Genomic DNA, 49,129 nt, shown 5'->3' on the forward strand with positions numbered 1-49,129 from the left:
GGGAGGAATGGGCGGCGGCATGGCAGGAGGTTCGTTTGGAGCGATGCCGGCCCGCGAGAGCCGAAACGGGGGCGACGATTTGTTCGCAAACGGTTCCGGTTACGGCGGTTCATTGAATCAAGTTTTGAACGAAACCAAGGATGCTCCCGCCGGCAGCACGTTGGAATTGCAGTTTGAGTCCGTTGATTTGAACAGCGGGAAGACCGCTCTGTTGGACACGCTGATTGATCCAGTGTCGGTCAACGATGTCTCGGTCTATCGCCAGTCCTATCATCCGACAGCAACACTGTTGTGTCTCGAAATCGAAAACAACACGTCGGCGCTGTTGCCTTCGGGGCCCGGCAGTGTTCTGGCGGGCGATCAAATGCGTTCGATCCTCGGCGAGGTCGTGCTCCCAGATTTGGCTCCCTCGGTCAAGCGATTGGTGGGGTATGCGATGGATGGAGGTGTCCGTGTCACGGCCCATCCTGTCGAAACGACATCCGAGCAACAATCGATCGAGATCGATGAGAAGTTGCATCGAATCACGATCAAGACGCAGCATCAACGATCGACCAAGTACGACGTTCTGAATCGATCCGGTGATGACCGGACCGTGATCTTGGAAGTCCCCCTGCCACCACAGCCTTTCGAGTTGCAGGCGATGGAAGACAAAGACATTGAGGTCGAGAAAACAGATGAGTGGCATCGGTTGCGAGTCAAGATTCCCGATGGTGGCTCTCGCGAAATTGTCACCGTGTCGAAGCAAACGGCAGATGATTCCAACGCGTGGGGCGAAATCGCGATGGGGACATTGGAACGCTGGATCGCGGAAGCCAAATGGGAAGAGGCTCAACTGGAAACGATTCGAAGCATCTTGGCGGATCGACGCAAACTCGACGAAACGGATCGCACGCTGGAAGGCTTGTTGGATCTGCGCAAGCACCTGGTGACAGAACTCGAACGCATTTCGAATCAGTTGACTCGTCAGCGTGGCAGCAGCTCATTCCCGCGGGAAGTGATCCAGCGTTACCAAACGGAATTGCTGAAACAAGAAAACCGCTTGGCCCAGTGCGAGCAGCGGATGCAAGAGTTTGCGAAGCAGCGGCGTGAGCTGGTCGATCAACTTGGCAAGGATCGCGAACTGCCGTCCTCATTGTCAGGACTGAAGGCGTTTGTCATCGACACCGATTTGATTCCCGAGGGAATGTCGACGGTCTTGCCAACGGAGACCGCCACGCCCGCGGCGCAGCCAAAGAACGATCCGTTTGGCAGCGATCCATTTGGGAACTGAATTCCGCTTCAGTTGTTGCTGAAATGCATTTTGAGATTTCGCTCGCGACCCAGCGGGTTGCTGCGATAGCGACGGTAACAGGATTCGCAAAGGTCAAACGATTGCGAAACCGTTTCGCCGGTTGAGATCGGAGCGTCGTGCAGTTCGATCGTGGGTTCGGCGAAGCATTCTGGCTCGCTCTCATTGCGGGGCGACGCGGCGTCGTGGTCGATCATTTCGATCAAATCGTCTTCTGCTTCATCCGCTTCGATCGCTTGGTGCAAAGCGTCCAGGTGATCCACGGCTTCGTCGTCGTTCCACTCCTCTTCCAACTTTTGCACCTCGATCGCAATCGTGTATCGAGAGCTTTGTGATGGGTCAATTACTTGTCGACATCGATCACATGTGTAGTGAATCATCTCGAAGTGACTCGCCGGAATGAATGAAAGGCAATTGCCAAAAGAAAAGGTTCGGCCGACTCGCATCGCAACCGCGATTGTTTGTCCGCCCGTTCTTCATGTTACTTCTCCGCGCGCCTCGCCCGCAAGCATTTTCTTTTTCGGAGGTCACGAAGGAATGCGGCGGGGTGCAAATCTCTGGGACCCTGCCCAGCGACGATCGATCCAGTATCATCGTCGCTCATGGGCACCGCGGTGTCATTCAATCCAGTTCATTCATTCAAAACTCCTCTCCATTTTTCTGCACGGAACCCATCATGAGCTTGCTCCGTTTCGACGCTTCCGGATCAATCAACGACGACTACGGGATCACTCAAGCACAAATCGATTCGTTGAAGGGCCAGATGGAAACCCTTCGCACTGAGATGGTCGAAACCGATCAGAAACAATACGATTCGGGCGACATTCCCGCTGACAAACAGCCTCTGGACGCTCGGTTCTTTTGGTTGCCTGAAGAGATGCTGGAAGCGTACGCGAAAGAGCGGGAAGCGTCGGAGTTGGGCCGGATTTTCAAGGTCGCCAATGGACTGCATGACCAAATTGACGCAGCCGTGGTTTTGGGAATCGGCGGGTCCTACATGGGCGCCCGAGCGATGATGGAAGCTTGCTGCGACCCGTATCACAACGAAATGAGCCGTGCCGCTCGCGGCAGCAAACCTCGGATGTATTTCGAGGGCAACAATGTCGACAACGATGCCTCCGATTCGCTTTTGCAACGCGTTCGTGCGGGCGGGTACGCGGACAGCGACGCCGAAAAACGCCACGCGATCATCGTGATCAGCAAGAGCGGTGGAACGATGGAAACCGCCGTCGCATTCCGCCAATTCCTCGCCAACTTGGAATCCGAACTCGGGCCGGAAGCCGAGGATTGGTTGTCGCGTTTGGTCGTTCCCGTGACTGGCGAAAGCGGCAAGTTGCACGACTTGGCGACCGAAATTGGTTGCGATGAAATCTTCACCGTGCCCGATGGTGTTGGTGGGCGATTCAGTGTCCTGTCACCGGTTGGCTTGGTCCCTGCCGCGTTCCTCGGTTTGGACTGCATGAAGTTGCTCGAAGGTGCCGTGGCAATGAACGAACACTTCAAAACAGCGGACTACGCCGACAACGTGGTGATGCAGTACGTCGCCGTGAACCACTTGCTGTCACAGCACCGCGACAAATCGATTCGCGTAATGAGCGTGTGGAGCAAGGCTCTTGAGTCGGTTGGACTGTGGTACGACCAATTGCTGGCTGAATCGAACGGCAAAGATGGCAAGGGTGTGACGCCACTGACAACGCTCAACACTCGCGATCTGCACAGTCGTCACCAGCAGCATCAACAGGGCCGCAATGACAAGGTGTTCAACAACGTGATCGTGGAATCACAACGGACGGATTCGTTGGCGGTTGGTCACTCGAAACGCAACCAAGACACGCTCAACGACATCGCCGAGAAAACTCTGCCAGACATCATGGCGGCCGCGATCAAGGGAACCAACGACGCTCTGCATGCGGATGGACGTCCCACGACCGACATCATCTTGCCGCAGATCGACACGCATGTGTTGGGGCAATTGTTCCAAATGCTGATGATCGCCACCGTGATCGAAGGCCGCTTGTTGGGCATCAACCCTTACGGGCAACCTGGGGTGGAGCAGTACAAGACGAATATGAACAAGAACCTCGGACGCTGAGGTTCTTAGGTTGATCTGCCTTCTATAGCTCGGTGGTCCTCCACCGAGACCTGCACTGCTCGTCGCGCGTTCACGGTGGAACCACCGTGCTACAGGTGTTGCGTGATTTGGTCCGCTACGTGGTGGACTCGAGACCTTTGATACCGGTCGCGGTGCTGGATCCAAAGGCGTCAATTTCGAGTCCCATGCGTTGGGCGAGGTCGACGTACAGATTGCATAGCGGTGTGTTGTTCGCCGCGTCGTGAGCGACGTACTCGCCATGTCGGTAGCCACCGCCGGCCAGCAAGATCGGAAGGTTTCGCCAATCATGAGCACTGGCGTTGCCAAGATTCGATCCGAACATCACCGCGGTGTGATCCAAAAGCGATTGGTTGTTTTCCTCGATCGATTTCAATTGATCGAGGAATTCGGCGAACGCTCCCCATTCGGCCGCTTCGATTCGTTTCAGTTCGGCGATCTTCTCAGGGTCTTTGCCATGATGCGATAGACCATGCCAGTCACTTTGAACCCCGGGGATCTGAGGAACCGAGTTCAGCCCAGCCAACTGGAAGGTGACGGTTCGTGTCGAATCGGTTTGCAACGCCAGTGCGATGATCCGGTACATCAACTTTTGACGTTCAATCGCGAGAGCTTTGTCGTTGATATCCGAAACGGGTTCTTCGTCGACGACTGGTTTGGGGCGACGGACCCAGCCTTCGGATTGCTGCAGTCGTGATTCCAAATCTCGGATCGAGTGCAGGTACTCGTCCAGCTTTTGTTGATCGCGAATTCCGAGTTCACGTTTGAGCGATCGTGCTCGCGATCCAACCGTGTCGAGAACGCTGCGGCCGCGACGGAGTCGGTCGAGGTCCGCTTCGACTTCGTGCGGTTTGCCATCGACGAACATTGCGGTGAACAGCTTGGCAGGCGAATGCTGGGCTGGGATTTCGACCCCGCTGGATGTCCAGGAAAGTGACTGCCCGCCGGTCGTGAGTGCCAGGAACGGGAAACGAGTTTTCAGTCCAATCTCTTGTGCGATGAGTTGGTCGAGCGAGATTGTGTTTCGAAAACCTGCCAACCCTGGGCGTCGAGCGGCGGTCAACCAAGTCAACTCGGAGGCATGACCGTTGTTGCCGTTTTGTTCCGGATGAGACAAACCTGAAAACAAACTGAAGTCATCGCGATGGCGTTGGACCTTTTCCAGGTACGGTGTAATCGCGTAGTCGCGGCCGGTCGATTCGGGAAACAAGTGATCGCCGTGAAAACCAAGCGAAGCACAAATGGCAACGAAGCGTTTCGGTGTCCGCTCCGATTCGGCGGCGTGATCATCGCCCAACACGCGGCTTCCGAGTGAAGGACCCATCGCTTCCAAGAACGGCAATGCCAAGGCGGCACCACCGGCGGATCGCAACAGTCGTCGTCGAGATATCGGCCGAGTGGGGATCAACATGGCATTCTCAAGTGAAGGGTAAGAGCGTCGTTGAATTGTATGAGCGAGTTGCTACTTGGTGCGGAAAATGTCGCTGGCGATGACCAACGCCAACATCGTTCGAAGCTGATGTCCTCGCTGAGCGGACTGTCGTGTCAGGGATTCAATTTCTTCGCGATCCGAGAATCCCATTTCGCGACCCGTCGCAAACGTCAGCCACTTGGTGATCAGTGACTTGGCCAGTTGGTCAGGGGCTTTGAGAAGGCATTCGCGAAACGCTTCGAAACCATCGAAGGACTGACCCGATGGCAAGGCTCCGCTGGAATCGACCGGCAAACCCAAGCGATATTGCACACGGCGATTATTGACGCGCAAGTCGATCCGTTCGCCTTCGCCAAGACTGCGATAACGATCACGCCAACCGCCGATGGGATTGAAGCTTTCCAATGCGAACCCAGGCGGATCGATCAACGCGTGACATGCACGGCAGGAGTCTTCGTTACGGTGTTGGTCGAGAACCTGACGCAACGTCGCTGCTCCGCGAATATCGGGTTCGACGCCGGAGATGCCTGGCGGTGGCGGTGCAGGATGCACGCCGAGCAAACGTTCGGTGACCCACACACCCCGGACGACCGGCGATGTGTTCGTGCCGTTGGCGGTGACCTTCAGCACGCTGGCCTGTCCCAGCAAACCGCCGCGAACGGAGTCTTTTGGAAGTGGCACACGGCGAATGTCAGCGTGGTCGACTCCTTCGATGCCGTAGTGATCCGCCAATCGCAAATTCAGCATTGCGAAATCGGATTTCACTAAGTTCGTGACCGGCAAATTTTCGCGAAGCAACGTCGCGAAAAACTGACGCGTTTCTTCGACCATGCTGTCCCGCAGATACCGGTCGTATTCGGGAAATAGCTTTTGATCGGGGCTGGTTTGATCGATGTCACGCAGGTTCAACCAAGCATCCGTGAAGTCGACCACGAATCGATCCAGTCGTGGATCAGCAACCAACCGTTTGGCATGACTCAGCAACGATTCGGTTGATCGAGTCAGTTCGTTCTGGTCGGCTGCTTTCAGCAGTGCCACGTCAGGCGTGGTGCGATGCAGGAAGTATGACAACCGAGTTGCGATGGCGTGATCATCGAGTTTGCCGGCCGGTTCGCGAAAGTACAGAAAGTCGGGCGAGCAAAGGATGGCGGCGACCGCGGTTCGCAACGCTTCTTCGGTGGAAGCACCGCGGTCTTGTTCGGAACGAAATAGCTCGATGTAGGGTGTCAATTCGGCTTCGTTGACCGGGCGTCTCATCGCGGCGGTTGCCACTCGCTGCAAGGAGCTTCGCAGCGACTCGTCCGGGTTGTTGCTGGTCAATTCAAACTCAGGTTTGTACCAAGACTTCTCACGCTTGGACGGCGGGTTGGGTATGACCTCATCACGTTGCCAATCGTCAAAGATCAAACGATGGCCGCGAGAAGGGAAATCGTCGTTCAAAGGTCCTTCGACACGTACCTTTGCGATCGCCAGTCCGGGACCGGTGTACCCGTCCACGCCATCGTTGCGGATGTTGTAATCGCGAACCACCAAACCATACGGAATGATGTTGAGCATGTAGCGATATTTCAGATGCGCGGTCAGCTCGATGGTGGTCATTTCACCGTCGGGGCCGAGCGGCGGCATGTCGAAGTAACCCAGCGTCGGCTGTTCGCTTCCGCGGGCAAAGCTTTTTGCGCCGACATAGAACGGGATCTTCTGGTCGGTCTGGTGAGCGTATCCGGTGATCGAGATCCGATACCGTCCCGATTCGGGAATGCTGCTCGTGCGAAGCATCCCGTCGGGGTAACCGAAGGCTTGGTAGAACACAACGGACCCATCATCGAGCTGTTTCCAAACCTTGCCCAAGTGCGTTTTGGCTTCGCGTGTTTCCGCGTAGTGAGTTTCGATCAGATGTGTTTTGGGCGGATCGGCGGTTTTCGCGATGGCAGATTCAAGCACCAAGTCGGCTGCATCGAGGTAGCGTTCCAGGTGGACCATTGAGATGCCAAGCGATTCGCCCACGTTGTCGAATTCGTGGCTGCGTCCATCGGCGGGCAATAGCGTTTCCAGTTCGACGGCGGTGCCGAACAAATCGTTGAGCGTGTTTTCGTATTCACGCCGGTTCAGCCGACGAAGGACCGTGCCTTTTTCCGATGCGTGATGCTGCGTCAGCGGAGCAGCCAACGCGGTCGTGAAATCGGTTCGGTGGGATTCGTCGAGCGAAGACGAATCCGGTGGCGGCATCTCGCCCGATTGGACTCGATCGTGGATGCTAACCCAAACGGCCAAGTCAGCAGCTCCACCGATGGTTACTGGCAGTGTGTCCAGGTCGAGTCCACCTTCGGAGGCTCCATCAGCGTGGCAGTCGCTGCAGTGATTTTGCAGGAAGGTTTGGATCTTGGATTCGGAAACCGATGTCGGTTCGCTCGCATTCGTGGCAAACGAGTTTGCCACCAGAGCCAACGCAGTGGCGAAGAGAAAGAACTTCGTCCGTGATGAATGGCGACTTGGACGAATCGGAAACGGACCGGAAATACGCGATTGGCTCATGCCCGAGATTTTAGTCCATCGACTTAGGCGGCGTGCGAGACATCGGGCACGGGAACCGGGCGGACTCGGTGTCAAACGCGCCCGCCCCGGAGTGCGAGGTCGTGCAGTTTCTAATTTGTTGTATTGCCACGCATTTATCATCACCCTCCCAAAGGGCGGGTGAAGTAAACCTGCTCGACCTCGTACGTCGAGAGGGCTTTTTGACGTTTCTGCGACGAAAACTTGTAACTTAGTTTGAAAGAATCCGCTTGGGAGGTTAGCTTCTCCCCTAAGTGGAGGTCTCTGAGGCAGGGCCCTCCGGTGGCGGGTTGAGTTCTAGGTGGAGAGTTCGCGAGCAGGTTCTTTGTCGCTTTATGGATGCCCGGATCAAGGCACTTGGTATGTTTTTGAATCGCTTTTCAATTCGCGTCGTCGCGGTCATGACGGTGATCGCCGGTTTGGGATGGTCGTCGGTCGGATGGTCACAAGGCCCGGTAACTTGGCACAGTCACGCTGGTTCGAGCGTGAGAGCCGAGCTGATTCGCGTGGACGATTCAAAGGTCGTTCTGCAGGTCGAAGGCAATCGGTCTCCGGTCGAAGTTTCGCTTGATAGTTTGACGCTCGAATCGCGTTTGCAGGCGATGCAGCTCTGGTTCAATGAGCGTGACGCGAAGCAATTCCAGATGATTCGCCAGCACTTGCCTGGAATGTACGAGCGGCCTGAGGCCGTCAGTCGTTTGTTGCTGGAGATCCACAAAGCAGTTCCCGAAAGTCCGTACGCGGGGATTTGGGCGGGCGTCGGTTTGTCCGAAGGCGAGAACAATTTGGAACTTGCCAAGCGTTTGTTGATGCAAGCGATCAAACGCATCGAGGCTCAGCAAGAAGTGATGGCGGGACGTCACTCGATGACGCTGGCATCCGCTCGCAATAATTTGGGCGTGGTGGCTTTGAAGCAACAAGAAGCCAATCCCGCCGCATCGTCATTCATCGCTGGCGTGCAGTCGTCCCGCGTCGTGTCAGCGGTGCTCGAGCACAACATGCAATTGCTGGCTCAAACCGATTCGATGCGGACTGGTTTGATTGAGCTGGCACCGCGACTGCGGAGTGAGTTGCTGACGACGCTCGCGTCCGCAGACGTCAGCACATCGAAACCCAATTTGAACGAGAGCCTCTATTACACGTTGGATTTTGACTTGCCGATCGAAGCCGGCGCGGGAAACCGAAAGGTCGAAGGCCTGGACAGCCCCAGTGTGTTCATGGAATTGGTCTCGATTGGAACGGGCTTCGTCGTTGCTCCAGGAATCGTACTGACTTCGACCGATGTGATTACAAACACTGATGGTTATGGGCCCAAGATGATTACCGTGGGTTCGTATCAACACGGCATTTTCAAAGCATTGACGTGCAAGAACTGCTTGATGACCTCCCCGCGAATTTCAGCTCGAAGCGGGATTGTGATTCGTACCAATGAAACCATCGGAACAGTCACTCGGTTTCGCATCATTCCGCACCGTGCTGGTTCTTCCGATGCTGAACTGGCCGCGTTGCACGTGCCCGGGTTGGACTTGGCACCGTTGTGCATTGCGAACGACACGCCCACGCCAGCAACCGAACTGAAATTGTATGGCTACGACCCTGGACAGAATTTGGTGAAGCAGGGCGTGCGTGAGTTCACCGGGGAAATTTTGACCGAACCGGATCACCTAGGCGTTCAGAAAGTTTCCAACGAAACAACGGGCGGCAATCGTGGCGGTCCTGTGATGAGTGACGACAAGGTTGTCCAAGGAATCGTTTTCGCCATGTCGGAGAACGAATTGGAAACGAACGGCCGAGCCTTCGGTGCTCGAATGATTCGGTCGTGGTTCAACCGCAACGTGCGAACGACTTCCCTGACCAGCGTTGATGATCTCCCACCTGAAAAACGCTTTGACCCCAAGGCATCGGTGGTGCCTGTGTTTGTTTGGGGACTGAAATCCGGAAGCGGTCTGTTCAGCGATGTGGCCGATGGCACCGGTCCGAGCGAGTCGCTGATGATTGAGAACACTTGGTGTGTTTCGTGCATCGGCTCGTCGTACCAAGATTGTCCGAACTGTGTGAACGGTTCTCAATCTTATCGAAAACAGGAAGTCGTCTCTTCGTCACGGATTGCCGGTGACGTGTACGCGCCCGTTGTGAAAAAGAAACGTTGTCCGACGTGCAGCGGTCGTGGCAAACTAAAATGCCCTCACTGCAAAAATGGACGGCTGGATCTGAGACGCCGTTGATCGCGCGGGCCAACGCTTGAAATCGTTGGCGGACAAAACGCTCGTGAACAAGTCTGCGAGTCGCAGGTACGACTAAGCGGAGCTAGGCATTGAGGCGAACGTCGACCCAATCCATGCCGGCTCGTTTGGCGGCTTCGAAACCCAGTGGGCTGTCTTCAAAGACGAGGCATCGTTTGGGATCGACGCCCATTCGCTCGGCTGCACACAAGAACACATCGGGCTCCGGTTTGTGCAGTTCCGTGTCTTCACTGCCCACCAGGACTGGGAACCAATCGGCAACACCGATCGTTCGCAGTTGGTCCGCGACGATGTCTCGCATCCCGCCGCTAGCAACGGACATCGCGATTCGGTTGAGGTGTCGCTCGGCGATGTCGGTGACGTGTGCCAGGCGTTCGACGTTGGGAATACGAGCGATGAAGTTCGCTTCCTTTTCTTCTGTCGCCAGATCAACGTCGACCGTCACACCCTGTTCTGAACTCAACACGGCGATGATCTTTTCGCTGGGCATGCCCCCCATGGCGTAAAAACGCGACTCAGGGAAATCAATTCCGTGACGTGTCATCGTTTCGTGCCATGCCATGTAGTGAAGCGGCATGGAATTGGTGAGCGTTCCGTCACAGTCGAAGATCAAGCCTTCGTAGCGTTCCGTCAAATCATGAGCGATCGCGATGTCGAGGTGCAGTTGACCGGATTCATCGGAGCCGAGGAGCGAAGCGGTGTTGTTGTCAGATTGGGACATTAAGTCGACATGGGTTTGGTTTCGGCCATCGAATCGGCCTTTAACATAGCATTGGCCCGAGCCATTTCGATTGAACGATCCAGCGCCGGGAACATTTTGCCCGCATCTTCGTGGAAGACACGGCCGATCAGCAAGTCCGTCACGTTGCCGCGATGCTCTGGATGTTCCTTCATGAACCGCCCAATGCTGAAGTCTCTATTGTAGAAAGCATGAACGAGTTGCCGGACCCTGGAAGCTCCTTCCTTAAAATCGTCGGTCCATTGACCCAGTTGCTCTGCCGACAAGTCGTTTTTCTTCAATCCTTCGACGATCGCGTCACCGGCTCGAACACCCATTTCGAGTGCGAAGTAAACGCCAGAGGAATAGACAGGGTCAATGAACCCGAGTGCATCGCCGATCAAAACCCATCCCGGACCGGAGTGCCGCCGGGTCATGTAGCTAAATTCTTTGGCGGTCGTGATTTTGCCCACTCGAGTCGCATTGGCTAGACGAGGCTGAAGCCCGGGGCAATTGGCGAGCTCTTCTTCGAAGGTCTCCTCGGGAGTTCCGCGGCCTTTCAGAAGGTAGTCGTTGTCGCCGACGCACCCGACGCTGGTGATTCCGCGAGATTGAGGAATGAACCAGAACCAGGAATCACGCGACTTGGTGTTCAGAATGATTGTCGCGCCGTCGTTGTCGCCTTCGCCGCGAACGGCATCGCGGTAATAAGTCCAAATCGCGGCTTTTTTTAGGTCGGGATTGATTTCTTTCAGCCCCATCTTTCCAGCCAAAAACGCTTGCTGGCCCGTCGCGTCGACGACGACTTTGCAGCCGATCGTTTTTTCGGTGCCATCGGCGGTTCGCACGACCACGGCACGAGCGACCGGTTGGTCATCTGTATCGCCGGGTTCCGTTTGAACATCGATCAAACGAGTTTGGTCAAAACAATCCGCTCCCAGCTCGGAGGCTCGATCGTAGAGCATTTTGTCAAATTCGCTGCGTTCGACTTGCCAAGTTGTGCTGCACTCGCGTTCATCGTGTTCGCGAAAAAAGAATGGGGCCGATTCTTTGCCGGTGTGCGTGACAAACTGCACGCTTTTCTTGGTCTGCCATCCCGATCGTTTGACTTGATCGATCAATCCGAGTCGCTCGAGCGGCCAGTAGCACTCCGGCATCAGCGATTCGCCGACGTGAAACCGGGGCACCGGATCTCGTTCGATCAACAGCGTGCTGACGCCGGAATCCGCCACAATCGAAGCCGCGGCACCGCCGGCCGGGCCTCCACCAATCACCACGCAATCGTAGAAATCCTTCATCTTTGGCGTACTCATGTGCGAAAGGGGGCAATTCGATCGGAAAATGGTTCGTGAGATGTCGCCTGGTGTAACCGAAAGGTTGCTGAGCAGACAACGTGGTTGTTTTTCGTCAATGTCAGGTGGCGTTGGGCACCCGCAATAGGCCATTATAGCGGGGTAGCAACTCGATCTTGAATTGTCGCCGCAGACCGATCCCAGCCGAGAGACGCGATAGCCATGACCCCCTCCGACGGACCGTTCGTAGAGTCAGGGGAGGGCCGACCCTTGGCCGATCAGCGCCGTTGGTGCATCATTGCAGCAATGACTGATTGCCCCTCCGCACCGCATGACTGGTCATGGAGCGTCCAAGATTACGGTCAAGAGAGAACGAGATTGTTCTGCGACGGCATCATTGCAACAGGTTGAATCGGTGGACCTCCAACAGTATTTCAAAAACGAAACGCCTCCTCACGACCACTTTGTCTCGGTCTTGCGCCACTGGGTGCAGGTTCGGCCGGATGCTCCCGCGTTCACGTTCACCGACGGGGAAGGTTCCGACCAGACGCTTTCGTACGCAGAATTGTGGGAAGAAGTCCGCGGTCTCGCGGGATATTTGCAAGGCCGTTGCGGCATCCGTGCTGGTGACCGAGTGCTGCTGCTCTACCCGCCCGGGCTCGATTTCGTCATCGGTCTTTTCGCGACCCACGCCGCCGGTGCAATCGCGGTCCCCGCCTACCCGCCTCGTCGGAACCGCAAGGCATCTCGCATTCGTTCGATCGTGGTCGACGCGGATGCCCGATGGGCTCTGTCGACCAGTTCCGTCGTTGATCAACTGTCCGGCAATGAATTGCACGAGGATTTGGTCGGCGTTCAGTTGCTGGGAACCGACTTGGCCAGCAAACGCGATGCGACGCACTGGCGATGTCCGAAACTTCGCAGTGAAGCTCTTGGTGTGCTGCAGTACACATCCGGTTCGACAGGATCACCCAAGGGTGTGATGCTGACGCAAGCCAACTTGATCGCCAACAGCGAGTTGATCCTGCACGGGTTTGAACCCGAGTCGACCATCATTGGTGCGTCTTGGTTGCCGACTTACCACGACATGGGTTTGGTCGGCGGTGTGTTGATGCCGATGTTTGTCGGACGGCACAACATTCTGATGAGCCCGATGGCGTTTCTTCAGCGACCGAGTCGTTGGTTGCAGACGATCGCCCGTCATCAAGTCACGATCAGCGGTGGCCCTAACTTCGCTTACCAATTGTGCGTCGACAAAATTCGCGACGAAGAACTCGAAGGCGTCGATCTTTCGTCTTGGGAGATCGCTTTCAACGGTGCCGAGCCGGTTCGTTCGTCGACCCTGGACGCGTTTAGCAAGCGATTCGAAAAGTACGGATTCCGGCACAGTTCGCATTTGCCTTGCTACGGGATGGCCGAGACGACATTGATCGTCACCGGTGGTCCGATCAGTCCACGTCCCGTGCTGCAACAATTCGACGGGCCGGCACTGGATGAGAAAGCCGTTCGTCCGGCCGTCGATGTGCCCGCCGATTTGGCAAAGCAATCTGACGAGGAGGACTCGACGACGTCCTCGCCCCGAGCGACCCGTGAATTGGTCGGATGCGGCCGAGTCCTTCCCGGCGAACGCGTGCTGATCGTCGATCCCGACACTCGCCAAACGTTGCCCTCCGACGCCATCGGCGAAATCTGGGTGCAGAGCCCATCGGTTGGTCGTGGTTATTGGCAACGCCGAGAACAATCGACCAAGACCTTCGCGGCGATGACTTCCGAAGGAGAAGGGCCGTTTTTGCGAACCGGTGACCTTGGTTTCTTGTACGGCGGACAGCTGTACGTGTCAGGACGCCTGAAGGACATGATCATCGTCCGCGGCGTCAATCGTTACCCGCAGGACATCGAAGCCACGGTGGAGCACGCCAGCGATGTCGTGCAGGCTGGTTCCGTCGCCGCGTTTGCGATGAATGCGGACAGTGACGAAACCGAAACCGGTCGCGAGAAATTGATCATCGTTGCGGAAACCGTTCGCAAACGAGACTTGGATTGGGACGAGCATTTGCAGTCCATCCGTCGCGCGGTGACCGAGGAACACGATCTTCCTCCCGATGCGATCTACTTGGTTCGCAACAGTTCCGTTCCAAAAACCAGTAGCGGGAAGATCCAGCGACACGCGTGTTTGCACGCCGTCCGAGACAAAGAACTGAAGGTCATCGCTCAGTGGATTCGCGGCGAAGAATCCTCTTTGCAAAACGCCGGTATGGCTGGCGAAACCATGATGAAGGCTGCCGCGGCATCGGACGCGAGCGGTCTGGATTCGGTTGCCGATCCAGTGGTCGCCGAGGCAATCGTGTCGCATGTGCGAGCCATCGCGGGCGAACGAGCGGGTTCCATCAATCCAGAAACCAACATCGTTTTGGATCTCGGGCTGGATAGTCTGGAACGTTTGGAAATTGCCAGGAATCTCGAACGCACCTTTGGCGGTCGGTTCCCCGAGCAAGTGCTGGACGAAATCGAAACAATCGGCCAAATCGCAACCGCGGTGGAACGCTATCTGCCAGCAGGAGCTCTCGGTCGTGCCGAACAGTTTTTGGCCGGACGAGGTGACACGCAGCGTGATGGAGACGACGACCTCGTCAATACAAACGCGAATGGTCATGCCAGTGGCGACGGCGAAGGTCCGCTCGCTCGGGTCATGCAAACCCCTCAAGTCGAACCGGAAGATGACGTGACTCAGTTCGCTGAGTATCGACGTTTGAAATCGACGATGCGTCAGATGCAATTGACTGGCGTGCCCAATCCCTACTTCACCGTTCACGACTGCGTCGTCGGTGACAAAACGATTGTCGATGGCAAGTCGTTGATCAGCTTTGCCAGCTACAACTACTTGGGGTTGAGCGGTCATCCGGAAGTATCCAAAGCGGCCGCCGACGCGATCACGAAATACGGAACCAGTGTTTCGGCCAGTCGTTTGGTCAGTGGCGAAAAGCCGATCCACGGTGAACTCGAACGCAAAATCGCGAAGTGGGTCGGAGTCGACAATTCCATCACGATGGTAGGCGGTCACTCGACCAATGAAACGACGATTGGTCACCTCGTCGGACCAGGCGACTTGATTCTGCACGACGCGCTTTCGCACAACAGCATCGTTCAAGGTGCCTTGTTGTCCGGCGCGAAACGTCGTCCATTCCCGCACAACGATTACGAAGCTCTCGATAAAATGCTGACCGCCTTGCGTGGTCAATACCGGCGTACGCTGATCATCATCGAAGGCGTCTACAGCATGGACGGCGACTTCGCTGATGTGCCGAAGTTCGTCGAGGTGAAGAAACGTCATCGTGCGATGTTGATGGTCGATGAAGCTCACAGCTTCGGAACCATGGGCGCGACCGGTCATGGGATCGCCGAGCACTTTGGCTTCGATGCCCGCGACGTTGATATCTGGATGGGCACGCTCAGCAAATCAGCCTCCTCCTGTGGTGGCTACATCGCTGGCAGTGAAGCGTTGGTGGAATTGCTGCGATACACCGCTCCCGGCTTCGTATTCAGCGTCGGCATGCCTCCGGGACAAGTTGCCGCCGCGATTGCTTCATTGGAAGTGTTGGAGCGTGAGCCCGAACGAGTCGAGCGGCTTCGCCACAACAGCGAGTTGTTCCTGAATCTCAGCCGTGAGGCGGGCTTGGACACCGGCGACAGTGGCGGTACTCCCGTGGTCCCCGTGATCACCGGAAACAGTCTCGTTGCACTTCGGTTGAGCAATCGGCTGAAGAAAGACGGGATCAACGTCCAACCGATTTTGTATCCGGCCGTGGATGAGTCCGCCGCGAGATTGCGGTTCTTCATCACCAGCGAGCACAGTGAAGAGCAGATTCGATTCACCGTCGAACGAACGGCTCATCACTACAACGATTTGTGCGATACCCCCGCAAAACTTCGCGGCACCGCCTGATTCCGTGTGTCGGGCTGAAATCTGTGGGTCGGGCCGAAACGGTCCGCTCAGAAATGTGTTTCCGTTTGCCAACCACCCGGCGACGGCGATGCCGCCGGTGTCTAGACTGGGCGGAATGAACAAACGACTCACGCGAATCAGCAAGTACCTGACCTTCATCCTGCGGCACGAGCCGCAATCCATCGGCTTGACTCTGGACGCCGACGGTTTCGCTTCGGTTGACGAATTGGTTTCCAGCGCCAACGCGTCAGGCAAATCCATCACCGTCGAACAGGTGCACCAAGTCGTCGCGGGTCACGAGACCCCAATTTTCGCGTTGAGCGATGACGGTCAACGCATCCAAGCTCTTTGAATTTCACCGAGTTTGCATCAGGAGCGATGGGATGGCGTGGCAGCAAATTGAGATTCCGGACTCAATCAAAAGTCTTCCGTATCACGAGTCGGCGGAGCATCTGATCGATTCGGCCAACGACGCGATCGAAGCGTTCATGTTGGCGGACGAATCGGTGATCGAGAACTTCGTCACTTGCGATTTCCATTTGCTCGATCAAGCGATGACGTGGATCGAGCAAAACCACTTGTTGGCAGGCAACCGCTTTTGCGAGTTGGGAGCCGGGTTCGCCGTCGGTGCGATGCTGGCGTCCTTGCGAGGAATGCAAGCCGTCGGAATCGAGATCGAACCACGGTTGGTGGAAGCCGCTCAGGCGGTCGCGGACTCACTCGACAACGACGCTCAGATCCACTGCGGCAGCTTTGTTCCACGCGGTGTCGATGAGCTGTCCGAGATCGCTCGAGAGGTTCGCAACGTCGACACCGAAGAAGGCGACATCTACGACGAAATCGGATTGGAGATCGAAGACTTCGACCTCTTCTTCGCATTCCCATGGCCCGGTGAAAACGAGTTCTTCGAAACGGTCGTCGACGCCCGCGGCTCGGTCGGTGCATTGCTGCTGACCTATCGAGGGCGTGAAGGAATGCACTTGCTTCGCAAGGTTTAGGTGACTGGGCGTTTGGGAGCGTGGGTATTGAAAAATTTAAATTGACAATTGTAAAGATGAAATTGGTTTGGTGATTGAGTTCGCGAATCAAAAGCTTCGATATCAGAACCCATCGCCACTCGCGAAATTGTGTTGTTAGGCGGACAGCGCGTTTCGAAGGCGGTGTCAAATTACCGCGTTATCGAAATCGATTGTTCAGCTCAGAAGTTTACAATTTGCAATTTAACTTTTCCAATGAGTCGTCCCTGGATCGCCACCGTGAGACTTACGTCGAATACCGGGCCTAACGGCCGTCGGCTGACACCGATGATCAATAAACATCACGGACGTATCGTTTTTCGCTCGTCATGGTTTTCAAGTAGGCTTTGCCTTCGTCTTCTGACATGCCGCCTTCTTGGGTGATGATGTGCAGCAAAGCTCGTTCGACGTCGGCGGCCATTCGGGTTGCGTCGCCGCAGACGTAGAAGTGGGCACCGCGATTCAACCAAGCCCATAGTTCCGCAGCGTTCTCTCGCATCCTGTCTTGCACGTAGACCTTCGTGTCGCCGTCGCGGCTGAAGGCGGTGTCCAGTCGTGATAGCACGCCGGAGTGAACGTATTCGGTGAGTTCGGTTTCGTACAAGAAGTCGTACGCTTCGTGTTGATCGCCAAAGAACAACCAGTTGTCGCCAGGCGATTTGCGAGCGGCACGTTCTTGTAAGAACGCGATGAACGGGGCGATTCCAGTCCCGGGTCCGACCATGATCATCGGGACGTTTTCATCGGCGGGGACGGTGAATCCGCCATGGTTGGGTTGCACGAAGACTCGCATGCTTTCTCCATTGCCAACTCGGTCCGCCAACATGGTGCTGGCGACACCTTTGCGGACGCGTCCTTCGCGTTCGTAGATGACCTTGCCGACCGTCAGATGAACTTGGTCGCCGACCGCTTTCATGCTGCTGGCGATCGAATACAAACGAGGGTTCAGTGGATCGAGGCATTCAATGAACTCCGTTGCGGTGATCGTTGATTCGCCGGCGACTTCCAACACATCCAGCACATCAAAACCTTCCGGAACGCCCTCAGCGAGCAGGTGATTCAGTGTCGCTTGTGCGTCCGTGTTGGGTGTCCGTCCGACCAACAGTTCGAGCAACTCATCGGAAGGATCTTTCAAGCAGCAATCTTCTTGCAGCGCTTCAAGCAACGGTTTCGTGTTGCCTTGTGGCGTTGCCACTTTTACGTGCGAGTCTGCGGCCAAACGGTCGATGATCTGAGTGCACAAGTCGCCGCAGTTGGTGGGGTAGATCCCCAATGCGTCGCCGACTTCGTATTTGATGCCCGATCCAACGAGGTCAATCGCAACGTGGCGTGTGTCTTTCGCGGAGCCTTCTTGATTCAGCGGGCGGGATTCGATCAAGTTGGCTGAATAGGGATTCTTGCGAGACCAAGCGGCCGCTCCGTTGGTCGAGACACCATTGGTTGCTGCTCCGTTGCCGTTGCTGGACGGTTTGACGCTGTCGCCGGCTTCGGCGAGAAGCTTCTTGATCATTTGTTTGGTTTCTTTGCCGCCGGGGCTGCAAAGCGAGACGTTGGGTTCTTCTCCCGACGCGATGGCTTCGCTGTACGTTTGGCAGATGTAACCGCAGGACCCGCAATCAAGCTGAGCCATCGCGGCCATCAATTTTCGGTCGAGCGGTTTGCCTTCGGCGAGTTCCATTCGGTCGACAATCGGCAATGAGTCATCATGCCACGGGAAGTCCTCTTCCTCTTCGACGGATGGTTCGGCCGAGGGCAATCCAGCGGCCATCGCGGTCGCGACGCTTCCACCCGCTGACTCTTGGATTCCGGTCAAACCGGCGAAGAAGCCGTTCAGCCAAGCTCGTTGTTGTTCGTTGAAAGGGGCGGTTTCTGGAATGTAGCTGGACATCGGGATCAATCCTGGGAATGAATCGAAACGTGGTGAAAGATTGAAATGGATTCGGCGTTCTTGCGACGCCCTTTTTCCGGCGGTTCGTTAGCAGACAACTGACGGGCTGGCGACCAAACCCTTGAGTTCTTCATCGCTGAGACGGCCCGCGAAGTCGTTGAACGACTCGTTGGCATCGGCTCGGTTTTGTTGGTAACTGGTGAGGATGCCAGTGACCAAATCAGGTACATCGGCAAATGGAATCGACTTGAAAATCTCGCGTGCGATTCCTTGTCGTGAACCCCAACCGCCGCCAAGGCAAATGTGATAGCCGTCGACCATGTCGTCGCCGACCTCCACCTGACAGGCGATCAAACCTATGTCGCCGATGTAGTGCTGAGCACAACTGTGGTGGCATCCGGTGAGGTGAATGTTGATTGGTTGATCGAGAGTCAATGTGCTTTCGATGCGTTCCGCAATTTTGATCGCGTTCGCTTTGGTGGGGGCTCCGGCGAACTTGCAACCCGCACTGCCCGTGCAGGCAACTAAACCAGCTCGCACAGAATTGGCTTCGTAGTCGAGCCCGCACTCGCGAATTCCGGCTTGAACGGCGGGTAAGTCCGCGTCGGTGATGTTGGTCAGAATCAAGTTTTGCCAAACGGTCAATCGAATGTCGCCGTTGGAATAGCGAAGCGAAAGATCGGCGAGTGCGCGAGCTTGGTCGGTCGTCATGCGGCCAACGGGAAAGACAATGCCGAGCGAGTTCAGGCTAGGTTGTTTCTGCGGGAACACGCCAACGTGTGCACTTCGGTCCTCGATGTCTTGGACCGTCAAGCGGTTGACATTGACCTTCGTGAGCGTGCGACCCATTTCGGATTCAACTTCCGCGATGAATTTCTCGAACCCCATGTCGTCGAGCACATACTTCAATCGAGCTTTCTTGCGATCGGTGCGGTCTCCGGTGCGAATGAAGACACGGACAATCGCGGCGGCGACCGCAACACATTCACTCTCACGCAACAGCACACCTGTGTAGCGAGCGAAGTCTTTGTGACCGGTGATGCCGCCCAAGCAAAGTTGGAAATAGACACCGGCAGGCAAGTCGTCCGATGCGTTTTCTTCGAGCACGCGAACGGCTTTGAATCCGATGTCGTTGGTGTCTTCCAATGACGCGATTCGGCCACCGCCTTCAAAGGCGATGTTGAACTTCCGTGGCAACCCGTACATCTCTCGGTGATTGAGAATGTAGTGATGCATGCGTTTGGCGAGCGGCAACGTTTCGATCAATTCGTCCGCATCCAATCCCGACATAGCACTGCTGGTGCAGTTGCGAATGTTGTCGCCGCCACTGCCCAGCGGCACGATATTCAGCTCGCGGGTGCCGAACAGAATGTTCATGGCTTGGTCAGCCGGGATCTCACGCAATTGGATGTTGCCGCGGGTGGTCAGGTCCAAGTAGGGACCGGCGGATTGATCCGCCAGATCAGCCAAGCCTCGCAGTTGCCAAGCTTGGATTTGGCCGCCGGGCAGACGCAACCGGCACATGAAGCTGTCTTGAGCCGGGGTGACGTAGAACAGCCCGTGGAATTTTTGCAGAAAGACATCGGTGCCCTTGGGGAACTCACCCGCGTCGCTGCGAGCCTGCATTTCGTCCCACATGTCGAGCGGGTTCTTTTCTCGTTTGGCCTGTTCTTCTTTCGAGAGTTTCTTTCCCGCCGCGAGCACAGCCGATTGGGCTTCGAACGCGAAACGATCGGGGCCTGCGGGCACTGCTTCGCCGTCGACCGTCGTGGGGCCGTTGCCAATGGCGAGCGTGGTTCCTTGTCCGCCTGATCCGGAGATGACAGGCAGGCCCTGGACCGCACGAGCGACATCGGCACCGAACGTGAATCCGGCGAGATACTGCTGTTGTTCGTCTGAGAACGGTTTGGAGTCCTGTTGATCAGTCATGGTCGCTTGTCAAAACGGGTTCGATGCGGACCGCACAATCCTTGTAGCTGGGTTGGCCACTGTGTGGGTCAAAGTGAGAAAGGGTGAGCTGGTTAGTGCATTCGTAATGCATTGGCATGAAGACTTGCCCGGGCTGAACCGAGTGGGTCAAACACGCCGTCGCGTCGGCATATCCACGTCGAGATCGAACGCGAACGAGGTCGCCATGTTCGACATCCAATTCCGCCGCGTCACGAGGATGCATCTCGACGTAGGGCTGATTGGGGTACAGCGACCTGAGCAGCGGGCTTTGTCGCGTTCTGGTTTGAGTGTGCCACTGGCTAACGGTCCCGCGACCGGTCAGCAAAACGATTGGGTAGTCCGCGTCTGCTGGTTCCGGCATCGGTGAGACATCGTCGACAATCAATCGAGCCCGGTGGTCTTCGTGAAAGAAGTGGCCATCGGCGAACAGTCGCCGTTGTTGTTCTGGTTCAAAACCGCCGCTGGCATGATCGGCTGACCAAGGCCACTGAATCCCGCCGCAGCGATCGATTTGTTCGTAGCCTTCGATGCCGGAGATGTCGCTCGGTTGTCCTCGGCTGGCACGCTGCATGATCCGGAAAACCGCTTCGGGCGATGTCCATTCGGCAAACATTTCACCGACTCCCCAGCGGTGTGCGATCCCTCGAAAGATTTGGAAATCGGCGAGAGCTTGCCCCGGCGCGCGGCGAACTTTCTTCAGCAATCCATAGCGGCGTTCGCTGTTGATGAAGGTGCCTTCTTTTTCACCCCAGCCCGCCGACGGCAAAATTAGATCCGCGTGCGAGCAAGTCTCGGTGGTCTTGTACATGTCTTGGACGACCAAGAAGTCCAACTGATCAAACAATTCGCGAACGTCGCCCTGGTCGATCCAGCTGTGTGCGGGGTTGGTCGCAACGACCCACAAACCTTTGATCTCACCGTTGCGGATGCCTTCGATGATCCGGTCGTATTTCCAACTGGTTGTGGATGGGATTTTTTCGACGGGAATGTTGAGTGCTTCGGCAACCTTTTGGCGATCGGATTCATCGGTGAAGGAATGATGGCCGAACAGGTTCGTTGTATTGCTCCACAATCGCGAACCCATCGCGTTGCATTGACCGGTGATGCTGTTGGCTCCCGTGCCGGGACGGCCGATGTTTCCGGTGATCAACGCAATGTTGATGATTGCTTGTGCGGTGCGAGTGCCCTGGTAACTTTGGTTGACTCCCATCGTCCACCAAAGAGAAACGGCACGGCCGCGGCCGATCGCTTCTACCGCGGCGGAAACATCTTCGACTGCCAAACCAGCTTCTTCGCAGACCGTCGCGAGATCGTACTGCGAAACGTGTTGGCGAAGCTCCTCAAATCCTTGCGTGTGGTTTTGAACGAAGTCGTGTTCGACAAAGTCACGGACGATCAATTCGTTTGTGATCGCGTACAACAACGCCAAGTCGTTCTTGGGACGCAATTGCAAGTGTTGTGTCGCCGCGGCGGCGGTTTCCGTGCGACGCGGATCGATGACGATGATCTCGGGATTGTTGGGATTGCGAAGCACGCGTTCCCACATGATCGGATGCCCAACGCATGGATTGGCACCGATGAAAACGAGGCAATCGCTTTGTTCGAAGTCGTCGTAGGTGTATGGCGGTGAATCGAACCCGAACGACTCTTTGTAGGCCGTGACGGCGGTTGCCATGCACTGGCGGGTGTTTCCATCGCAGTGGCGAATGTCCATCCCAAAGCGTGCCAAGGCACCAAGGAAGGCCATCTCTTCACATGCAATCTGTCCCGTCGACAGGAACGCGATCGATTCGGGGCCGTGTTCGGCTTGGACCTTCTTCATCCCATCGCAGAACTTGGCAAAAGCATCGTCCCATTCGATCGGTGAGAGCTTTCCCGCTTCATCACGAAGCAACGGCAGCGTGGCTCGTTCGGGCGAATCCAAAACTCGTAGAGCTTCCCAGCCCTTTGGACATGCCATTCCAAGGTTGACCGGGTAAGCGGTCTCTGGCGTCAGTCCGATTGCTTCGCCATCTTTTAAATGCAAACGCAATCCGCATCCGGTTGCGCAGAATCCACAGGTCGCCGTGGTCGTCGTGTCCGCGGCCATCGAATCATGAGTCATCCCCAAACCATGATCGCCGGGACGCAGAACCAACTCGCGAGTCATCGGGCCGGTGCGTCGCTGCAACAAAGTCGGCAACTGAAACGTCCTACCGGCGTCGTTCCGATTGTCTTTGATTGAGATACTCATCGGAGGGTCCCCGGCATGCGATCATGAACAACACTAGAGAAATAGATCAATCGTTCGGTGGTTTCTCCTGCCACCAAGAGCAAGGTCGCGGTCACCGCACAGACGGTGAGCAACAATGACGAGCCAGCGAGTGCCAACGCAGAAGAGACAACCAGCAGCACCAAGCCGGCATAGCCAAACGCGAGTCGACCCAAGCTCCATTGGGAGAGGTGATGACGGACCAAACGCTGGCTGCGTCGGTCCCACTGGTCGTTGGTTGAGCTCGGTTGGCTGCGGAGCAAAATGCTTTGTTCCCAAATCAATTTTGCGACCAAACTGACCGTTGCTAGTCCGAGCAGTACCGCCGCCGAGTTGCTTCGATTCGAGGTTGCAGCGATCACCGCGGCGCTGGCGGCTAGTCCGCCGGTCAATGCGGTTCCCATGAAGCGAATCATGGTTCGGTCAAATCGCCAAAGAACACGTTTGGTAGCGATGTAAATCATCGCACTGCTGAACAATCCCGCGATTCCAAAGGCAATCGCACCGATCAAAATCGCGCCGGGAACCCAAGCGGGAACCGTAACCCAATCTGGCAGATATTCGGAAACGGCAGGCAGCCACATCGCAACCACCGCCATGGTCAGAACGCCAACGAATTTACCAAGCAAGACAGCTTCGCGACTGAGCCACGATGTTCGCAGTCCCAGGAAAATTCGCCAGGATCGCAAAGGTTGTCCGAGGTGGAGCGGGGCGAGGTTCATGCCGACCATCGAGACCACCAGGGCGACGGTCGCTGTCCAGCGAGTCGTCTCGGTTGGCATCGGCGATCCAGCCAGCCACAGAATCGCGGCCAGAACTCGTTCGGTCAGCAACATTCCCACGCCGACTTGGGTGGCGATCAGCAATCCGACCAGCGGCCAGTGATCTTCGGCGGGTTCATCGATGCCGTTGTCTTGCGCGACGCCTTGGAAACGCTTGGTCGGGTCACTGCTGCGGAAGACGGTGGTTGGGCGAGTGATAGATGAAAGCGGTGCGCCAGCGACCAAGCGTTCATCGTCAGCGACTTCTTGACATTGTTGATCAACCACGCGAATCGCGATGGCTTCGTTGGGACAGGACTGAACACAAGCGGGGGCTTCGCCAACCGAGAGTCTTTGGTGGCACATGTCGCACTTGCGAACGATGCCCAATCGCTTGCTGTACTTGGGCACTTCGTAAGGGCACATCATCGTGCAGTACTTGCATCCGATGCACTGATCGTCGAGGTGACGAACGATTCCAGTTTCGGGATCTTTGTCGTATGCCTTGACCGGGCAACCGTTCAGGCAACCGGGATCTTCGCAGTGATGGCACGTGGTCGTGACGTGTTGCACTCCGATCGCGGCGGGGATGGGGGCGGCTTCGGGGGCGCTCTCGCCGATGACCAGCGTTCCAACGCGACGCCAGCTTTCCGTTTCGTCCAAACCGTTCATCGTGTGGCAAGCCACCACGCAGGCTTTGCAACCGCTGCAGGTGTCGAGATTGACGTCGAAAGCAAACTGTTGCCCCGGGCCTGGTGGGCTGGCGGGCATTAATTTGGAGTAGTACCGAGCCTGGGCGGGCTGATCGGCAACATGTTCTTCCGCGGTTCCGGATTCATGTGCGGCGGCAAAGTCTTCCACCGCGGTCAGTGTTTGCTGTTCTTGCAGCAAGAGACTGACCAAGTCGAACGAGTCGCCTTGTCCTTCGATCGGCAACCCCGGTGACGTGACGACGCCGGGCGCAGCACCATCGGGATGGGCGAAGTTTGGTTCGGTTGGAAGAAGGCTGGACATATGGATCAGAACATCAAAACGGTGATGGAGCTGAGATGGGTTCCGTCAAAAAACGGAATAGCAAGCCCGGCGGTCGGAGACGGCATGACTCGTTCTGCGGGCCGGGTGAGCAGCAACGCTTCCATGTCCTCGAGCAACACGACGCGTTGGTGCTCGGCGACCAATCCCAAGATTCCGGTCGCCAGCGGAATACGTGTGCCGGTATCAAGACGAAACGCGTTTTCGACTTCGCCGTACGCTTGGCTGGTCAATTCGCACTCTGCGCCATCGATGATCCAAACCTCGATCGCCCGTGCCATCGGCGAACGTTTGGATTGAATCAGGACGGCCGTGGAAATGTATTGGTCAGCGAAAACAGGCAAACCCACGGCGGCGTTGAGCAAATCGGCGGATGCACCTGCCGCTCGCAGAAAACCCATGTGGTTGGCGAGGTCATCTTGCGCGAGAGCCCGGCCTTGTTCCCAAACCACGCCGGGAAGTCCGTTGCCTTTTTCGAAGCGAACGAATGAACTGACGTTTTGGAATCGTTCCAGCTTTCCGTAGTAGCCCTCTCGCAAAGCGACTTCATCGTAGGGACCGACTGGACGCCAAACTTCGAACACGCCAACCGGATCGGGCATCGCTTCGCTAGGCAGTTTCGCGAAAAAGACGACGACCGACTGAATCGCACCATCAAAGTGGACGGGAATCGCCAACGCGGCGGCAGCGTCCGTCGGCAGCAACGCTGGGTCTTGCACCACCACCGCGTCCAATTCGTGCAAGCATCGTTGGGCGATTGGCAATGCGTTGGAATCGCAGTCCGGAGAAAACTCTCCCGGAGCCACGACATCGCAAACATGGATGCCCTGCAGATAGCACTGATCTGAAACGGCGAGCGGAGGCAGTGAGTGACGCAAGGTGATGGAAGCGTTGGATGGTGCGGGAACTGATATCGAAGTCATTTTGGCAACCTTTTAGGTGGCTTCGGCGGTCGCGAGTTCTTCTTGGGCCTTAGCACGTTTTTCCGCGTCGGCCTTCAGCTTTTTGTGGTCTTGATCTTCGAGGAACTGGATCATCTTTCCTCGAAAGTCGTAGTACTCGGGGTGGTCGAGCACGTCGGCGCGAACGCGAGGGCGATCGAATGGAAGACTGAAGATCGCACCGACCTTAGCCCGAGGTCCGTTGGTCATCATCACAACGCGATCGCTCATGAAGAGCGCTTCGTCGACATCGTGCGTGACCATCACCGTGGTGACTTTGTCGCGAATCAGGATTTCCAGAAGGATCTCTTGAAGCTCCATCCGCGTAAGCGAATCCAGCATGCCGAAAGGCTCATCGAGCAGTAGCATCTTGGGACGCAATGCAAAGGCTCGGGCGATTCCGACGCGTTGCTGCATTCCTTGGCTGAGATCCTTGGCTCGTTTGTGCAGGTTGCTGCCCAAGCCGACCAAGTTGAGATAGTAGGACGCCAAATCGCGGCGATCCTTTTTGCTGGCTTGCAGGTAAACCTGGTTCACGCCGAGCATCACGTTTTCGAGTGCCGTCATCCACGGCATCAAACAAGGCGACTGGAACACGACACCCCGATCGGGACCCGGGCCATCGATTTCGCGGCCGTCGATCGCAACGCCGCCGGTGGTGATCGGGTTGAGTCCTGCGACCATGGTCAAAACGGTGCTTTTGCCGCATCCGGAGTGACCAAGCAGCGAGACGTATTCGCCTTTTTCAAGGTTGAGATCGAATTCCTCGACGATCACAACCGGCCCATTGTGGGTGTCGTAGGTCTTGCCGAGACGAAACATTTCAACGTAGCCGCGCATGTTCGGTGCACTGAGTGGGAAGGTGGAATGTATTGGGGGTGATCAAGTTCAGAACGTCGACCGTTTCGATCAACGCAACTGATTTCGGTGCGGTTAGCGTGGGCCGGTGTTGAAGACGGCTCGCGAGGGACGCGTCAAATCGGAAGGTTCGATTTCGGGCAAACGGAACGCTTGGGTTGGATTGGCCGCCATCTCGTCACGGCGAGCCTTTTGGCGGACGGCGACCAAGTAATTCGTCACCGCGTTGCGGAGCCCTTTGAACTCTTCGTTGTCGTTGAGTTCGGTCTTGCTGCGAGGTCGATCAATGCCGACAGTAAAGACGGGACCAAGCGAGGCGTTGGGGCCTGGGTTCAGCGGCACGATGCGATCGGCGACCATGATGGCTTCGTCGACGTCGTTGGTGATCATCACGCAAGTCTGCTTCTCTTCGCTCCAAATCTTCAGGATCTCGTCCCCGAGTTGGCCACGCGTCAACGCGTCGAGTGCGGAGAGCGGTTCGTCGAGCAGCAGGACTTTGGGTTTGAGTGCCAACGTCCGTGCGAGGCTGGTTCGTTGCCGCATACCACCGGACAACTCATGAGGTCGGCGGTGGGCCGCGTGGCTGAGTCCGACCATGTCGATGAACTTTTCAACATGGTCGCGTCGCTGTTCACGCGACCATTCTTTGAAAACCGCGTTGACCGAAAGGGCGATGTTGCCACGAACTGTCAACCAAGGTAGCAGCGAATAGTTTTGGAACACCATCCCGCGGTCCGGCGACGGTCCGGTAACGGGTTCGTCATTCATGGTGATCGTGCCTTTGTCAGGCGAGATCAAACCGGCCAGCAACTGCGTGAACGTGGTTTTGCCACTGCCGCTGAATCCAACCACCGCCAGGAACTCGCCCTCGCGAATGTTGAGGTTGATGTTCTGCAGGACTTCGTTTCGAGTCACGCCGCTTCCGTAACCCTTGCAGACCCCACGCATTTGCAGGATCGGTTTGGGAGCCGACGAAATAGCTCGGCGTTTGATCGTTGGCGATGTTTCGAGAACTGCGCTCATGTTTGCACCGATGGATGATGAAAGAGAAGGAACCGAGACATCCAGAATCAAACGGGAGATGGATTGCCGAAGCTGACCAGGTTGCGGAAGAAGATCATGATCCGGTCCAGAACCAGGCCGATCATTCCGATGACGATCACGCTGAAGGCGATGCGGGCGTAAGTGAGTTCGCTACCGTTTTGGAATTCGTCCCACACAAACTTTCCCAGTCCGGGGTTTTGAGCGAGCATGTCGGCGGCGATCAAAACCATCCAGCCAACGCCCAGACTGATCCGCATTCCCGCGAACATCAGTGGCAAGCTGGCCGGCAAGATGATCTTGGTCAGACGTTGCCACCAAGACAGCCGAAGCACGTCGGCAACGTTGATGAAGTCTTTGTCGACACTGGCAACACCGAGCGTTGTGTTGACCAACGTGGGCCAAAGTGAGCACAAGCACACGGTCGATGCCGAAATCAGAAACGCTTTGTTGAAAAACGTTTCGCCGCTGGAGTAACCGGCGTAGTACCACATGATGACGATGAACGCCAAAGGCAACCAAGCCAGCGGACTGACGGGTTTGAAGATCTGAATGAACGGTGTCATGGCCGCGTTGAACCATGGGCTCATCCCGCAGAGGACACCAACTGGAACCGCAACGATGGTCGCCAAGAAGAAACCGAAGAACACCGTTTTGACGCTCGTCCAAATTTGGTCGATGAACGTTGGGGCGCTCGAAGGCGTGAAGTTAGCGGCCGTGACAGCTCGCTTCTTCAGCGTCAACGATTTGTTCTCAAGAAGTGTTTTGGTCTGACCGGTTTCCTTGGCTGCCGCAGCGGTGTAGGCGTTTGACTCGGCCAATAGCTGAACCGCTTCCGTCAGCTTTTCTTGTTTGGCCGCCTTGTCGGCGGCGCGTTGGTCGTAGTGCATTGCGATCAGCTGCTTGCCCGCCGCCCAAGTCGCTTGTGGACTGGGCAGTTTGGCACTGTCCGTCACAACCGTTGATGCGGCTCCGGCCCAAAGCAACAGAAACACGCTGACCGCCACGATTGGAAGCAAAATGAATTTCGCGATTCCAATGCACTGTTCCCGTTTGTCCTCGCCTGCTGCCAAGCGAACAAACGGTTCGAGAATCGGAAGTCCGGCCACGTCGCAGAAACGGAGAAGATTGCCACGCCAATTCATCAGGGGATACGTCCAAAAAATGGTGGAAAGGTGAATGCAAAAAGGGAATCAAAGCGGGCTCGTGAGAGCCCGAATGTGGTGGCTATTTCTTGGCCAACGACTCGTCGTCCTTGTTGCCAATTTCAAAGCTGTTGATGTAGCCAATCGGATCTTTCGCGTCGTACTTGTTCCCGTCGATGAACTCAGTTGTGACGGCGCGGTAGCCGTCGTAGTCTGGAGCTGGGATCTCGTTCGGATCGAGTTTGCCTTCGCTGATCAACAGCTCAGCGGCCTGGCGATAGATCTCTGGCTTGTAGATCTTCTTGGCGGTTTCGGCGTACCAGCTGGCTGGTTTGGATTCCGTGATTTGTCCCCAGCGTCGCATCTGAGTCAGGAACCAAATTGCATCGCTGTAGTGCGGGTAGCTGGCTTCGTGCTTGAAGAACACGTTGAAGTCAGGCATTTCGCGAACGTCGGTGGATTGGAAGACGAACGTGCCCATCATCGAGTTGCCGATCACTTCCTTCTCTGCACCGACATAGTCTTTGCGGCTGAGGATCTCGACGGCTTCTTCGCGATTGACCAGTTTGCCGGAGTCATCGGTTGCATCCAACCATTTACCAGCCCGGATCAGAGCCTTGATCACGGCCAAGTGAGTTTGTGGATGCTTCTTCGCCCATTCTTCGGTGACACCGAAGACCTTTTCAGGGTTGTTCTTCCAGATGTCGTAGTTGGTGGTGACGGGAACACCGATGCCGGTCACGACCGCTTTTTGATTCCATGGTTCGCCAACGCAGTAACCTTTGACGATGTCAGCTTCCAAGTTCTGTGGCATTTGCGGGGGTGGAACCGTCGACAATTTGACTTGCGCGTCGGTGAAGCCCTTGATGTCAGACTCGGTGTACATGCCCGGGTGGATTCCCGAAGCGGCCAACCAATAACGGATCTCGTAGTTGTGAGTGCTGACCGGGAACACCATGCCCATTGGGAACGGTTCGCCCGCGTCTTGCAGGTAGTCGTCAACGATCGGTTTCAGGCTGGCGGCACTGATGGGATGTTTGGGTGTGGGGCTCTTCAGGTCAGGATCGTTCTCCTGCATCTGTGCCCACACTTCATTGCTGACCGTGATGCCGTTGCCGTTGCCGTTGTAGTCCAGGCTGTACGCGGTCACGATTGGCGACTTGGTGCCAACACCGATCGTTGCACCGATGGGTTGGCCGGCCAACATGTGTGCGCCGTCGAGTTGCCCGTTGATGACATTGTCGAGCAGGATCTTCCAGTTCGATTGTGTTTCGAGCGTGACGTTGAGACCTTCGTCGTCGAAGTAGCCCATCTCTTTGGCGATCACCAAGGGGGCACAATCGGTCAGCTTGATGAAGCCGAATGTGAGGTCCGACTTTTCCAAGTCCAACATTGCGGCGGACTCGGTTGGATCGACGTCGACTTCAATCTTGCTGATATCAACCTTTGCAGCGGCGGCTTCGAGATCCTCCAGTGAGACGCCGGAGTCAGAACAGCCGGTGAAGGCACTGGCGAGAGCGATACAACCGAGCAACGCGAATTTGTTTGTGGCTGTGATCGCTTTCTTCCATGCGAATCCGGCGGTCTTTTTCGAATTTGCCGTTTGGCGCGTTCCCGCTGATTCGCTCCGCGAAGTGGCTTCTGATTCGGTGGAGATGAGCGGTACGCTCTGTGATTCGAGGCAGAAGCCGGGAACGCGAAAAAGCATTGGAAAACTGTCCGACGAGAAGAGTGCTGAAACCGTGAGCAATAAAGTGGCATCAGTGATGCAGGTTTGAGGAATAGCAAGCGTCATGCCGGATGCAGGGGCGCGAAGTGCGCTACCGGTGTTTGTGGTGGACAAGTTCACCTAGTGGTAGCGCAGCGAGGAGTTCGTGCGCAAAGCGGCTTCTGCGGCCGATTGAAAAATCATTGGCAGCATCGGCTCTGCTTAAGTCTTCAGCAGATCGAAAGCGACTCTGCACGCGGATTGGGCAGGTGCTCAGAGAGGTCTTTCGGACCAGAATCTGTCCGCGTTAGCACGGGGGAGAATGCCTATTCTTAAACAGGTTTTTCGGGTGCGAACCTCACTCTTACCCCGTCATTTCGCCCCGAATGGTCGCGGATTGGCCGCGTGAAAACGTCGCCGCAAGCCGTTGCGAGCAAAGCAAATCCGCCGCTGATCGAGTTGGGGGACTTTGATCATTGCAACGTCTGAGTGCGGTTGGTGGGGACGCATATTGAAACCCTTTGCACTTGCGGATTCAGCATCGCTTTGAATGCGCCGATAGCCAAAACGGGTCGCTATGAAGACTTGGATGTTGAGTTCGTTTCATCTCCGATTCATTGCACTTCCTTTAACTCAGGCGGAAGGAACCAAGGCGATCCAAATCGATCCGGATGATTCGAATTCACAGTCCACTCCATGAAGGAGGCACAACGCCATGTCCCAACGCAACTGGAAACGCCGCTTGCTCAGTGCGATCGCGATCGCAACAGCAGCCATTTCCACTCACGCTCATGCTCAAGACACTTCCGGTCTCGAACCGGTCGAGGTCCTCGTATTTCAACAGGACTCGGGGGCTCTCACGGAACCTGGTCCTTCGCCGACTTCTCCGACGGAAGAGCCCGCTGCTTCCTCGATTGTTGATTCGCAGTCACCAATCGCGGAACCAGTCGTAGACTCGTCCACGTACTCGGACCCATACGCTTCGTACTCCGCACCCTGCACCTGCTGTGCAAACGGTTGCTGCACGAAGAAGAAGAAAGAAGCTGCGATGGCAAAGATGAAAGGTGCCTATCAAGGCGTCTTTTATGCCAACGACTTCAGCTACCTCGATGACCCTTGCTACGACGGCCCATCGTTCTTCGGCGACTCGCTGAAGGGAATGCTAAATGGAACGCTAGACGTTGGTGGCGAAGCACGTGTGCGTTACCACAATGAACGCAACCACCGCGGATTGGGACCGACTGGACTGGGATTGACTCAGAATAGCGATCAATTCTGGCTAACGCGTTACCGCATGTTCGCGAACTGGCGTTTGTCTGAGAACGTTCGATTCTACGGCGAATACCTCTATGCGGATTCAGGTGGTGAGCTTTTCAATAATCGTCCCATCGAAGAGAACCGCGGCGAAGCACAAAACCTATTCCTAGAAGCGAAACTCACGGACAACCTTAGCGTTCGTGGCGGTCGCCAAGAATTGTTGTTGGGTGCTCAGCGTTTGGTCTCGCCGTTGGATTGGGCCAACACTCGTCGTACCTTTGATGGTGTGCGTGCGACCTACGCAAACAAAGACGGTTCGATCGATGCGTTCTACACCCACCCCGTGAAACGCACCGCAGCCTACGAAGACAAGTGGGATGCCACGAACCAAGATGTTCAGTTCTTTGGTGCGTACATGACCCGCAAGGACACTTGGCTCGGACAGTGGGAAAACTACTACCTCGGTTTGAACAACGATGTGGGTGATTTCGATTATCACACCATTGGCAGCCGCGTCGTTGGCAAAACCGATTCAAACTGGATGTACGAGTACGAAGGTGGCACGCAGTTCGGAACGAACAGCGACGGCACCGACCACGGCGCCGGTTTCTTAACCGGAGGCCTAGGACGTCAAATCGCCCTGACCAAGGACTGGAAACCAACCATTTGGTTCTGGTACGACTACGCGTCCGGTGGCGACGATTCGCTTCGTGGCGGAGACGGATTCGATCACCTGTTTCCGTTGGCTCACAAGTACAACGGTTTCATGGACTTGTTTGGTCGCCGCAACTTGCATGACATCAATGCTCAGTTCATCACGCCATTCTTCGGCGAGAAAGTCAAACTGTTGCTTTGGTATCACTACTTCATGCTGGACGAGAAAACGACTCCGTTCGACGTAGTGATGAACCCGTACAATGCAAATAACCCTGCGGGCGATCGCGAACTCGGGCACGAAATTGATGTCTTGTTCCAGATCGCGCTCAACCCACGCAACAGTGCTTTGATCGGCTACTCGTACTTCAATTCGGGCAAGTACTACAGCACCACCGCCGGTGTGCAGGACTTGGACGCCGACTTCTTCTACTTCCAGTATCAAATGCGATTCTAGGTCGCGACTTCGGAAGCCAAGAAAGCAATTCGATCGCCCGGTGTGTCTCACATCGGGCGATCTTTTTATGCGCGATGATGTTCCGGTTGTCGCGCCGGATTGCGACGTCGATTCGATTCAGGAACACGGGGTTCTGTCTTGGTTGGGAACTTTCCTGCAACCCGCATCGAGCGTTAACAAGAACGTCACACTCGGTTGATACTCTTCGCTCGAAATCAATTTCAAGCAACGGTCGACCAACGCTGGATTCCACACCGGTGACTCAACGCAGGATCTGTTTGAGTCGTGGTCGGACGTTCCCATCCCTTCCAAGCCAAGGACGGTGGCATGCAGAGGCCCGCCCCGACGTCGGTCCGGACCCTCTTGGTAAGCGATGTGCATCTCGGATCGAAGCATTCGCGTGCCGAAGAGTTTCTGGTGTTTCTGCGTCAGTTCCAGCCCGAGTCGTTGTACTTGGTTGGGGACTTCATCGATGGCTGGAAGATCAACACGGGTTGGCACTGGTCGAGTGTTTGCGACGAGATCATTGCTCATCTGATTAGCCTGGCTCGACGCGGCACAAAGATTCATTACGTCGCCGGCAACCATGACGCATTTCTACGCAACCCGGCTTTTCGGGCAGGGTGTTTGGCGACGTTGCCACGATTTGAAGTCGGCAATGAGTTCGTTTTGGAAACCGTAGCGGGCTGGAAGTTTCTGATCACGCACGGTGATCTTTTCGATTGCGTCGAGAGCAACGTTCCTTGGTTGTCCAAGGGGACGACAGCGGTCTATGACGCGTGCTTGAGTATGAACCGTTTGTGCCATCGAGCATGGCAACCGAGCGATCGCAATCCCTATGGGGTTTGCTCGGTTCTTAAAGACCGAGTCAAGCGTTGGATTCGCTTCGTTAGCGATTTCGAAACTCGCATTCTGGATCACGCGAAACAACGCGAATGCAATGGAGTCATCTGCGGTCACATCCACACGCCTGACATCGTGAGCAGCGATTCGATGTGGTACTGCAACACGGGCGATTGGGTCGAGAACTGCACCGGGCTGGTGGAACGCCACGATGGTCAACTGCACTTGGTCCGACGCTACGACGAGGATTTGTTCCTCCGTCTGCCAGCACATGAAGAATCCATTCGTCGGTGTTTCGATGACAGCGAAACGGCCGACGTCGAAGCAAACGAACTCGTCTCGGTCAACGGCGAAACGGCATCGCACGGTTACGCCGCTTGACGCATTGAATCACTCGGTATTTCTTAATCAATCGAAAGACAACTCCGCATGGTCGCAAATTGGCTCGGCAACAAGTGCTTCAAAGTCGTTCACCAAAAGAACCTCGTTTACAACACTTGTTGGGAAGATCCTCGGATTGACCGGCAAGCTCTTTCGCTGGGATCGGACGATTCTGTTCTGGTGATCACCTCCGCCGGTTGCAATGCGTTGGACTATGCACTGCAGGCCCCCAAGTCCGTTCACGCGGTGGACATGAACCCGCTGCAAAACGCGTTGTTGGAACTGAAGTGCGCCTCCATTCGCACGCTGAAATACCAAGACTTCTTCGACGTGTTTGGTCGCGGTTACCATTCCGATTGGCAATCACTCTATCACAATCATGTTCGCGGTTCGTTGACGCCGGACGCACGTGCGATTTGGGACCGACGTTTGGACTTCTTTGATGGGACGTCTCGCCGGAAGAGTTTTTTCTTTCGCGGCACATCGGGATTGTTCGCTTGGTTGGTCAACGGCTACCTGAAACGTCCCGCCGGTTTGAAGGAAGCGATCGCGGAGCTGCTGCAAGCGGAATCGGTGGATCAACAGCGAGAGATCTATCAGGAACGCGACATCAATCGGTTGCTCTGGAGCAAACCGCTTCGTTGGGCGTTGCGTCGTGACACAACGCTGGCGATGCTCGGTGTCCCCCGCAGTCAACGCAACCAGCTCGATCAATGCTATCCCGGTGGTATCGGTGGGTTCATCCAAGACCGGATCGAAGCGGTGTTTAAAACGCTGCCGCTTCGTGACAACTACTTTTGGCGAGTCTACCTGACGGGGAGCTACACGCCTGATTGTTGCCCGGAATATCTCAAAGAGGAGAACTTTGAAACGCTGAAAGGTGGTTTGGTCGATCGCGTTCACACGCACACCAACACGGTCGAAGGCTTCTTGACCGGCCATGATCAGCCCATCTCGCGATTTGTGTTGCTTGATCACATGGATTGGTTGTACGACCGATATCCCGAGTTGTTGGCATCTGAGTGGCAAAGCATTCTGAATCGCGCCACTTCCGACGCTCGCGTTTTGTGGAGAAGTGCGGCGTTGGCGGTCGACTTTGTCAATCCTTTGATGTTGCAGCATGAAGGCAGCCAAGTCCAATTGGGCGATCTGCTTCATTACCATGAGGAATTGGCGACATCCCTGCACGCTCGCGACCGGGTTCACACCTATGGCAGCTTCTATATCGCTGATCTATTCGGACGCTCCTCCGGTGAAGTCGGCACGACGCCCGCGTCCGCTGGAGTCGCAGCATGAGTGAAGCCATCAAACCCTCGTCTCGTTTTGACGATCTCAAAGTCCTTTGGCACCTGTTGGTTCGTCCCGTTCGCGGTGACACTCACGGCGAACGATTGGAAAGTTTTTACGAAGGCCAGGCGTCGCACTATGATTCGTTTCGTGCGAGGCTTCTGCACGGCCGGTCAGAATTGATGTCGTGGGTGGACTTCCCTGAGGACGGTGTGTGGGTCGATTTCGGTGCGGGTACCGGACACAATTTGTTCTCCGTGGAAGAACAGTCGAAGGCCCTTTCCGAGGTTCACTTGGTCGATCTTTCGCAATCACTTTTGAAGGTCGCCTCGGAGCGGATTGAGGAGCGTGAACTCAAAAATGTGACGCTGCATCATGCGGATGCGACCAAGTTTGAACTGCCTGAAAACAGCGTGGACGTCGTCACGTTTTCGTATTCGTTGACGATGATTCCGGATTGGTTCGAGAGCGTTTTAATTGCCCGGCGAATCCTCAAGCCAGGCGGAATCATCGCCGTGACCGACTTTCACGTTTCACGAAAACATGCCGCGGCAACGAGTCGCCAACATGGTTGGCTGCGTCGGACATTTTGGTCGCTTTGGTTCGCGTCGGACAATGTCTACTTGTCCAGCGATCATCTTGCGATGCTCAGCCGCCAATTCGAGACCGAACGTTGCGACGAGCGGTTGGGAAGCGTTCCCTACATGCCGCTCATCAAGGCACCGTATTACTTGTTCCTCGGTCGGAAGCCAACCAGTTGAGGAGCGATAGTACTTCGTTCGCTCACCAAGCCTTGGACCAACTCGCGATGACGGAGTAGTCCGTTTCGAGTTGGATGCCGTCGAGGTCTTGTGCGATGGTGGGAACGATTTCAAAGTTGAGGTAGTGCCCGTGAGCCATCAACTGGGTGCCGATTCCGAGGTTGTACCAGTAACCGCCTCGGAATTCTTCGACGTTGGTTGAGATCACCAAATTGTCGGCTGAAGAGTCGGATCCTTCGTAATCGGTACGCCAAAAATGCTCACCGCGGAGCGAGACTGACCAGTTGTCTGTCAGCAGAACGCTGGTCCATGAGTTCAGACGAAACTCATCGCTGACGCTGTACCCACGGTAGTTGCGACCGATAGGCAAGTCGGTTTGGAACTGAACCCCGCCGCTCCACCATTCGCGGAAGTACTTCCATGTGACGCCTGGACGAGCGTTGAATGTGCCGCTGCCAAGTCGCATTGGATACGGCAACGGTTGCGACATCAGCCCATCCGTCGGTGCGGTCGTTTCGCGATAGATGTCACCGGTCGGAACCGAGCAACCCAGATTGAAGAGCAAGTCCTGCGAATCGGTGCTGTAGAGCCGTAGCAATGCGCCCAGCGAGGTGTCGCCAAAGCCACTGTTGTGCGTTGTGAATTCACCACCTCGGCCGGCCGGGTTTCCGTCGCCGCGAATGTGGTCCATGGTCAACGCGGGCATCATCAGCATTGTGTACAGCGTGATGTCATCCGACGCGCCGTACATGATGTGTGCCATGTGCATTTCCATGGTCATTTGCGTCGGGGTTGCTCCACCGTTGGTTTGAATTCCTTCGACGGTGATTCCGCCGGGAGGGCCTGCCGGCCCAATTGCGTCTTGATCGCTGATGGTGGTTTCGCCGATGCGATTGTCTTCCATGGACATGACCAGGTACTTGTACTCGACCATCCACTCGCCTTTTCCATGCAAGTGGTCACCCATGATGCCAGCGGGTGCGTGCTTGTCCGCCAAGCTTTTTCGACCTGGGTGATCCGCGTGGGCCACGGTAGAAAAGAGGGCGAGAAAAACGCTGGTCGCTGTGAAACTGAGTCGCATATCGAGCATCCTGGGGACAATGAATACATTCCCTGGAATCGGATGAATTGGGACGAGCGCACTGTTCAGTTTGCTCGGAAGCCAATACCCGCATAGGCCACAAGGTTTGCCATCATTTTGGCAGCCAGTTCCGCTGAAACAACTCTCAACACAAAACCGTGAGCATCACTTGGCGATTGGGAAGCGGGCGTTTTGTTGTTGGAGTGTCCGCTGCAATTCACGTCGCAACTGCGATGTGAGCTCCGTTTGTTCGGCGGACATATCTTTCTGTTCGCCGATGTCGCTGGAAAGATCGTAGAGCTCCACTCGATTGTCCTCCGTGAATTGCAACAGCTTGTACCGGCCACGTCGAATTGCAGACTGCGGGCGAGTCCGGCTGGTAGCAAAATCATCGATGCTGATCGAGTCTGGTGCTTTGGCAAACCCTTTCTCGGGATGGTAGTACGGAAAATGCCAAATCAGGGAACGTGGTTCGCCGGTTGCTGAGGACTTGCCACGCAACGAGTTAGCAAAGCTTTCTCCATCACACTTCGGTGGATTACCGCCCGACCAGTCGACTATTGTGGGTAGCAAGTCGTACCCGATCACCGGACGTTTAATTTCAGTTTGTGGTTGGACAACATCCGGCCAGCGAACGATCATCGGCACACGAATGCCACCTTCGTACAGGTTCCATTTGGAACCTCGCAGCGGTGCGTTGGCGGTGTACTCCGGATGACCACCGTTGTCGGAACAGAAAACCACGATGGTCCGATCGGCTTGTCCGGATTCCTCCAGTGAATCAAGGATTTGGCCAACGTGATGGTCGAACGTTTCTAAGAAGGCGGCGTATTCGATCCGGTTCTTTCGCTTCTTCGAATCGGAGGGAACCCGAGCATCATACTTTTCTCGCAGCCATTGGCACGGCGTTCGGACTGGCGTGTGTACATAAAACGAAGACGCCATCGCGAAGTACGGACGGTCGTGTTCCTGTCGAAGAAAGTCAGCGACACGCTGGACCATGGAATCAGACGCGAATTTTCCAACCTCGGTGATCGTTTCGATGGGTGAACGTTTCCAGTCGTAAGGATGCGCTCCGTAGTCTTCCTCGGCGATCTCGAACCCTTGCTTCACCGGGCCGTGTGTGGGGCTCCATCCCAAATAACGTTCATGGTGAGAGCTGACGTGCCACTTGCCAAAGAACGCGGTTTGATAACCCTCATCTTTCAAGCACTCGGCGATGGTTCGCTCTTTGAGCGGCAGATTCAGTGTCAACGGAGGTGCTGACATTGGTGTTGGGAAGTCGATCTTCTGCCGTCCCGGTTCATTCTTGGTGACAAATTCGAACTGCAGTCGAGCGGGTGTCTTGCCGGTCAGAATCGATGCCCGTGAGGCGGAACAAATGGGGGCGGGCGAATACGCTTGAGTGAAGCGGGCACCCTCGGATGCCAACCGATCCAGATGAGGTGTGTCATGCCACGGGTGCCCGTAGCAGCCAAGGTCCGACCACGCCAAGTCATCCGCCAGGATGAACAAGATGTTCGGGCTATCCCCGTCGTCGGCCACCGCGAATGGCGAGCTTGATGCGACGAGACAACAAAAGACAGCGGCTGCCTTTGCGAGGAAGGATTGCTTGGACATTGCGTTGGATGGTGGGGAAGGTGCGTCGAAACGCGGCGGGAACACGGTGTCGCTATTGAAGGATGAACACCTGTGAAGCGACGGGGCGAGATGTTTTTCGTCTTCTTGGTCGCTGGAGTCGCTAGCATCTTGGGTGGATGCCTTGGTGTCAAATACACTGTGCCTCCCCTCAGTCCCGCCTTCCAGATTGAACCCCGCCCCAGCCAGCATGCCAGCGCCCAACCTTGCCGCGGTTTCTCGCCTCGTTTTCCTGTCGATATGTGTTTTCTTCGCCACCAAAGCTTCGCGTGCCGCTGAATCGACCCCGCCAAACATTGTGGTGATCCTGGCCGACGATATGGGCTACGGTGACATGGGATGCATGGGCAGCCAAACTTTGCAAACGCCAAACCTGGATCGATTGGCCGAGTCCGGCGTGTTGTGCTCGCAGGCCTACGTGGCCAGTGCGGTGTGTTCGCCGTCAAGAGCAGGGTTGCTGACCGGTCGTGATCCTCGGCGATTTGGCTACGAAGGCAACCTGAATGCATCGGAGGAACGCTACGCGACTCGGCCCGAGTTGTTGGGATTGCCGGTCAGCGAAAAAACGCTGGGCGACCATCTCGGCGCGGCCGGTTATGCGACTGCTTTGATTGGCAAGTGGCACTTGGGGATGGGCGAGATGCATCATCCCAATCGTCGAGGCTTCGATCATTTCTGTGGGATGCTGACCGGCAGTCATCACTACTTTCCGACGACGATGAATCACGTCATCGAACGGAACGGGCAACGTGTGGAAGATTTTTCCAATGAATACCTGACGGACTTCTTCACCGACGAAGGTTTGCGATTCATCGATCAGCACGAAGCCGCGAAACCGGATCAGCCCTGGTTTGTGTTTTACTCGTACAACGCGCCGCACACGCCGATGCACGCCACGGAAGCCGACTTGGCTCGCTTCGCAAACATTCCAAACAAGAAACGCCGGACCTACGCGGCGATGATGTTCGCGCTTGATCGCGGCGTCGGTCGAATTCGCAAGTACTTGGAAGAAACCGGGCAGTGGAAAAACACGTTGTTGGTTTTCTTTTCCGACAACGGCGGTGCGACCAACAACGGCAGTTGGAATGGGCCACTTCGAGGTGTGAAAGGATCCATGCGAGAAGGCGGGATTCGCGTGCCCATGATTTGGACTTGGCCGGCCAAGTTTCCTGCTGGCAAACGCTACGACGGCGTGATCAGTTCGCTGGACTTGCTGCCGACGTTTTGTTCCGCGGCTGGCGCTCAGCCGCTGGCACTTGCTCAACCCATGTCTCACGAAGACGCGTCCAATCGCAAACGCATGAACCGTTTGGCTGGCACACACGACGGAATTGATATGACGCCTCATTTGGTTGACGGCAGCGAACCGCCCAGTCGGCGATTGTATTGGCGATTGCAAGGTCAAGCGGCGATCTTGGATGGTACTGACAAGCTTCTACGTCCCTCGCATCGGCCGGCCGAGTTGTTTGAGGTTTCCACCGACGTCTCGGAAAGCCATGACTTGTCGGCACAGAACCCCGATCGCGTTCGCGAACTGTATGGCGAACTGGGAACGTGGGAATCCATGCTGACGACGGTTCCGTTGTGGGGATCTTCGCCGGTTTGGTCGGGGCAATCAGCGAAACACTATGACGCTTGGGAACCACGGCCCGAACCAGAAACGATGTCAGTCAAGGAGATCCCATGACCTCTGAATCAAACTCCAAATCGACAGAAGCGCTCAATCCAAGCGACCCTGAATCCTTGCGAGCGATCGCGGGCAAGCTCGGTATCCATACCGCGAAACGACATCTGTTTTTGTGTGCGGATCAGACCAAGCCCAAGTGCTGCGACAAGGAAGCCAGTTTGGAGTCGTGGAACTACCTCAAGCGAAGGCTCAAAGAACTTGGTCTGGTTGGGACTGACGCCAGTGTCATTCGCACCAAAGCCAACTGTTTGCAGGTTTGTGCGGCCGGCCCGATCGCGGTGGTCTATCCCGATGGCGTTTGGTATCGCGACTGCACTCCGGAGGTGCTCGAACGCATCATCCAAGAACATCTGATTAGTGGTGAAGTCGTGGAAGAACACTGCTTCACTCGCAACGAATTGAATCGCTGAATTGACTGCCTTGATTATCACTTGATCACAATTTCTCCCAGGACGTTTGCATGAGTCGGACAACACGAGCGAACATCGTTTTTTCATTGGTGCTGGTAATGGCCGTTTGGTCGGTGCCAACCAGAGCGGCGGATCCCGAACCGGTGGACTTGGTCGTCTACGGCGGCACCTCGGCCGGAATCGCCGCTGCGGTTCAGGCTCATCGGATGGGCAAGACGGTAATCGTGATCGAACCCAGTCAACGTGTCGGTGGTCTGACCACGGGCGGATTGGGGCAAACCGACATCGGGAACAAGGCGGCCATTGGAGGGATCGCTCGCGAGTTTTACGAAGACGTTGCGGAGTACTACCAAGACCCCGCGGCGTGGAAGTTTCAACGATCGGATGAGTATCGTGGCGGAGGTCAATCGAAAACCGCGGCGGGGGAAGCTGCCATGTGGACGTTTGAACCCAGCGCGGCGTTGTCGATCTACGAAGATTGGATTGAACGAGACGGCATCCGAGTCGACTACGGCAAACGTCTCGATCGGTCCGCAGTGACGATGACTCGTAGCCTGCCCGCTCGGATCATCGCGATTCGAATGGAGTCGGGTGAAACCTATCGGGCTCGCATGTTCATCGACGCGACCTACGAAGGCGACCTGATGGCCGCCGCGGGTGTCAGCTACACAGTGGGACGAGAGGCGAACTCGCAATACGGCGAAACGCTCAATGGTGTGCAGACCAAGATGGCGATTCATCACCAGCTTCGAAAAGGCATTGATCCGTATGTCGTTCCCGGTGATGCCAGCAGCGGGTTGCTTCCGCACATCGATCCAGAAGGGCCGGGTGAAGAAGGCGGTGCTGACCACCGGGTGCAGGCCTACTGCTTTCGGATGTGCTTGACCGACCATCCTCAGAATCGAATCCCGTTCGAAAAACCGGATGGATATCAGCCGCTGTGGTACGAGTTGATGCTTCGCAACTACGAAGCGGGTGAAGACGCTGCTCCGTGGATCAATTCTTCCATGCCCAACCGCAAGACCGACACGAACAATCGATTGGGCTTCTCAACGGACTTCATCGGACAAAACTATGACTATCCGGAAGCCAGCTACGAAGAGCGTGAAAAGATCGTCGCGGAACATCTCTTGTATCAACAAGGTTTGATGTGGACGTTGGCCAATCACCCTCGCGTTCCCGAAAACGTTCGCAAGCAAGTTTCGCGTTGGGGAATGTGCAAGGACGAATTTGTCGAGGGCAATGGCTGGCAAGACCAACTCTACATTCGCGAAGCTCGACGGATGGTCGGTGAGTATGTGATGACACAGAAGAACTGCCAAGGTTTGCCGGTCGAAGACCCGATCGGATTGGCGGCGTACACAATGGATTCGCACAACCAGCAACGCTACGTCGACGAAAACGGACACGTGCGAAACGAAGGCGATGTTCAGGTCGGTGGTTTTCCGCCATACGGAATCAGTTATCGTTCGTTGGTTCCTAAGCGGCGTGAAGTTTCCAATTTGTTGGTGCCGGTTTGTTTATCGGCCACGCACATCGCGTTTGGTTCTATCCGGATGGAACCTGTGTTTATGGTGCTTGGTCAAACAACCGCCACCGCGGCGGCGATCGCGATCGACGACCAAGTCGCGGTTCAAAATGTTGACTATGAACGATTGGCGAATCGTTTGCTGGAAGACAAGCAAGTGCTGGCATACACCGGCCCAGAAGCTAAACCTGGGATTGATCCGAAAACGCTTGATGGCATCGTCGTCGACAACTCTCAAGCCAAGACGGAAGGTGCTTGGATGGTCAGCAACTCATCGGGGCAACGCGTCGGGATGAATTACTTGCACGATAGTGACGCCAGCAAAGGCGAATGCGTTGTGGTCTATCAAGCCAAATTGAAACGACCGGGACGCTACCAGGTGAACTTGCTATGGCCGGTGCATCCCAACCGAGCCAGCAACACGTTGGTGGCAGTCACGGACGCATCGGGAAAGCAGCACGAGATTCGCGTGAATCAACGCGATTCAAAATCCGGTGGTCGAGCGAAACTAGGTGAGTTTGAATTCGACGCATCCGCGGTCGTCGAGATCAGAAACGACGATTCAGATGGCTACGTCATCGCGGATGCGGTGCAGTTCATTCCGGGCGCCGGTGCCAGCGAATGAGGTTGCGAATTTCTTCGGCCTGAACAATTTCTTCGGCACGAACGCTGAAGCTGAGGTTGAAGCTTCGTAGACCGATCCGCTCGGGCGTCTACTTCACGCTTTCGAGTTCGACGATGAAGTGCAGAATCGCGTGAGCGGGGATGGATCCAGGCGAGCCACGTTCGCCGTATCCAAGATAGGATGGCACCCACAGTTCGATCATCCCGCCTTCGCCGATGAGTTGCATCCCTTCCGTCCATCCAGCGATGACGCCGTCCAACGGAAAGGTGGTTGCTTCACCGCGGTCATAGGAATTGTCAAAGACTTTGCCGTTGTTGAGCCAGCCTCGGTAGTGGACCGAAACGGTGTCAAAGGCCGTCGGTTTTTTGCCGTCCGATTTTCGAAGGATCCGATATTTCAGACCGGAGCTAGTTTCGGTGAACTCCAGGGACGCGTCCGAGTCCATGGGGCCCGTGCCAGCTTGCAATTCAGGCCGGTCGACAAACGAAACAAAGTTCGGTTTCGGCGGCTGGGCTTCTGGGAAATCGGGGATCGTTGGTTCAGATACGATCGGCGGGGTGGATGGTGCCGTGGAGCGACACGCGGGAACGACGATCAGCATGCCCAACAGGCACACTGGCAACCAAGTCTTCATTTCCACTTTCACGCTCCGGTCTTGCATCCTGCATTCCTCCGACACGACCGCCGGAAATGAACCTTGCTTTCATATTTCGATCCGACGGTAGCGAAATCGGGTGGTTCTCGAAAGTCCGATCTTTTCTGGGTGATCGCGTCGAATTTGCGAGAACGCAGGCGAATCTGGTTGTTCGTTCCAGACTTGAATTACAGGATGGACGACGATGGGCGGTGCCGTTGAAGTCACGACCGCGTAAACTCAAAGGGCAATCAACCGAACGAGCCAAAGAGTGAGGGATTTAATTGAGATGAAAGTCATTGTCGATTTATGTGTCGTCCCGATGGGCGTGGGAGTTTCGGTGGGCAAGTACGTTGCCGAGTGCCAGAAAGTATTGGAAGAAGCTGGCTTGGAACACCAACTTCACGCGTATGGCACGAACATCGAAGGTGAGTGGGACGAAGTGTTCGCGGCGATCAAGGTTTGCCACGAACGTGTGCACGCGATCGGTGCTCCACGCATCACGACCAGCATCAAAGTCGGAACGCGTACCGATCGCGAGCAGAGCATGCAGGACAAAATCGATAGCGTGGTCGGGAAGAAGCTTTAGATCCTGGCAATAGGGCAGAGGAAATTGGAGGGACTATGTTGATTCCAAAATCCAAACCAACGCTCGAACTTCGGTCCGCGTTGATCGGTGAGGTCGGCTTGAGAGAGACAAATCGTGCGGAGTGTGGTCTCACAACAATATCGTTTCAAAGCCTTGAGTTCCCAAATCGGCACGTGTGGATTGACACTGACTTAGGGGGTGAGATCTCGGTCGATCTGGAAGACTGGTCAATTGACGAAACGTGGGACAATGCCGTCGCCAGTTTCGTTGCATGCAATATCGAGTCCGCTTCCATGGTGACAGCACGCTGGCTTCAAGGAGAGGATCTGAAGTCGTGCCGAAACACAAATGGTTTGCGCGAGTCTCGTAGGCCGGATCAAGGAACGAGGTGACGGAACTCCGGCGGCGAATCTTGTCGCGGTGACGGTGCTTGCTGGATTGCCGTGTGGGACCGGAGGGCTTGCGCCCTACCGCTAGCAGGAATGGGGATTTGGTTGACCGAAGACTTGAAGGGAGCGAGATTTTGTTAGCGGAGTGGCGCAAGCCGCCCGGTGCCGGTCTTCGCATTTTCAGTTGACGTACTAAGCGATCCGGGAAGGAAATGAGTTCTCTGTTTACCAGGTAGAATACAAGCGGCACTGTACGGCTTGCGCCGGTAGCACTGAAGAGTGAGCAACGTGTCCGAACTGAACCGCTCATTTCACGAGGAGTTTGAGGTTGCAAGGCGACCCAATTGCATCCTTTTTGACTTGGACGTGCTATGGAACCTGGATGCCAGGTGATGATCGCGGCTGGACCAAGTGGCATCGCGGGGACCAGGTGCCGCAACCTCGGCTCGCGAATTGGTGTCGTGGCCAAATGGTTGATTCGGCAGTCATTTTGTCACCAGAGCAACGAACAATGATCGAATCCGTCGTTCGCGAACATTGCGAAAAGCGGTGTTGGTTTCTGCACGCTGTCAATTGTCGAACCAACCATTGTCATGTTGTTGTGACGGCACCGAACTACGACGGTGAGAAGGTTCGAGATCAATTGAAGTCATGGGGCAAGCGGCGGATGAAAGAACGTGAGCGTCAGTTGGGTGTCGCTGAAGAATGCGTGCGTGATCGCTGGTGGACGCGGAAGGGAAGTGTGAGATATTTGTTTGATGAGGATTCGCTTGCGGCTGCGACAACGTACGCGTCGGAAGCTCAAGACGTAGGCGGTTCGAGTGCGAACTCGTTGTGACTCAGCGTTGTGACTCAGCGATGTGAGTCCGACGTTGGTTTGGTGGTTGCGTGCGGAACCGGAGGGCTCGCGCCCTGCCGCTAACAAAGTCAATGCGTGTGGGACCGGAGGGCTTGCGCCCTGCCGCTAACAGAGTCAGACGCGAACCGCCTCGTGCCGCACTTCTCAGTACGAACGTGAACTCAAGGCTCGTCATCAATTTAGTTCGGTGCGTTCAGCTGGATGGTGCGGAGTCGGAGGGCGTTGCCGATGACGGAGACGCTGCTGAAGCTCATCGCGGCGGCGGCGATCATGGGGCTGAGCAAGATTCCAAAGAACGGATACAGCAGACCGGCCGCGATGGGGATTCCCAAGGCGTTGTACGCGAACGCGAAAAATAGGTTTTGGCGGATGTTTCGCATCGTCTTTTGGCTGAGCTGTTTCGCGGCGACCACGCCTCGCAAGTCACCGCCGACCAATGTCACTCCAGCCGATTCCATCGCAACGCTGGTTCCGGTTCCCATTGCGATTCCGACATTGGATGCGGCCAGGGCCGGTGCATCGTTGATGCCGTCACCACACATCGCAACCGTTTTGCCCTCTTGTTTGAGTTGCTGAACATAGTCGTGTTTGGCTTCCGGTGACACGTTCGCTCGGAAGTCATCGATCCCAAGTTGTTGGGCCACGGCCTCGGCGGTGGATCGAGCGTCGCCGGTCAGCATTACGACTTGCAGTCCCAATGAGTGCAAGGCTTTGATCGCATCACGCGTGCTCGGCTTGATTGGATCCTTGATGACGATGATTGCGGCGAGCGAGCGATCGATAGCGACGTAGACCACCGTGGCTGCGTCCGCCTGGTACTGTTCCGCTTGATCGTGCACGGCGTCCAAGCCCGCCACATTCAGATCGGACAACCAATTGGGGTTGCCGATCGCAACCTGTTTGCCATCGACCTGTGCAAACACGCCTTTCCCAGTCGTGCTTTGAAAATCCTTTGTGACACGTTTTTGAGTGTCGACGGAGTCTGCGTATTCGACGATCGCTCGGCCGAGCGGATGTTCGCTGGATTGTTCCACCGCGGCGGCAATCGACAAGACATCGGATTCGCTCCAGTCGCCTTGCGGTTCGATTGCGGTGACCGTGGGACACCCCTTGGTGAGCGTTCCCGTTTTGTCCACCACGACGGTATCGACCTTTTCCATGATCTCCAGGATTTCCGCATCGCGAATCAAGACGCCTTCTTTGGCACCCCGTCCCACGCCCACCATGACTGACATGGGAGTGGCTAGCCCCAGTGCACACGGGCAGGCGATGATCAAAACGGCGATCGCAGATACGAAGGCGTAGGCCAGCGAAGGTTTAGGGCCAAACATTGACCACGCGATGAACGCGAGAATGGAACTGAGGATGACGGCTGGCACAAAGTACTGGGCCACTTGATCGACCAGTTTTTGAATTGGGGCTTGGCTGCGTTGAGCGTCGGCGACCATTTGCACGATCCGGTGCAGGACCGTGTCGCTGCCCACTTGTGTGGCTGTCATCTCCAACGAACCCGATTGATTGAGCGTTCCGCCGGTGAGCGTGTCGCCTTCGTTCTTTTCAACCGGGACTGGTTCGCCCGTCAGCATTGATTCGTCAACCCGCGAGGATCCGCTGGTGACTTCGCCGTCGACGGGGATCTTCTCGCCTGGTCGAATTCGCAAGCGGTCGCCCGATTGAATTTCGTCGAGGGAGACATCTTGTTCGTCGTCCCCATCGATTCGATGGGCAATGTCAGGAGTGAGCTGCATCAGTTCGCGGATCGCACCGCCGGTTTGTTGGCGAGCTCGCAGTTCGAGGACTTGGCCGAGCAGCACCAGTGTGATGATCACCGCGGCCGCTTCGAAGTACAGCGGCGGTCGGTCGGCTTCGTAGAAAGCAGCGGGGATCCAGTCGGGAAGCAGAATCGCGAGGACGCTGAACCCAAACGCGGCCAATGATCCCAACGCGATCAAGGAAAACATATTGAGGTTCCAAGATCGAAACGATTTGGCACCGCGAACAAGAAGGGGCCATCCGCACCAGAATACGACGGGCGTCGCGAGTGCGAATTGCAGCCAGCCGTTGATGCTGGGCGAGATCCAGCGATTGATGGGAAGGCCGATCATAGGCCCCATCGACAGGATCAACAGCGGAACCGAAAGAGCGACGCCGATCCAGAACCGGCGTTTCATATCGTTGTACTGGGCTTCGTCTCCCGAAGACGTCGGATCAACGAACTTGGGTTCCAAATCCATCCCGCAGATCGGGCAGTCTCCCGGGCCGATCTGTTCGATCTCCAGGTGCATTGGACAGGTGTAGACGGCTTCGGGATCGGCGGTCGTGCTGGGTTGGGACTTGCCATGCGAGCCGCCACCACAGCAAGTCGGTTTGGTTCCGCAGCAGTCCGACGATTTGGAATCAGCGTTTTTTGTCTTTCGAGATTCCAGAACACCATCGGGGTCAGCTTCAAACTTTTTCTGGCAGCCAGCACAGCAAAAGTAGAAGGTTCGGCCGTCGTGACGACTGGAGAGAGACTTGGCTGGATCCACCGACATGCCGCAGACGGGGTCGATGGCTTGGATTTCGGTAGGATTCATTGCGTTGGCTTGGGAAGGAGGTATCCCTGCAGCTTACGCAATTCTCATTCCGACTGTTCTGTGGGCAGTTGGGCGACGGTCTTGGAAGACCATCGTACGGGTGATGCATGGCGACGGTCTTGGGTGACCATGGTGGGTGGACTAGCGGACGACGAGGGTGAGCCAGCCGTCTTGGGCGTCGATGCCGATGACCTTGGCGGAGCGGCCCGCGAGTGCGGGTAGCTGCAGCGTTGATGGAAGTGTCCATTCGCGATGAAGAAGCGTCATCGGGAACAGCTTGTCAAAGCCTTCTTCGATGTTGGCTTTGATGGCGGTTTGTGAAAGCGTCAAGCGACGGCCACCAGGGAATTTCAAATCGATGTCTTCGTCGCGAATCAGGATCATGCGTCCGTCTTCGGTGATCGCGGGACGATACACCGCGGAAACTTCCAATCGGCGATCCAGTTCCCGGTCGCCTTGAGCAAAGCGATCGCCACGCAACCCGATTCGAAGGGTTTGGTCGCGAGCTTCGAAGTAGACCGGACGGAACCCGGAGAAGTCGACTTCGAACGATTCTGCTGGCTCGTCGTCGGTCACATCCGTTTCCGCGGACGCGTCTTTGTCCGAAGGGATGCCGAACGAACTGGTGAGGTCGCGCAGTTTTTCTGGCGTGAATGTTTCTCCGGCCAACAACTTCATCACGGTGTTGTTGAGAATGCTTTCGTGCACCTGGATCGCGGCGCTGTAGCCACCGGGGTAGGTTCCCGATGAGGTCGCGGTTCGAACCATCGACAGGGATGGGCCTTCACCCGGGGCAGACAACCCGAACGGTCGCCGCATGGTCGCTCGCACATGCACTGCATCGGTGGTCGATCCGATGGTGCGAGTCGGTGCGGGGAGGTCCAGTCGACGCAACCATGGGCGCATCTTCGCATCGAGGTCTGGGAACGTGCGAGACGCCTCTTCGTCGGTTTGTTGGCGAAAGCCTTCGAGCACGCGGTCTTGTAGTTTTCTGCGAGAGATCGCTTCGGCTTGCGGTTTCATCTCGGCCGCTTTCTTCGAAGCGATTTTGCGAACGAGTTTGAGCGGATGATTGATTTGATTGATCTGCGTCGAAAGGCTGGCTGTTGCGATTGGCTCGCCAGCAAAGACTCGCTTTTCGGTGATGACAAATTGTCGAGCCGCGTAGACTTGACCGAAGCCGGATGATCGTAGAGTGACCGGCCCGTTGTAGCCTTTCGTTGATGTCGAAAATTGTCCGTCGAGTCGAATGAGCAAACGGATGTTTCCCTCGGACGGTAGCAGCGAACCAGTGACGTTCCCG

Annotated in this window: 32 protein-coding genes and 2 pseudogenes; 15 read left to right on the forward strand and 19 right to left on the reverse strand. The window is 56.0% G+C overall.

Annotation, left to right across the window (positions count from 1 at the left end; genetic code table 11):
* Positions 1-1,273, forward strand: a pseudogene (locus tag B2R17_RS26855) (hypothetical protein); the annotation flags it as partial.
* Between the two features lie 8 nt (positions 1,274-1,281).
* Here B2R17_RS26855 and B2R17_RS26860 read toward each other — a convergent pair.
* Positions 1,282-1,593, reverse strand: a complete 312-nt coding sequence (locus B2R17_RS26860; RefSeq protein ID WP_007335074.1) for a hypothetical protein — start codon at positions 1,591-1,593, stop codon at positions 1,282-1,284.
* 374 nt (positions 1,594-1,967) lie between these two features.
* On the opposite strand from B2R17_RS26860, the gene B2R17_RS26865 reads away from it, so the two are divergent.
* The gene (locus B2R17_RS26865) at positions 1,968-3,383 is read left to right on the forward strand and encodes a hypothetical protein (protein ID WP_039962372.1); all 1,416 of its coding nucleotides are present in this window, start codon (positions 1,968-1,970) and stop codon (positions 3,381-3,383) included.
* A 115-nt stretch (positions 3,384-3,498) separates the two neighbouring features.
* Here B2R17_RS26865 and B2R17_RS26870 read toward each other — a convergent pair whose 3' ends face one another.
* Complete coding sequence (locus B2R17_RS26870) at positions 3,499-4,812, reverse strand: DUF1552 domain-containing protein (RefSeq protein ID WP_286766418.1); 1,314 nt, start codon at positions 4,810-4,812, stop codon at positions 3,499-3,501.
* A 51-nt stretch (positions 4,813-4,863) separates the two neighbouring features.
* Entirely contained in the window at positions 4,864-7,365 is a 2,502-nt protein-coding gene (locus B2R17_RS26875) for a DUF1592 domain-containing protein (protein ID WP_286766419.1), read from the reverse strand.
* 353 nt (positions 7,366-7,718) lie between these two features.
* On the opposite strand from B2R17_RS26875, the gene B2R17_RS26880 reads away from it, so the two are divergent.
* Positions 7,719-9,608, forward strand: coding sequence for a peptidase (locus B2R17_RS26880; protein WP_339886632.1), 1,890 nt, complete (start codon positions 7,719-7,721; stop codon positions 9,606-9,608).
* An 82-nt stretch (positions 9,609-9,690) separates the two neighbouring features.
* Here the strand turns inward: B2R17_RS26880 and B2R17_RS26885 are convergent, their stop codons facing one another.
* Both B2R17_RS26885 and B2R17_RS26890 read right to left on the reverse strand, forming a co-directional pair.
* Entirely contained in the window at positions 9,691-10,347 is a 657-nt protein-coding gene (locus tag B2R17_RS26885; protein WP_286766421.1) for an HAD family hydrolase, read from the reverse strand.
* Positions 10,347-11,657 carry an NAD(P)/FAD-dependent oxidoreductase gene (locus B2R17_RS26890; protein ID WP_339886633.1) on the reverse strand — a complete coding sequence of 437 codons (1,311 nt, stop codon included), beginning with the start codon at positions 11,655-11,657 and terminating at the stop codon, positions 10,347-10,349. The genes B2R17_RS26885 and B2R17_RS26890 overlap by 1 nt, the downstream gene beginning before the upstream one ends.
* A gap of 310 nt (positions 11,658-11,967) precedes the next feature.
* Here B2R17_RS26890 and B2R17_RS26895 point away from each other — a divergent pair, with 310 nt between their 5' ends.
* The 3 genes from B2R17_RS26895 (at position 11,968) to B2R17_RS26905 (ending at position 16,577) form a co-directional block, all read left to right on the forward strand.
* Complete coding sequence (locus B2R17_RS26895; protein WP_286766423.1) at positions 11,968-15,579, forward strand: aminotransferase class I/II-fold pyridoxal phosphate-dependent enzyme; 3,612 nt, start codon at positions 11,968-11,970, stop codon at positions 15,577-15,579.
* A gap of 115 nt (positions 15,580-15,694) precedes the next feature.
* Positions 15,695-15,931 (forward strand): RNA 2'-phosphotransferase, encoded by a 237-nt coding sequence (locus B2R17_RS26900; RefSeq protein WP_236615682.1) that lies wholly within the window; start codon positions 15,695-15,697, stop codon positions 15,929-15,931.
* Positions 15,903-16,577, forward strand: coding sequence for a hypothetical protein (locus B2R17_RS26905; RefSeq protein WP_008666485.1), 675 nt, complete (start codon positions 15,903-15,905; stop codon positions 16,575-16,577). The genes B2R17_RS26900 and B2R17_RS26905 overlap by 29 nt, the downstream gene beginning before the upstream one ends.
* 310 nt (positions 16,578-16,887) lie before the next feature.
* Here the strand turns inward: B2R17_RS26905 and B2R17_RS26910 are convergent, their stop codons facing one another.
* The 9 genes from B2R17_RS26910 to B2R17_RS26950 all read right to left on the reverse strand — a co-directional run bounded on the left by B2R17_RS26910 (position 16,888) and on the right by B2R17_RS26950 (position 30,170).
* The gene (locus tag B2R17_RS26910) at positions 16,888-18,483 is read right to left on the reverse strand and encodes a sulfite reductase subunit alpha (protein WP_286766424.1); all 1,596 of its coding nucleotides are present in this window, start codon (positions 18,481-18,483) and stop codon (positions 16,888-16,890) included.
* Between the two features lie 87 nt (positions 18,484-18,570).
* The gene (locus B2R17_RS26915; protein ID WP_286766425.1) at positions 18,571-20,412 is read right to left on the reverse strand and encodes a NirA family protein; all 1,842 of its coding nucleotides are present in this window, start codon (positions 20,410-20,412) and stop codon (positions 18,571-18,573) included.
* The gene (locus tag B2R17_RS26920) at positions 20,405-22,666 is read right to left on the reverse strand and encodes a molybdopterin oxidoreductase family protein (RefSeq protein ID WP_286766426.1); all 2,262 of its coding nucleotides are present in this window, start codon (positions 22,664-22,666) and stop codon (positions 20,405-20,407) included. The genes B2R17_RS26915 and B2R17_RS26920 overlap by 8 nt, the downstream gene beginning before the upstream one ends.
* Positions 22,663-24,459: a DmsC/YnfH family molybdoenzyme membrane anchor subunit gene (locus B2R17_RS26925; RefSeq protein ID WP_286766427.1), complete on the reverse strand. Its 1,797-nt coding sequence runs from the start codon at positions 24,457-24,459 to the stop codon at positions 22,663-22,665. The genes B2R17_RS26920 and B2R17_RS26925 overlap by 4 nt, the downstream gene beginning before the upstream one ends.
* A gap of 5 nt (positions 24,460-24,464) precedes the next feature.
* Positions 24,465-25,400: a GAF domain-containing protein gene (locus B2R17_RS26930; RefSeq protein ID WP_286766428.1), complete on the reverse strand. Its 936-nt coding sequence runs from the start codon at positions 25,398-25,400 to the stop codon at positions 24,465-24,467.
* Between the two features lie 12 nt (positions 25,401-25,412).
* Positions 25,413-26,258 (reverse strand): ABC transporter ATP-binding protein, encoded by an 846-nt coding sequence (locus tag B2R17_RS26935; RefSeq protein ID WP_008658117.1) that lies wholly within the window; start codon positions 26,256-26,258, stop codon positions 25,413-25,415.
* A 93-nt stretch (positions 26,259-26,351) separates the two neighbouring features.
* Positions 26,352-27,350, reverse strand: a complete 999-nt coding sequence (locus B2R17_RS26940) for an ABC transporter ATP-binding protein (RefSeq protein WP_339886634.1) — start codon at positions 27,348-27,350, stop codon at positions 26,352-26,354.
* Positions 27,347-28,462 (reverse strand): ABC transporter permease, encoded by a 1,116-nt coding sequence (locus tag B2R17_RS26945; protein WP_286766430.1) that lies wholly within the window; start codon positions 28,460-28,462, stop codon positions 27,347-27,349. The genes B2R17_RS26940 and B2R17_RS26945 overlap by 4 nt, the downstream gene beginning before the upstream one ends.
* A gap of 82 nt (positions 28,463-28,544) precedes the next feature.
* Complete coding sequence (locus B2R17_RS26950; protein ID WP_286766510.1) at positions 28,545-30,170, reverse strand: CmpA/NrtA family ABC transporter substrate-binding protein; 1,626 nt, start codon at positions 30,168-30,170, stop codon at positions 28,545-28,547.
* Between the two features lie 715 nt (positions 30,171-30,885).
* Between B2R17_RS26950 and B2R17_RS26955 the strand changes: the two genes are divergently transcribed.
* The 4 genes from B2R17_RS26955 to B2R17_RS26970 all read left to right on the forward strand — a co-directional run bounded on the left by B2R17_RS26955 (position 30,886) and on the right by B2R17_RS26970 (position 35,810).
* Complete coding sequence (locus B2R17_RS26955) at positions 30,886-32,538, forward strand: alginate export family protein (RefSeq protein WP_286766431.1); 1,653 nt, start codon at positions 30,886-30,888, stop codon at positions 32,536-32,538.
* Between the two features lie 327 nt (positions 32,539-32,865).
* The gene (locus tag B2R17_RS26960; protein WP_286766432.1) at positions 32,866-33,762 is read left to right on the forward strand and encodes a UDP-2,3-diacylglucosamine diphosphatase; all 897 of its coding nucleotides are present in this window, start codon (positions 32,866-32,868) and stop codon (positions 33,760-33,762) included.
* Between the two features lie 48 nt (positions 33,763-33,810).
* Entirely contained in the window at positions 33,811-35,058 is a 1,248-nt protein-coding gene (locus B2R17_RS26965) for a DUF3419 family protein (RefSeq protein WP_286766433.1), read from the forward strand.
* Entirely contained in the window at positions 35,055-35,810 is a 756-nt protein-coding gene (locus tag B2R17_RS26970; protein ID WP_008667852.1) for a class I SAM-dependent methyltransferase, read from the forward strand. The genes B2R17_RS26965 and B2R17_RS26970 overlap by 4 nt, the downstream gene beginning before the upstream one ends.
* Positions 35,811-35,832: 22 nt before the next feature.
* Here the strand turns inward: B2R17_RS26970 and B2R17_RS26975 are convergent, their stop codons facing one another.
* Positions 35,833-36,900: a transporter gene (locus tag B2R17_RS26975; protein ID WP_286766434.1), complete on the reverse strand. Its 1,068-nt coding sequence runs from the start codon at positions 36,898-36,900 to the stop codon at positions 35,833-35,835.
* A 156-nt stretch (positions 36,901-37,056) separates the two neighbouring features.
* Positions 37,057-38,511: a sulfatase gene (locus tag B2R17_RS26980; protein WP_286766435.1), complete on the reverse strand. Its 1,455-nt coding sequence runs from the start codon at positions 38,509-38,511 to the stop codon at positions 37,057-37,059.
* Between the two features lie 208 nt (positions 38,512-38,719).
* Here B2R17_RS26980 and B2R17_RS26985 point away from each other — a divergent pair, with 208 nt between their 5' ends.
* From B2R17_RS26985 to B2R17_RS26995, 3 genes are read left to right on the forward strand one after another with little or no spacing between them, the layout of a single operon-like run.
* Positions 38,720-40,216, forward strand: coding sequence for a sulfatase-like hydrolase/transferase (locus B2R17_RS26985; protein ID WP_286766436.1), 1,497 nt, complete (start codon positions 38,720-38,722; stop codon positions 40,214-40,216).
* Positions 40,213-40,626, forward strand: a complete 414-nt coding sequence (locus B2R17_RS26990) for a (2Fe-2S) ferredoxin domain-containing protein (protein ID WP_286766437.1) — start codon at positions 40,213-40,215, stop codon at positions 40,624-40,626. Before B2R17_RS26985 ends, B2R17_RS26990 begins: the two co-directional genes overlap by 4 nt.
* Before the next feature lie 50 nt (positions 40,627-40,676).
* Positions 40,677-42,779 carry an FAD-dependent oxidoreductase gene (locus B2R17_RS26995; protein WP_286766438.1) on the forward strand — a complete coding sequence of 701 codons (2,103 nt, stop codon included), beginning with the start codon at positions 40,677-40,679 and terminating at the stop codon, positions 42,777-42,779.
* Between the two features lie 88 nt (positions 42,780-42,867).
* On the opposite strand, the gene B2R17_RS27000 is transcribed toward B2R17_RS26995, so the two are convergent.
* On the reverse strand, positions 42,868-43,419 hold the full coding sequence (locus B2R17_RS27000; protein WP_286766511.1) for an FKBP-type peptidyl-prolyl cis-trans isomerase: 552 nt from the start codon (positions 43,417-43,419) through the stop codon (positions 42,868-42,870).
* Between the two features lie 283 nt (positions 43,420-43,702).
* Here B2R17_RS27000 and B2R17_RS27005 point away from each other — a divergent pair, with 283 nt between their 5' ends.
* Entirely contained in the window at positions 43,703-44,002 is a 300-nt protein-coding gene (locus B2R17_RS27005; RefSeq protein ID WP_286766439.1) for an MTH1187 family thiamine-binding protein, read from the forward strand.
* Between the two features lie 771 nt (positions 44,003-44,773).
* Positions 44,774-45,229 (forward strand): transposase, encoded by a 456-nt coding sequence (locus tag B2R17_RS27010; RefSeq protein WP_286766440.1) that lies wholly within the window; start codon positions 44,774-44,776, stop codon positions 45,227-45,229.
* A 200-nt stretch (positions 45,230-45,429) separates the two neighbouring features.
* On the opposite strand, the gene B2R17_RS27015 is transcribed toward B2R17_RS27010, so the two are convergent.
* Positions 45,430-47,826 carry a heavy metal translocating P-type ATPase gene (locus B2R17_RS27015; RefSeq protein WP_286766441.1) on the reverse strand — a complete coding sequence of 799 codons (2,397 nt, stop codon included), beginning with the start codon at positions 47,824-47,826 and terminating at the stop codon, positions 45,430-45,432.
* Between the two features lie 141 nt (positions 47,827-47,967).
* Positions 47,968-49,129, reverse strand: a pseudogene (locus tag B2R17_RS27020) (hypothetical protein); the annotation flags it as partial.

It is taken from the genome of Rhodopirellula sp. UBA1907, from assembly GCF_002337565.1.
Lineage (GTDB): Bacteria > Planctomycetota > Planctomycetia > Pirellulales > Pirellulaceae > Rhodopirellula > Rhodopirellula europaea.

Bases quoted from the DNA above. Each gene is read 5' to 3' on its own strand.
- B2R17_RS26950 (WP_286766510.1), bottom strand. From the start codon at position 30,170: ATGCTTTTTCGCGTTCCCGGCTTCTGCCTCGAATCACAGAGCGTACCG.
- B2R17_RS26985 (WP_286766436.1), top strand. From the start codon at position 38,720: ATGCCAGCGCCCAACCTTGCCGCGGTTTCTCGCCTCGTTTTCCTGTCG.
- B2R17_RS26955 (WP_286766431.1), top strand. From the start codon at position 30,886: ATGTCCCAACGCAACTGGAAACGCCGCTTGCTCAGTGCGATCGCGATC.
- B2R17_RS26945 (WP_286766430.1), bottom strand. From the start codon at position 28,462: ATGAATTGGCGTGGCAATCTTCTCCGTTTCTGCGACGTGGCCGGACTT.
- B2R17_RS27015 (WP_286766441.1), bottom strand. From the start codon at position 47,826: ATGAATCCTACCGAAATCCAAGCCATCGACCCCGTCTGCGGCATGTCG.
- B2R17_RS26930 (WP_286766428.1), bottom strand. From the start codon at position 25,400: ATGACTTCGATATCAGTTCCCGCACCATCCAACGCTTCCATCACCTTG.
- B2R17_RS26965 (WP_286766433.1), top strand. From the start codon at position 33,811: ATGGTCGCAAATTGGCTCGGCAACAAGTGCTTCAAAGTCGTTCACCAA.
- B2R17_RS26880 (WP_339886632.1), top strand. From the start codon at position 7,719: ATGGATGCCCGGATCAAGGCACTTGGTATGTTTTTGAATCGCTTTTCA.
- B2R17_RS26975 (WP_286766434.1), bottom strand. From the start codon at position 36,900: ATGCTCGATATGCGACTCAGTTTCACAGCGACCAGCGTTTTTCTCGCC.
- B2R17_RS27010 (WP_286766440.1), top strand. From the start codon at position 44,774: ATGCCAGGTGATGATCGCGGCTGGACCAAGTGGCATCGCGGGGACCAG.
- B2R17_RS26935 (WP_008658117.1), bottom strand. From the start codon at position 26,258: ATGCGCGGCTACGTTGAAATGTTTCGTCTCGGCAAGACCTACGACACC.
- B2R17_RS26980 (WP_286766435.1), bottom strand. From the start codon at position 38,511: ATGTCCAAGCAATCCTTCCTCGCAAAGGCAGCCGCTGTCTTTTGTTGT.
- B2R17_RS26895 (WP_286766423.1), top strand. From the start codon at position 11,968: ATGACTGGTCATGGAGCGTCCAAGATTACGGTCAAGAGAGAACGAGAT.
- B2R17_RS26960 (WP_286766432.1), top strand. From the start codon at position 32,866: ATGCAGAGGCCCGCCCCGACGTCGGTCCGGACCCTCTTGGTAAGCGAT.
- B2R17_RS27005 (WP_286766439.1), top strand. From the start codon at position 43,703: ATGAAAGTCATTGTCGATTTATGTGTCGTCCCGATGGGCGTGGGAGTT.
- B2R17_RS26925 (WP_286766427.1), bottom strand. From the start codon at position 24,459: ATGTCCAGCCTTCTTCCAACCGAACCAAACTTCGCCCATCCCGATGGT.
- B2R17_RS26920 (WP_286766426.1), bottom strand. From the start codon at position 22,666: ATGAGTATCTCAATCAAAGACAATCGGAACGACGCCGGTAGGACGTTT.
- B2R17_RS26910 (WP_286766424.1), bottom strand. From the start codon at position 18,483: ATGTCCAGCTACATTCCAGAAACCGCCCCTTTCAACGAACAACAACGA.
- B2R17_RS26995 (WP_286766438.1), top strand. From the start codon at position 40,677: ATGAGTCGGACAACACGAGCGAACATCGTTTTTTCATTGGTGCTGGTA.
- B2R17_RS26905 (WP_008666485.1), top strand. From the start codon at position 15,903: ATGACGGTCAACGCATCCAAGCTCTTTGAATTTCACCGAGTTTGCATC.
- B2R17_RS26915 (WP_286766425.1), bottom strand. From the start codon at position 20,412: ATGACTGATCAACAGGACTCCAAACCGTTCTCAGACGAACAACAGCAG.
- B2R17_RS26865 (WP_039962372.1), top strand. From the start codon at position 1,968: ATGAGCTTGCTCCGTTTCGACGCTTCCGGATCAATCAACGACGACTAC.
- B2R17_RS26870 (WP_286766418.1), bottom strand. From the start codon at position 4,812: ATGTTGATCCCCACTCGGCCGATATCTCGACGACGACTGTTGCGATCC.
- B2R17_RS26900 (WP_236615682.1), top strand. From the start codon at position 15,695: ATGAACAAACGACTCACGCGAATCAGCAAGTACCTGACCTTCATCCTG.
- B2R17_RS26990 (WP_286766437.1), top strand. From the start codon at position 40,213: ATGACCTCTGAATCAAACTCCAAATCGACAGAAGCGCTCAATCCAAGC.
- B2R17_RS26970 (WP_008667852.1), top strand. From the start codon at position 35,055: ATGAGTGAAGCCATCAAACCCTCGTCTCGTTTTGACGATCTCAAAGTC.
- B2R17_RS26875 (WP_286766419.1), bottom strand. From the start codon at position 7,365: ATGAGCCAATCGCGTATTTCCGGTCCGTTTCCGATTCGTCCAAGTCGC.
- B2R17_RS26890 (WP_339886633.1), bottom strand. From the start codon at position 11,657: ATGAGTACGCCAAAGATGAAGGATTTCTACGATTGCGTGGTGATTGGT.
- B2R17_RS26885 (WP_286766421.1), bottom strand. From the start codon at position 10,347: ATGTCCCAATCTGACAACAACACCGCTTCGCTCCTCGGCTCCGATGAA.